The sequence below is a fragment of the Roseovarius aestuariivivens genome (assembly GCF_004761875.1).
GTDB lineage: Bacteria > Pseudomonadota > Alphaproteobacteria > Rhodobacterales > Rhodobacteraceae > Roseovarius > Roseovarius aestuariivivens.
Map to the genome: position 1 here is coordinate 57,672 of NZ_SJEY01000012.1, position 55,992 is coordinate 113,663.

The 55,992-nt window shown below is 63.3% G+C and carries 54 protein-coding genes and 1 tRNA gene (2 of these 55 running past the window's edge); 29 read left to right on the forward strand and 26 right to left on the reverse strand.

Annotation, left to right across the window (positions count from 1 at the left end):
- Together EZV60_RS16980 and EZV60_RS16985 are read right to left on the reverse strand one after the other, a co-directional pair.
- Positions 1–967, reverse strand: the 5' portion of a protein-coding gene (locus tag EZV60_RS16980; RefSeq protein ID WP_167853566.1) for a KAP family P-loop NTPase fold protein. The gene continues 386 nt to the left of window position 1, outside the view; only the first 967 of its 1,353 coding nucleotides appear in the window; its start codon is at positions 965–967; the stop codon falls past the left edge of the window.
- A 171-nt stretch (positions 968–1,138) separates the two neighbouring features.
- Complete coding sequence (locus EZV60_RS16985) at positions 1,139–1,747, reverse strand: (d)CMP kinase (protein ID WP_135506907.1); 609 nt, start codon at positions 1,745–1,747, stop codon at positions 1,139–1,141.
- 227 nt (positions 1,748–1,974) lie between these two features.
- Between EZV60_RS16985 and EZV60_RS19185 the strand changes: the two genes are divergently transcribed.
- A complete protein-coding gene (locus EZV60_RS19185) occupies positions 1,975–2,247 on the forward strand; it encodes a hypothetical protein (protein WP_167853567.1) in 273 nt (90 codons plus the stop codon).
- An 83-nt stretch (positions 2,248–2,330) separates the two neighbouring features.
- On the opposite strand, the gene EZV60_RS16990 is transcribed toward EZV60_RS19185, so the two are convergent.
- A tRNA-Gly gene (locus EZV60_RS16990) sits at positions 2,331–2,401 on the reverse strand.
- 163 nt (positions 2,402–2,564) lie between these two features.
- Here EZV60_RS16990 and EZV60_RS16995 point away from each other — a divergent pair.
- From EZV60_RS16995 to EZV60_RS17010, 4 genes are read left to right on the forward strand one after another with little or no spacing between them, the layout of a single operon-like run.
- Positions 2,565–3,218: a paraquat-inducible protein A gene (locus EZV60_RS16995; RefSeq protein WP_135506909.1), complete on the forward strand. Its 654-nt coding sequence runs from the start codon at positions 2,565–2,567 to the stop codon at positions 3,216–3,218.
- On the forward strand, positions 3,197–3,865 hold the full coding sequence (locus EZV60_RS17000; protein ID WP_245306340.1) for a paraquat-inducible protein A: 669 nt from the start codon (positions 3,197–3,199) through the stop codon (positions 3,863–3,865). Before EZV60_RS16995 ends, EZV60_RS17000 begins: the two co-directional genes overlap by 22 nt.
- A complete protein-coding gene (locus tag EZV60_RS17005; protein ID WP_245306341.1) occupies positions 3,862–5,949 on the forward strand; it encodes an MlaD family protein in 2,088 nt (695 codons plus the stop codon). The genes EZV60_RS17000 and EZV60_RS17005 overlap by 4 nt, the downstream gene beginning before the upstream one ends.
- A gap of 5 nt (positions 5,950–5,954) precedes the next feature.
- Positions 5,955–6,515, forward strand: coding sequence for a PqiC family protein (locus EZV60_RS17010; RefSeq protein WP_135506911.1), 561 nt, complete (start codon positions 5,955–5,957; stop codon positions 6,513–6,515).
- Here EZV60_RS17010 and ureG read toward each other — a convergent pair.
- The 9 genes from ureG to EZV60_RS17055 form a co-directional block, all read right to left on the reverse strand.
- The gene (gene ureG, locus EZV60_RS17015) at positions 6,512–7,162 is read right to left on the reverse strand and encodes an urease accessory protein UreG (RefSeq protein ID WP_135506913.1); all 651 of its coding nucleotides are present in this window, start codon (positions 7,160–7,162) and stop codon (positions 6,512–6,514) included. The two genes, EZV60_RS17010 and ureG, sit on opposite strands and share 4 nt — an antisense overlap.
- The gene (locus EZV60_RS17020) at positions 7,159–7,812 is read right to left on the reverse strand and encodes an urease accessory protein UreF (protein ID WP_245306342.1); all 654 of its coding nucleotides are present in this window, start codon (positions 7,810–7,812) and stop codon (positions 7,159–7,161) included. Before EZV60_RS17020 ends, ureG begins: the two co-directional genes overlap by 4 nt.
- Complete coding sequence (locus EZV60_RS17025; protein ID WP_135506916.1) at positions 7,796–8,257, reverse strand: urease accessory protein UreE; 462 nt, start codon at positions 8,255–8,257, stop codon at positions 7,796–7,798. The genes EZV60_RS17020 and EZV60_RS17025 overlap by 17 nt, the downstream gene beginning before the upstream one ends.
- Positions 8,258–8,276: 19 nt before the next feature.
- Positions 8,277–8,501 (reverse strand): DUF1127 domain-containing protein, encoded by a 225-nt coding sequence (locus EZV60_RS17030; protein ID WP_135506918.1) that lies wholly within the window; start codon positions 8,499–8,501, stop codon positions 8,277–8,279.
- A gap of 129 nt (positions 8,502–8,630) precedes the next feature.
- On the reverse strand, positions 8,631–10,340 hold the full coding sequence (ureC, locus tag EZV60_RS17035; protein ID WP_135506920.1) for an urease subunit alpha: 1,710 nt from the start codon (positions 10,338–10,340) through the stop codon (positions 8,631–8,633).
- A 19-nt stretch (positions 10,341–10,359) separates the two neighbouring features.
- Complete coding sequence (locus EZV60_RS17040; RefSeq protein ID WP_210115119.1) at positions 10,360–10,707, reverse strand: lysozyme inhibitor LprI family protein; 348 nt, start codon at positions 10,705–10,707, stop codon at positions 10,360–10,362.
- Entirely contained in the window at positions 10,704–11,009 is a 306-nt protein-coding gene (locus EZV60_RS17045) for an urease subunit beta (protein WP_135506922.1), read from the reverse strand. The genes EZV60_RS17040 and EZV60_RS17045 overlap by 4 nt, the downstream gene beginning before the upstream one ends.
- Positions 11,010–11,052: 43 nt before the next feature.
- On the reverse strand, positions 11,053–11,355 hold the full coding sequence (locus EZV60_RS17050; RefSeq protein WP_135506924.1) for an urease subunit gamma: 303 nt from the start codon (positions 11,353–11,355) through the stop codon (positions 11,053–11,055).
- A 1-nt stretch (position 11,356) separates the two neighbouring features.
- Entirely contained in the window at positions 11,357–12,196 is an 840-nt protein-coding gene (locus EZV60_RS17055; protein WP_135506926.1) for an urease accessory protein UreD, read from the reverse strand.
- Between the two features lie 400 nt (positions 12,197–12,596).
- Between EZV60_RS17055 and urtA the strand changes: the two genes are divergently transcribed.
- The 7 genes from urtA to EZV60_RS17090 all read left to right on the forward strand — a co-directional run bounded on the left by urtA (position 12,597) and on the right by EZV60_RS17090 (position 22,971).
- Positions 12,597–13,877, forward strand: coding sequence for an urea ABC transporter substrate-binding protein (urtA, locus tag EZV60_RS17060; RefSeq protein ID WP_135506928.1), 1,281 nt, complete (start codon positions 12,597–12,599; stop codon positions 13,875–13,877).
- Positions 13,878–13,951: 74 nt separating this feature from the next.
- Positions 13,952–15,916, forward strand: coding sequence for an urea ABC transporter permease subunit UrtB (gene urtB, locus EZV60_RS17065; protein WP_135506930.1), 1,965 nt, complete (start codon positions 13,952–13,954; stop codon positions 15,914–15,916).
- Positions 15,917–15,919: 3 nt separating this feature from the next.
- Entirely contained in the window at positions 15,920–17,155 is a 1,236-nt protein-coding gene (gene urtC, locus EZV60_RS17070) for an urea ABC transporter permease subunit UrtC (protein WP_135506932.1), read from the forward strand.
- Positions 17,152–17,892 carry an urea ABC transporter ATP-binding protein UrtD gene (gene urtD, locus EZV60_RS17075; protein ID WP_135506934.1) on the forward strand — a complete coding sequence of 247 codons (741 nt, stop codon included), beginning with the start codon at positions 17,152–17,154 and terminating at the stop codon, positions 17,890–17,892. Before urtC ends, urtD begins: the two co-directional genes overlap by 4 nt.
- Positions 17,893–17,895: 3 nt before the next feature.
- Positions 17,896–18,591 (forward strand): urea ABC transporter ATP-binding subunit UrtE, encoded by a 696-nt coding sequence (gene urtE / locus EZV60_RS17080; RefSeq protein ID WP_135506936.1) that lies wholly within the window; start codon positions 17,896–17,898, stop codon positions 18,589–18,591.
- A gap of 127 nt (positions 18,592–18,718) precedes the next feature.
- The gene (locus tag EZV60_RS17085; protein ID WP_135506939.1) at positions 18,719–19,858 is read left to right on the forward strand and encodes an efflux RND transporter periplasmic adaptor subunit; all 1,140 of its coding nucleotides are present in this window, start codon (positions 18,719–18,721) and stop codon (positions 19,856–19,858) included.
- Positions 19,859–19,863: 5 nt separating this feature from the next.
- Entirely contained in the window at positions 19,864–22,971 is a 3,108-nt protein-coding gene (locus EZV60_RS17090; protein WP_135506941.1) for an efflux RND transporter permease subunit, read from the forward strand.
- Between the two features lie 3 nt (positions 22,972–22,974).
- On the opposite strand, the gene EZV60_RS17095 is transcribed toward EZV60_RS17090, so the two are convergent.
- Entirely contained in the window at positions 22,975–23,661 is a 687-nt protein-coding gene (locus tag EZV60_RS17095) for a response regulator (RefSeq protein ID WP_135506943.1), read from the reverse strand.
- Positions 23,662–23,874: 213 nt separating this feature from the next.
- On the opposite strand from EZV60_RS17095, the gene EZV60_RS17100 reads away from it, so the two are divergent.
- On the forward strand, positions 23,875–24,567 hold the full coding sequence (locus EZV60_RS17100) for a sensor histidine kinase (protein ID WP_135506946.1): 693 nt from the start codon (positions 23,875–23,877) through the stop codon (positions 24,565–24,567).
- Between the two features lie 251 nt (positions 24,568–24,818).
- On the opposite strand, the gene EZV60_RS17105 is transcribed toward EZV60_RS17100, so the two are convergent.
- Positions 24,819–26,225 (reverse strand): extracellular solute-binding protein, encoded by a 1,407-nt coding sequence (locus EZV60_RS17105; protein WP_135506948.1) that lies wholly within the window; start codon positions 26,223–26,225, stop codon positions 24,819–24,821.
- Positions 26,226–26,341: 116 nt separating this feature from the next.
- On the opposite strand from EZV60_RS17105, the gene EZV60_RS17110 reads away from it, so the two are divergent.
- Together EZV60_RS17110 and EZV60_RS17115 are read left to right on the forward strand one after the other, a co-directional pair.
- Positions 26,342–28,252 (forward strand): sensor histidine kinase, encoded by a 1,911-nt coding sequence (locus EZV60_RS17110; protein ID WP_135506950.1) that lies wholly within the window; start codon positions 26,342–26,344, stop codon positions 28,250–28,252.
- A complete protein-coding gene (locus EZV60_RS17115; RefSeq protein WP_135506952.1) occupies positions 28,249–28,701 on the forward strand; it encodes a response regulator in 453 nt (150 codons plus the stop codon). Before EZV60_RS17110 ends, EZV60_RS17115 begins: the two co-directional genes overlap by 4 nt.
- Before the next feature lie 15 nt (positions 28,702–28,716).
- On the opposite strand, the gene EZV60_RS17120 is transcribed toward EZV60_RS17115, so the two are convergent.
- On the reverse strand, positions 28,717–29,373 hold the full coding sequence (locus EZV60_RS17120) for a GntR family transcriptional regulator (RefSeq protein ID WP_135506954.1): 657 nt from the start codon (positions 29,371–29,373) through the stop codon (positions 28,717–28,719).
- Between the two features lie 132 nt (positions 29,374–29,505).
- Between EZV60_RS17120 and dctP the strand changes: the two genes are divergently transcribed.
- The 5 genes from dctP to EZV60_RS17145 all read left to right on the forward strand — a co-directional run bounded on the left by dctP (position 29,506) and on the right by EZV60_RS17145 (position 35,199).
- Entirely contained in the window at positions 29,506–30,492 is a 987-nt protein-coding gene (gene dctP, locus EZV60_RS17125; protein WP_135506956.1) for a TRAP transporter substrate-binding protein DctP, read from the forward strand.
- Positions 30,493–30,563: 71 nt separating this feature from the next.
- Positions 30,564–31,115, forward strand: coding sequence for a TRAP transporter small permease (locus EZV60_RS17130; protein WP_135506958.1), 552 nt, complete (start codon positions 30,564–30,566; stop codon positions 31,113–31,115).
- Positions 31,115–32,431, forward strand: a complete 1,317-nt coding sequence (locus EZV60_RS17135) for a TRAP transporter large permease (protein ID WP_135506960.1) — start codon at positions 31,115–31,117, stop codon at positions 32,429–32,431. The genes EZV60_RS17130 and EZV60_RS17135 overlap by 1 nt, the downstream gene beginning before the upstream one ends.
- A complete protein-coding gene (locus EZV60_RS17140; RefSeq protein ID WP_135506962.1) occupies positions 32,428–33,675 on the forward strand; it encodes a malonyl-CoA decarboxylase domain-containing protein in 1,248 nt (415 codons plus the stop codon). Before EZV60_RS17135 ends, EZV60_RS17140 begins: the two co-directional genes overlap by 4 nt.
- A 6-nt stretch (positions 33,676–33,681) precedes the next feature.
- Positions 33,682–35,199, forward strand: coding sequence for a malonate--CoA ligase (locus tag EZV60_RS17145; RefSeq protein WP_135506964.1), 1,518 nt, complete (start codon positions 33,682–33,684; stop codon positions 35,197–35,199).
- 187 nt (positions 35,200–35,386) lie between these two features.
- Here EZV60_RS17145 and EZV60_RS17150 read toward each other — a convergent pair whose 3' ends face one another.
- The 7 genes from EZV60_RS17150 to bcoG form a co-directional block, all read right to left on the reverse strand.
- Positions 35,387–36,172: a carnitinyl-CoA dehydratase gene (locus tag EZV60_RS17150; RefSeq protein WP_135506966.1), complete on the reverse strand. Its 786-nt coding sequence runs from the start codon at positions 36,170–36,172 to the stop codon at positions 35,387–35,389.
- Positions 36,169–38,211 carry an acetate--CoA ligase family protein gene (locus EZV60_RS17155; RefSeq protein WP_135506968.1) on the reverse strand — a complete coding sequence of 681 codons (2,043 nt, stop codon included), beginning with the start codon at positions 38,209–38,211 and terminating at the stop codon, positions 36,169–36,171. The genes EZV60_RS17150 and EZV60_RS17155 overlap by 4 nt, the downstream gene beginning before the upstream one ends.
- Positions 38,212–38,503: 292 nt before the next feature.
- Positions 38,504–39,664, reverse strand: a complete 1,161-nt coding sequence (locus EZV60_RS17160) for an acyl-CoA dehydrogenase family protein (protein ID WP_135506970.1) — start codon at positions 39,662–39,664, stop codon at positions 38,504–38,506.
- A 1-nt stretch (position 39,665) separates the two neighbouring features.
- Positions 39,666–41,072, reverse strand: coding sequence for a carnitine 3-dehydrogenase (locus EZV60_RS17165; RefSeq protein ID WP_135506972.1), 1,407 nt, complete (start codon positions 41,070–41,072; stop codon positions 39,666–39,668).
- 13 nt (positions 41,073–41,085) lie between these two features.
- Positions 41,086–41,607: a lipocalin family protein gene (locus EZV60_RS17170; protein WP_135506974.1), complete on the reverse strand. Its 522-nt coding sequence runs from the start codon at positions 41,605–41,607 to the stop codon at positions 41,086–41,088.
- Entirely contained in the window at positions 41,604–42,371 is a 768-nt protein-coding gene (locus tag EZV60_RS17175) for an SDR family oxidoreductase (protein WP_135506976.1), read from the reverse strand. The genes EZV60_RS17170 and EZV60_RS17175 overlap by 4 nt, the downstream gene beginning before the upstream one ends.
- The gene (gene bcoG / locus EZV60_RS17180; RefSeq protein ID WP_135506978.1) at positions 42,368–43,282 is read right to left on the reverse strand and encodes a 3-dehydrocarnitine:acetyl-CoA trimethylamine transferase BcoG; all 915 of its coding nucleotides are present in this window, start codon (positions 43,280–43,282) and stop codon (positions 42,368–42,370) included. Before bcoG ends, EZV60_RS17175 begins: the two co-directional genes overlap by 4 nt.
- Before the next feature lie 78 nt (positions 43,283–43,360).
- On the opposite strand from bcoG, the gene EZV60_RS17185 reads away from it, so the two are divergent.
- The 5 genes from EZV60_RS17185 (at position 43,361) to EZV60_RS17200 (ending at position 47,317) form a co-directional block, all read left to right on the forward strand.
- Positions 43,361–44,323 (forward strand): GlxA family transcriptional regulator, encoded by a 963-nt coding sequence (locus EZV60_RS17185; protein WP_135506980.1) that lies wholly within the window; start codon positions 43,361–43,363, stop codon positions 44,321–44,323.
- Positions 44,324–44,375: 52 nt separating this feature from the next.
- Positions 44,376–45,623 (forward strand): NAD(P)/FAD-dependent oxidoreductase, encoded by a 1,248-nt coding sequence (locus EZV60_RS17190; RefSeq protein ID WP_135506982.1) that lies wholly within the window; start codon positions 44,376–44,378, stop codon positions 45,621–45,623.
- Positions 45,624–45,726: 103 nt separating this feature from the next.
- Positions 45,727–46,068: a hypothetical protein gene (locus EZV60_RS19525; protein ID WP_342588810.1), complete on the forward strand. Its 342-nt coding sequence runs from the start codon at positions 45,727–45,729 to the stop codon at positions 46,066–46,068.
- A gap of 75 nt (positions 46,069–46,143) precedes the next feature.
- Complete coding sequence (locus EZV60_RS19530; protein WP_342588811.1) at positions 46,144–46,299, forward strand: hypothetical protein; 156 nt, start codon at positions 46,144–46,146, stop codon at positions 46,297–46,299.
- 715 nt (positions 46,300–47,014) lie between these two features.
- On the forward strand, positions 47,015–47,317 hold the full coding sequence (locus EZV60_RS17200; RefSeq protein ID WP_135506984.1) for an SH3 domain-containing protein: 303 nt from the start codon (positions 47,015–47,017) through the stop codon (positions 47,315–47,317).
- A gap of 849 nt (positions 47,318–48,166) precedes the next feature.
- Here the strand turns inward: EZV60_RS17200 and EZV60_RS17205 are convergent.
- From EZV60_RS17205 to EZV60_RS17215, 3 genes are read right to left on the reverse strand one after another with little or no spacing between them, the layout of a single operon-like run.
- Positions 48,167–48,868, reverse strand: a complete 702-nt coding sequence (locus EZV60_RS17205) for a Crp/Fnr family transcriptional regulator (RefSeq protein WP_135506986.1) — start codon at positions 48,866–48,868, stop codon at positions 48,167–48,169.
- A gap of 44 nt (positions 48,869–48,912) precedes the next feature.
- Positions 48,913–49,287: a DUF3307 domain-containing protein gene (locus EZV60_RS17210; RefSeq protein ID WP_135506988.1), complete on the reverse strand. Its 375-nt coding sequence runs from the start codon at positions 49,285–49,287 to the stop codon at positions 48,913–48,915.
- The gene (locus tag EZV60_RS17215) at positions 49,284–49,991 is read right to left on the reverse strand and encodes a CBU_0592 family membrane protein (protein ID WP_135506990.1); all 708 of its coding nucleotides are present in this window, start codon (positions 49,989–49,991) and stop codon (positions 49,284–49,286) included. The genes EZV60_RS17210 and EZV60_RS17215 overlap by 4 nt, the downstream gene beginning before the upstream one ends.
- A gap of 203 nt (positions 49,992–50,194) precedes the next feature.
- Between EZV60_RS17215 and EZV60_RS17220 the strand changes: the two genes are divergently transcribed.
- From EZV60_RS17220 to EZV60_RS17235, 4 genes are all read left to right on the forward strand, one after another.
- Complete coding sequence (locus EZV60_RS17220; RefSeq protein WP_135506992.1) at positions 50,195–51,394, forward strand: YcaO-like family protein; 1,200 nt, start codon at positions 50,195–50,197, stop codon at positions 51,392–51,394.
- A complete protein-coding gene (locus EZV60_RS17225) occupies positions 51,391–52,728 on the forward strand; it encodes a TfuA-like protein (protein WP_135506994.1) in 1,338 nt (445 codons plus the stop codon). Before EZV60_RS17220 ends, EZV60_RS17225 begins: the two co-directional genes overlap by 4 nt.
- A 43-nt stretch (positions 52,729–52,771) precedes the next feature.
- Entirely contained in the window at positions 52,772–54,073 is a 1,302-nt protein-coding gene (locus EZV60_RS17230; RefSeq protein ID WP_135506996.1) for a gluzincin family metallopeptidase, read from the forward strand.
- A gap of 73 nt (positions 54,074–54,146) precedes the next feature.
- Positions 54,147–54,704 (forward strand): hypothetical protein, encoded by a 558-nt coding sequence (locus EZV60_RS17235; RefSeq protein WP_135506998.1) that lies wholly within the window; start codon positions 54,147–54,149, stop codon positions 54,702–54,704.
- Between the two features lie 71 nt (positions 54,705–54,775).
- Here the strand turns inward: EZV60_RS17235 and EZV60_RS17240 are convergent, their stop codons facing one another.
- Positions 54,776–55,992, reverse strand: partial view of a tetratricopeptide repeat protein gene (locus EZV60_RS17240; RefSeq protein WP_280952606.1) — the 3' portion only. It continues 547 nt past the right edge of the window; 1,217 of the gene's 1,764 nt are visible here — the last part of the coding sequence; its start codon lies off the right edge, out of view; the stop codon is at positions 54,776–54,778.

The window sequence follows — 55,992 nt, forward strand, 5'->3', positions numbered from 1 at the left end:
CCAGCAACGGAACATCCATCGGTTCGCCGCGGTGGCACCGGATCACCAATTCCACGCGCTCAAGTGTTCGCTTAATCTGCCGCATTGTCGGGCCGCAGGCCTGAACTGCGTCAAAGGCCACTTGACCGGCGCGTTCAAGACCGAACTCTGGATCATCGCCGTATGGTTCGAACTCTGGATACTGAAGCACGATCTGACGAGCTGCCTCTGCCTTTGCTTCAGGCTTGGGGGCCAATTTCAAACGCAGATCAATGAATTTATCGAGGTATCCCTCTCCACCTTCGCTTCCGAAAGCCCCAAAGCGGTGTTCGGCGAGGTTTTCAAGATACTCGCGGTTGACGAAAAGCACGAAAACATATCCGTCTTCGTTGAAGGCGAGTTTCATGGCTTCAAGCAGTGCGATGGCGTAGTCCGGGTGGCATCGCTCCAGTTCGTCGATCAGGATGACGACGCGGTCAGTCCCGGTGTCCTGTGTGAGAGTTTGTCGCAATTCGGCCAGTTGTTGAGGCATTTCGCGGCTGCGGACTTGCTCGGCTGACAACTGCGCCGCCACTTGGGTACTCAGCGCATGAGACACGTTTTCACCAAAGGATGTCAAAATTTCATCGATCTTTGATGTTTCACCGTCTTTGGAAAGCATGTTGTCCAAGCTTTCGACCGCCTCCTCTCCAGCCTTGCGCGCAAGGACAGTCGCGCCGATCTTCATATCGCCCCAAGCCAACTTTTTCCCGGTCGACCAAGCATTGAGAAACTTCGATTGTTCCTTTTCCGGCAAAGCGGCCATCAAGGCACCGAGGAACGTTACCACCGCATCGCCGGAATGATCGGATTGCTGCGCATCTATCTCAATAGCAACTTCGCCATAGTCGCGGAGGTGTTGTGCCCAAGCCTTGCGGAAAAAGGTCTTGCCCCAGCCAAATCCAGCTTCGATAGAGATAACCTTTGCTTCATTCACGGATTTGATCAAGTTCGTGAAGGTCGCCCCAAGGCTCCTGTATCCCAGCGTGTCGCAAGCCCAAGGGTCGTTAACATTCTTTTTCACTATACCATTAACCATCACGGAAAGAATGAACTTCTACTTAAAGTGTTAAATGGAGAATCTCTTCATCGCAACTTCCGAGTGTGTTTCTCTAGACCTTCAACGCATCGCTGCCCGGATTTCCCGCTCCGCCGCCGCGACTGCCTCTTCGATGCTCATCTTGCTGGTGTCCAGCACCACGGCGTCCTTGGCGGGCTTCAAGGGTGCGTCGATGCGGGCGCTGTCGCGTGCGTCGCGGTTGCGCAGGTCCTCCAGCACCGTGTCGTAATCCGTCTCGTGCCCGGTCTTGAGCAGTTCGGCCAGCCGCCGCTGCGCGCGCACATCGTCGCTTGCCGTCACATAAAGTTTCACCTCCGCCTCAGGGCAGATCACCGTGCCGATGTCGCGCCCGTCAAGTACCGCACCACCCGCGCGCCGGGCAAAGGCGCGCTGGAAATCCATGAGGGCTGCGCGCACCTCGGCGATGGCGGCCACCCGGCTGGCGGCCTGCGCCACCTCCGGCGTGCGCAGGTCGTCGGCCTCGAGATCCGCCGCCGTCAGGGCCCGCGCCGCGTCAATCGGGTCCGTGCCGTCCAGCGTGCGCCGACCCGTCGCACGGTAGAGCAGACCGGTGTCCAGATGGGCAAAGCCAAAGGTTTCGGCCACGGCGCGCGACACCGTTCCCTTGCCCGCCGCCGCCGGCCCGTCGATTGCCACCGTGAATGCCATCTTGCCCCTTTTCCGCCGCCTTTTCGATGGTTAGTGCAACCGCTTGCGGCGCTCAAGTCCCCCCTGAACAACCCTGTCGTGTCGTCAACGAAGTGTTTCCGGTTTTTTCGTCGTGAGAATAAACAGGATTCTCGTCGAATTCGGTCAATTTTGATGAAAATTCAAGCATTTCACGTGTGAACGCTTCCCTTACGTAAAGCGCGCTTTGTGCCCCTCAACTCCCGGGGGTGGCCCGGTCCGGGATCGGGCAGAACAAAGACATTTTCGCCGAATTTGCGCCGAAACTGACGCGCAAGCTTAGGGTCGACCCAGAACGAGAATCTTTTGTTACCATGTCGAAGTCGGAAGACCCGGAAATCTTACTCAGGACTGATCCTCTCGTTCAGCCTCCCCGGCCGGCCATTCTGCGCGTCTGGATGAAGACGCAGATTTCGGTCTTGCCGTTCCTCGAGATCGCCCTGCTTGCCGTGCTGCTTTTGATCCGCGCGGTTACGGACTGAACCTGTCCAGGACTTCCGTCGGCGCCGCTCAAAAGCTTTCGCCCTAAGACCGGCACCATCGCCCAATATCTTTTGAAGGCTTGAGCGGGTAGCGGGAATCGAACCCGCGCGTTCAGCTTGGGAAGCTGACAGGCTACCATTACATCATACCCGCGTCTGGCGCGGATAGTTACGCCTCACGCCGGGGCCGCGCAAGCCCAATCCCGGTCGTGGGCTGCAAGGCGCTTGCGATTCTTCATGCGTGCTTTATTTACAAGGTCCTCAGACCGACAAGGCAACGGGCGCGCCCGGCGCCGACCAGTTTCACGGGTGATCCCATGGCCACAGGGCCGCAGACAGCAACCACAGCAGACAGCGGTGCCGCCAGCGCCGCGCTGGACAGGCTCATTGCCTGTCCGACCTGTGATCTCGTCTACACGGTGCCGGATCTGGCCTCTCTCGACCGCGCGGTCTGCGCGCGGTGCCATACCGTGCTCATCGCGCCACGCCGGAAGGCGGGCAAGCAGCTGATCGCGCTGGCGCTGACCGTGCTCATCCTGATCGTCGCGGCCTGCCTCTTTCCGTTCCTGTCCATCGGGGCCGGCGGCGTGACTCAAAACGCCTCAATCCTCAGCACGGCTCTGGCGTTTTCCGGCACGTTTTCCATCCTCTCGGTGGCCGTGCTGTTTTTCATCGTCGTCATCCCCGCTGCGCGCCTTTGCCTTCTGATCTACGTGCTGACGCCGATCATCCGCGACAAGCCGCCCGCGCCGTTCGCCCGCGATGCCTTCGCCCTGTCCGAGGCCCTGTTGCCCTGGGCCATGGCCGAGATCTTCGCCATCGGCTGCGCGGTCGCGCTGGTCAAGCTCAGCGACATGGCCGATGTGGTCTTCGGTCCGGCGGCGTGGATCTTCGCCATTCTCGTGGTGCTCGTGGTCGCCACCGACAGTCTCATGTGCAGGTATTCGATATGGAAGTCGCTGGAGACTTGAGAACCGCCCGCGAGATGGGCCTTGTCGCGTGCCGGCAATGCATGCGGGTCTCTCCTCGCGGGGCGGAAACCTGTCCGCGCTGCGGCGGCGCGCTAGCCTCGCGCGATGAGACATCGCTGCAGAAGGTCTGGGCGTGGTGGCTTCTCGGGCTTGCCTGTTACGTACCCGCCAATCTCTACCCGATGCTGGAAACGCGTACTCTGGTCTCGACCCAAAGCGACACCATCGTCGGCGGCGCAATTGATCTGGCGCATCATGGCGCCTACGGTGTGGCGGCGATCATTCTGATCGCCAGCGTCGCGATCCCGATGGCCAAGTTCATCGCGCTGGCCGGTCTGGCGCTTGGCGTGCGCTACGGCCCGCAGCTGTCCGAGGCGCGGCGGCACCTGCTTTACGAAGTCGTGGAATATATCGGGCGCTGGTCGATGATCGATGTGTTCGTGGTTGCCATCCTGTCGTCGCTGGTTCAGCTTCAGGCATTGGCGTCCATCACACCCGGCCGCGCCAGCCTGTTTTTCGCGCTGTCCGTGATCTTCACTATGCTGTCGGCCCGCAGCTTCGACAGCCGCCTGATCTGGGATAGCGATTCCGGCGCGCAGGAGCACAGCCCTGCGCCGGGCCAACCACAAGAGGACCTGACCGCGTGACGAGTGACACCCAGAACCCGCCGACCCCGCCCGTGACACGGGGCAGGGCGAATAAAACCATCTCGCTGGTCTGGATCGTGCCCCTTGTGGCGCTCCTGGCGGTGCTTTTCATCGCCTTTCGCGCATATTCCGATCGCGGTCCGCTGATCGAGATCAGCTTCGAGAACGCCGCGGGCGTCAAGGCCGACTCGACCGAGCTGCGCTACCGCGACGTGCGCGTCGGGCTGGTCGAGGACGTGACCTTTGCGGAAGGTTTGGACCGCGTCATCATCTCTGTGCGCGTCGACAAGGAAGTGGCCCCGTTCATTGACGAGCGCGCCACGTTCTGGGTGGTTCGGCCGCAGGTCTCGGCGCAGGGTGTCAGCGGCCTGAGCACCGTTCTTTCCGGCGTCTATATCGAAGGGTTCTGGGACACCGATGCCGGCACGCCGCAAACCAGGTTCGAGGGCCTCAAGGACGCACCGCTCGAGCGGCATGGTCAGGAGGGACTGCAGCTCAGTTTCCGCGCCTCGGGACGCGCCTCGCTCATGGAAGACACGCCGATCCTCTATCGCGGGGTCACCGTGGGGCGCGTGGGCAAGCCCTTCATCTCCGAAGACGGCGCCTCCGCCGAGGCGCCCGCGGTGATCTTCGAACCGCATGATCGTCTGATCTCGACCTCGACGCGTTTCTGGGACGCGTCGGGTTTTTCCTTCTCGCTCGGCCCCGGCGGCGCGGCGCTTGACTTCAGCTCGGTGGCCTCGCTGGTATCCGGTGGCGTCACCTTCGAGACGATGGTGTCGGGCGGCGAGCCGATCTCGCCCGGGGCGACCTTCGTGGTCTACCCCGAGGAATCCGCGGCGCGCAGCAGCCTTTTCGCCGGCGACGACAGCGAGGTGCTGCGCCTGTCGGTCGTCTTCGCCGAGAACGTCACCGGGCTCAGCGCCGGGGCCTCGGTCGAACTCAACGGACTGGCCATCGGTGAAGTGACTTCGATCAACGGCCTGATCGACCCTGAACAGTTCGGAGACAATCGTGTGCACCTCGTGGCCACGCTGGCCATCCGGCCCGCCAGGCTCGGGTTGGCGGCGGATGCCGGGCAGGGCGAGGCGCTCACCTATCTCGAAGACCGCGTCGCGACAGGGCTTCGGGCCCGGCTCGCCTCCGCCTCGATTCTGACGGGCGGACTCAAGATCGAGCTTGTGGATGTCCCCGACGCCCCGCCGGAAGAGCTGCGCGAAAGCGAGCAGGGCACGCTTTACCTGCCGACGACCGACAGCGACATTTCCGACGTCACCGCGACGGCGCAGGGCGTTTTCGAACGGATCAACGCTCTGCCCATCGAAGAGGTCATGGTTTCGGCCACCGAGCTTTTCAATTCCGCGCGCGGCCTGATCGAAAGCGACGATCTGCGCGCGGTTCCGGAAAACCTCAACGGCCTGCTCGGCGATGCACGGCAGGTCATCAGCTCGGACGAGGTGCAGGCGCTGCCCGAACAGCTTGCCGGCCTGATCGAAGAGCTTGACCGCACCGTGGAAAGCTTCAACGAGGCCGCGATCATGGCCCGTCTGGGCGAGGCGGCGGAAAGCGCGACCGAGGCCGCGACCGGCGTCAGCGACGCGGTCGAGGGCGTGCCCGAACTGGTCGAGCAGCTCAATACCGTGGCCGCAAGGGCCGGAGAGGTCGAAATCCAGCAACTGGCCGACGAGCTGACCGAACTTGTGCGCTCCGCCGATGCGCTTATCGCCTCCGACGACACCCGTGCGCTTCCCGGCAAGCTCAACGATGCCCTGGCCGAACTCAGCGCGGTCCTGGCCGAGTTGCGCGAAGGCGGGGTCGTGGACAACGCGGTTTCCGCGCTCGACAGCGCCTCCGAGGCCGCCGACACCATTGCCGAGGCCGGGCGCGATCTGCCGCGCCTGATCGAACAGGCCCGCGCAGTGCTGTCCCGCGCAAACGCCACGCTCGAAGGCTACCAGGCCGAGAACGGGCTTGGCCGCGATGCCCGCTCGGCCCTGATCGAGGTGCAGAAAGCCGCCAAGGCAGTCGCCTCTCTGGCCCGCGCCATCGAACGTAATCCCAATTCGCTGCTGACAGGACGTTAACCGCCATGACGCGACCCATTTCCGCCTTCGCCCTTCTTTGTGCCGCCGCGCTTGCCGCTTGCGGCGCGCCCGAAAGCCGCGTGGCCATTCCCAAGCTGCAGGCCGATGAACGCCAGAGCATCGCCTATCGCTCGGTGTCGCTGCGCGAGGTGTCGCTGCCCAGCTACGCCGCCTCCGAGGAGATCTTCGTGGCTGGCGAGGACGGGCTGCTGAGCCCGAACGAGGGCTTGCTCTGGGCTGACGATCCCAGCCGCGCCATCACGCTTGAACTGTCGCGCCATCTCTCGCAGATCACCGGCGCGCAGGTCGCCTCCGAGCCGTGGCCCTTCGACGATTACCCGCAGGTCGAAGTCGAGCTGCGCATCGAGACGATGCTGCCCGGCGCCGATAATGTCTTCCGCTTGTCCGGACAGTATTTCGTGGCCCCCGAAAACGGCCGCGACCGGTCACGCCTGTTTGATCTCGCGGTGCCGATTGTCGCCGAAGGGGCAGGGGGCATCGCCGCCGCGCGGGGACGTGCGGTACAGGATCTGGCGCTCGATATAGCCCGCAACGGTCTGCGCTAGACGCGCGCGCGATCCTGCGCCGCCTCTGCGCCAGGGGCGAGCCCGCCGATCTGGGACAGAAGCGCGATGATTTCCGGCAGGCCCTCGCCGCGCCGAAGGCTGGCGAAGACCACCGGACGCGTGCCGCGCATACGCTCGGCATCCCGCGCCATCACCTCAAGGCTGGCGCCCACATGCGGCGCAAGATCCGTCTTGTTGATGACAAGGATATCCGAACGCGTGATCGCCGGGCCGCCCTTGCGCGGGATTTCCTCTCCCGCCGCCACGTCGATGACGTAAATCGTCAGATCGGCCAGTTCCGGGCTGAATGTCGCCGACAGGTTGTCGCCACCGCTTTCGATCAGCACCGCCTCGACATCCGGATGCCGCGCGACCATCTGGTCCACGGCGGCCAGGTTGATTGAGGCATCCTCGCGGATCGCGGTATGCGGGCAACCGCCGGTTTCGACCCCGATCACCCGGTCCGAGGGCAGCACCTGCATCCGCATCAGCGCCTCGGCATCCTCTTGCGTGTAGATATCGTTGGTGATGACCCCGAGAGAAACAGTCTCGCGCAGCGCCTCGCAAAGCCGCGCGGTCAGAGTGGTCTTGCCCGCGCCCACCGGCCCGCCGATCCCGATCCGCAAGGGGCCGTGCTGGACCGTCATGTGCGAAACACCCGCGAATACTGCGTTTCGTGGCGCATCGCTGCGATATCCCCGGCGAAGACGGCCCCACCTAGATCGTCGAGGTCGCCGGACGCCGTCGTTTCGGCCACCTTCAGGCACTGCGGCGACAGCTTCGCGATGATTGCCTGTCCTTCGGTCTGGCCGACCGATCCCAGCCGCATCCCAACCGAGGCGAGGTTCGACACGAACGACTGCAGGAACATCTGCGCCGTCAGCACCTGTGGCAGGCCCTCGGCGCGCGCCGCGCATCCCACGGCCACCGGATAGCAGTACGCGCCGGCCTCGCGGCCGGTCAAGGCGCCGGTGATCCGCGCAAAGGCCGCGCCCATCTCCTGCGTCTCGCGGCGTCGCTCCGCGGTGCCGGCGAGCGCCCGCGCGGTCGCCTCCACGTCGCGCAGCGCGTCGGCGTCCTTGGCCTGGTATGCGGCCGCGAGCAGAATCGCATCGTTTCGGCCCGCCCCGTTGCACAGCACGTCCCAGATCCAGCGTTCCAGCCGGTCGGCGCCGTTGACACCTCCTTGGGTAATTTCCCATTCCAGCCCGTGACTGAAATGAAACGCTCCCACCGGATAGGCCGGTGAGAACCATTGCGTAAGCGTCAGTATCTGTTGTTCAGTGGCTGTGACCATGGGTCCTCCCCATTCCATAGGCGCCGCCTTCGGGCGTGAACGGCTCGCAGACCTCGTGCAGAACCGCGCCAAGCCGCTTCAGCATATCGCGCAGCACATGGTCTTTCTGGATAAGTAGTCTGCCCTCTTCGATCTGACAGGGGGTATGTCGGTTGCCGATATGCCAGGCCAGCCGCGTCAGGTCCGGCCCGGTCACCTCAAGCAGATCCTCGTCCGCCGGGATCACCGCCACGCGGCGGTTATCCTCCAGCACGAAGGCGTCGCCGCCGTTCAGGGATGTCGTCTTTTCGAGATTGACCAGAAACCGCACGCCCTCGTCGCTGACCAGCACTTTACGCCGCAGGAAACGGTCCTCGTAGGTCAGCGAGACCGTGGCGTCGGCGGCACGCGCCTTGCGCTCGATCGTCAGGGCGGCAGGCAGGGTGGGGGCGGCAGGGCGCGTCATCGCCCCGCCTCCGCCAAGTTCAGCGGTAGTAGGCGTGCTTGAAAACGTGGTGCACGATCTCGTCGCGCGGCACGCCAAGCGCATTGAGTTGCCGGTCGCTCATCCCCTGAAGTGCGCGCACACGGCGCATATAGGGATTGGCGTCGGCGACCGCTGTTGTCCAAAGCGCCAGCGTATCGAGCAGGCGCGTCATAAGTGGACGTTTCGGATAAAAATCGGTCAGTTGGTCGGCTGTATAGGCCATTGGAACTTGTCCTGTTTGTCGTTTCAGCTCCTCCCGTGCACAGGAAATAGGCAGTTTGATAACGCTCCAACACCACCAACTCCGCAATCCCGTCTTGTTGTCTCTGCATGGCTTGCCCCCTTGCCGGCCTCAGAACAGGAAATATCTCTGCGCCATCGGCAATTCCGCCGCCGGCTGACAGGTCAGCAGTTCGCCATCGGCGCGCACCTCGTAGGTCTCCGGGTTCACCTCCACCTTCGGGCAGGCGTCGTTCAGGATCAGGTCTTTCTTGCCAATATCGCGGCAGCGCCGCACCTCGACGGTGTCCTTGGCCAGACCAAGGTTCGCCCCCAGCCCCGCCGCCTGCGCCGCCTGGCTCACGAACGTGACCGCCGACCGCTCCACCGACCGCCCGAACGCGGCAAACATCGGCCGCGAATAGACCGGCTGCGGCGTCGGGATCGATGCATTCGGATCACCCATCTGCGCACAGGCGATGGACCCCCCAAGCAGAACCATCTCCGGCTTCACGCCGAAAAAGGCCGGATTCCACAGGCACAGATCGGCCCGCTTGCCCACTTCGATGCTCCCGATCTCATGGCTCATGCCGTGCGCGATGGCCGGGTTGATCGTGTACTTCGCGATATAGCGCCGCGCGCGCAGGTTGTCGTTCTCACCGGTCTCGTCCGACAACCGCCCGCGCTGCTTCTTCATCTTGTCGGCAGTCTGCCAGGTGCGGATGATCACCTCGCCCACGCGCCCCATCGCCTGGCTATCGGAAGCGATGATCGAAAACGCCCCCATGTCATGCAGGATATCTTCGGCGGCGATGGTCTCGCGCCGGATCCGGCTCTCGGCAAAGGCCACGTCCTCGGGGATCGACTTGTCGAGATGGTGACAGACCATCAGCATATCGAGATGCTCTTCCAGCGTGTTGACCGTGAAAGGCCGTGTCGGGTTGGTCGAGGAGGGCAGCACATGGCTCTCGCCGCAAATCTTGATGATATCCGGCGCGTGGCCCCCGCCCGCACCCTCGGTGTGAAACGCATGAATCGTCCGGCCCTTGATGGCCGCCACGGTGTTCTCGACAAAGCCGCTTTCATTGAGCGTATCTGTGTGGATCATCACCTGCACGTCCATGTCGTCGGCCACGCTCAGACAGCAGTCGATGGCGCCCGGCGTCGTCCCCCAATCCTCGTGCAGCTTCATCGCACAGGCCCCGGCCTCGACCATCTCCACCAGCGCGGCGGGCTGGCTTGCATTGCCCTTACACGACAGGCCGAAATTCATCGGAAACGCATCCAGCGCCTGCAGCATCCGCCCGATATGCCAGCTGCCGGGCGTGCAGGTCGTGGCGAGCGTCCCGTGCGCGGGCCCGGTGCCGCCACCCAGTAGCGTGGTGATCCCGGAATGCAACGCATCCTCGATCTGCTGCGGACAGATGAAATGGATATGGCTGTCAAAGCCCCCCGCGGTCAGGATCCGGCCTTCGCCGGCGATGGCCTCGGTCCCCGGGCCGATGACGATATCGACGCCGGGCTGCGTGTCGGGGTTGCCCGCCTTGCCGATCGCCGCGATACGCCCGTCTCGCAGGCCCACATCCGCCTTGTAGATACCGGTGTGATCCAGAATGAGCGCATTGGTGATGACCGTGTCCATCGCGCCGCTTGCCCGCGTCGCCTGGCTCTGCCCCATCCCGTCGCGAATGACCTTGCCGCCGCCGAACTTCACTTCCTCGCCATAGGTCGTAAGGTCCCGCTCGACCTCGATGATGAGGTCGGTATCGGCCAAACGCACCCGGTCGCCGGTGGTTGGGCCGAACATCGCGGCATAGTCGTGGCGGTTGATCGTGGCGGGCATGTGCGTGGCTCCGGTCTGGTCAATTCATAGAGAACATGCGCAACTCTTCAGTGCGCGCTTCGGTCATTCGGGTGAGACAGCTTATGCGAATGAGCGGCTGGCTAGAGCCGCCATCATAGGGCGCCGCCTCCGCCGCACAGGCGGCATCGCGATAAGGGATCCAAAGGCGCTGCGCCGCGCGCACCTCCTCGGCATAGCCGCCCGCCTGCGCTTCGTGCATGACGCGCTTGTAGACGGCATTCAGCTCACCATCTGCCAGGTCGAGCGACCGCGCGCCGCAGTCGATCATCTCCGCCGTGGTGCCATCGCAATCCTGCGCGGCCACAGGACTGGCCAGCATCACCGCAAGGATCGCCGCAGCCCTCACAACTTCCCCATCACGGCCTGGTTGAAGCCATAGACCTCGCGCGCGCCTCCGAAGGGAATAAGCCGTACCTCGCGCCGCTGCCCCGGCTCGAACCGCACGGCTGTTCCGGCCGCGATATCCAGCCGGCAGCCGCGTGCAGCCTCTCGATCAAACTCCAGCGCGGAATTCGCCTCGGCAAAATGGTAATGGCTGCCCACCTGCACCGGCCTGTCGCCCGTATTGGCCACCATCACCGTGATCGCCTCGCGGCCTTCGTTGAGGGTAATCTCCCCCTCGGCCACCATCACTTCGCCCGGGATCATCGCGCGCCCTCCTGCTTCTTCTTGGCCAATATACCCAAGCTCCTCACCGGATCGGCTGGTGCACGGTCACCAGCTTGGTACCGTCGGGAAAGGTCGCCTCGACCTGCACTTCGTGGATCATTTCCGGCACGCCCTCCATGCATTGATCGGCGGTAATCACCTGCGCGCCCGCCTCCATCATGTCGGCCACGGACCGCCCGTCGCGCGCGCCCTCGACCACCGCATCGGTAATCAGAGCGATCGCCTCGGGGTGGTTGAGCTTAACACCGCGCGCCAGCCGCTTGCGCGCCACCTCGGCGGCCATCGCGACCAGAAGCTTGTCTTTCTCTCTCGGGGTCAGGTTCATGTCAGATCATCCATGGTCTTGGTAAATCGTCCTGTGCCAGCATCCGCAGCGCGGGCATCAGCGTGGCGCGCAACGCAAAGCCGTCTTCGGCCAGCATCCGCGCCACCAGTACGTCTTCGCGAACAAGGCTTGCGCCGGCCGTTTCGGGCAAGAGGCCCCGCAAGTGGGGCAGGGCGACCGCGGCCCGCGGCCCGGCCAGCACGATCAGCGCCATCGCCCGCGCGCCGCCCGCCACCGCCGTGCGGGCCAGTTGCGCGTCAAGATCGCCCGCCATCCGCGTCGCATCCAGTAACACTGTCTCTCCGCCAAGGCTCAGCGTGATCCGGTCGTCGAACCGCCCGTCGCGCACGACCTCGCCCATCGCCGCGCGCCCGAAAATCACCGGCTCGCAAAAAAGCACCTCAGCGGTTGCGTCGGCCTCCACCAGCAGCCGTCGGCGCAGGTGGCAGCCCTCGAACAGCAGCGTTTCCTGCGGCAACCAATGCAGCCGCGCCGCTGCGCCGGCCTCGAGCCGCGTGTCCATCACGGCTGGCGCATCGCCGCTCGCTCGGTACGCCCGCTCGGCGGCCTGTGTCGTGAGGGTCAGCGCCGCACCCGCGCCCGCTTTCGCGCGGATATCCATCCGGTCGCCGCCCGTCAGCCCGCCACTTGTGTTGATAAGTACCGCCTGCATCGCGCCGTGCGCCACACGCGGAAAAAGCACGCGCATCGCCCCTTGCTGGCGCAGCCCGCCAAGCCGGGTGCTCCGCGCTCCCGTCACCGCTTCGATGCGGGCAAAGCCGCGCGCCCTCGGTTGACGCAGGGCGGCGCGCGGGGCGGAATAAGGTGTTGCGTCAAGCATGCGGCAGCGCTGTCTTTACGTAAGGGTCGTCACGGCCCGACTCTCTGGCCTTACCCGGATCAAACCACAAGAATCACACCGCCCGACAAAAATTTACTCTTTTCTGCGCATTTCCCGGGCATTTCGGAAAGAACTGCCGTCAAAATGGGCAAAATACCCGGTCTCACCCTCCCGGCCTCCATGAGCCGATTGGCGGAACGCGTGCTTTCTCAAAAGGATCAGGCACCCGGCATTCACGCAGGCCCCTTAGAATGGGCCGCCGGGTGATGTGACGGCCAGCGGAATTGGACCTCTCACCGGCCGCCACACGCATTGCAACAACCAAGTTGCAGGGTCCATCTAGGCGCGCTTGTCCCTCCCGGCAAGTTGCCCGCGTTCGGCCCTGCAGGGGAGACTGACTATGAAAGACCTCAAATCCACTCTTTGCGCCGCGGCCCTGCTGGGGGCGACCGCCGCACCCGCAATGGCACAGGATTGCCCGATCAAGGTGGGCGTGCTGCACTCGCTTTCCGGCACGATGGCCATTTCCGAAACCACGCTCAAAGACACCATGCTCATGCTGATCGACGATCAGAACGCTGCCGGCGGCCTTCTGGGTTGCGAGCTTGAGGCAGTCGTCGTCGACCCCGCCTCCGACTGGCCGCTCTTCGCCGAAAAGGCACGCGAGCTTCTGACGGTGCAGGACGTCGACGTGATCTTCGGCAACTGGACGAGCGTCAGCCGCAAGTCGGTCCTGCCGGTGATCGAGGAACTGAACGGCCTTCTCTTCTATCCCGTCCAGTACGAGGGCGAGGAAAGCTCCAAGAACGTGTTCTACACCGGTGCGGCCCCGAACCAGCAGGCGATCCCGGCCACGGACTACTTCCTTGAAGAACTCGGCGTCGAGAAATTCGCGCTTCTGGGCACCGACTATGTCTATCCCCGGACCACCAACAACATCCTCGAAAGCTACCTGATGGACAAAGGTATCGCCGAGGAAGACATCTTCGTGAACTACACGCCCTTCGGCCATTCCGACTGGTCCAAGATCGTGGCCGATGTCGTGGCGCTGGGCGCCGACGGCAAGAAGGTCGGTGTCATCTCGACAATCAACGGCGACGCCAATATCGGCTTCTACAAGGAACTGGCGGCCGCCGGCATCTCCGCCGACGACATCCCCGTGGTCGCCTTCTCGGTCGGTGAAGAAGAGCTTTCGGGCCTCGACACCTCGAACCTCGTCGGTCACCTCGCCGCGTGGAACTACTTCCAGTCCGCCGATACCGAGGCCAACGCCGACTTCATCGCCAAGTGGAAAGAGCGCATGGGCGAAGAGCGCGTGACCAACGACCCGATGGAGGCGCATTACATCGGCTTCAACATGTGGGTGAACGCGGTCGAAGACGCCGGCACCACCGATGTGGATGCCGTGCGCGACGCGATGTACGGGCAGGAATTCCCGAACCTCACCGGCGGCACCGCCGTCATGCTCCCGAACCACCACCTCGCCAAGCCGGTGCTCATCGGCGAGATCCAGGAAAACGGCCAGTTCGACATCATCAGCCAGACCGAGGAAGTCCCGGGCGACGCCTGGACCGACTACCTGCCGGAATCGGCAGTGCTCAAGTCCGATTGGCAGGAACTTGGCTGCGGGATGTACAACACCGAGACCGAGACCTGCGTACAGATCAAGTCGAACTACTGATCTGACGCCTGCGTGATCTACGCCGGGGGCGTCCGCGCCCCCGGTCCGCACCACCTCTCGGGAAAGCCCCCAATATGCTGCGAGTTCTCTTCGCATCGCTGGCGTTTCTTTGTCTGGCGCTGACCGCCCCCGCGCGGGCGCAGGACGAAGGTTCGATCCAGCCTATCCTGCAAGAGCAGTCCGAGCTCATCCAGGAAAGCTCGCGCCGCACGATCCAGCCCGCCATCGACGCCATTGCGGCAAGCGGCCTGTCCCAGGCGCAGACCGTTCTGGAAACATGGCAGGCCAAGGACATGTGGCTGCGCTTGACCGACGGGCAGTATTTCCGCGCCGAGCGGATCAACCGGGAAACCTATCGCCTCTTTGATCTCGATACCGGCGAGGACCTCGGCGAATTTCCCGCCGACGATCTGGACCAGATCAAGCCCAACAGCGGCATTCGCGGCCTCATCGCCGTGGCGCTGGTGCAGTTCCAGCTCTCCGATCCCGACCCCGAAAACCGCCGCGCTGCGCTGCAATCGCTCGAACGCGACCCGAACGAGGACGCGCTCGCACCCTTGAGAAATTCGATTGAGGGAGAGACCGATCCGGACCTACTCGCCAAGAAACAGCGTCTCGAACGGCTGCTCACCATGGCCTATGACCGCGACCCGGAGGCCCGCATCGCCGCGATCGAAGAGATGTCGGAAGATACCGGCGTCGACGTGCGCGCCACGCTTAACCCGATCCTGTCCACGCGCCTGCGCGTTTTCAACGGCGCGCCGCCCGACAGCCTGAACATCGCCCGCACGCTGACGCCCGGCTCGGACGCCCTGCCGCGCGCCGAAGCCTACGAGATGCTCGTCTCCGCCGGCGACGCCCCCTCCCGCCTCGGCCCTGATGCGATCAAGGATACGCTCGCGCAAAACATCACCGATGGCGAGGTGGCCGGCATTCAGGTGCACAATCTCAATACGCAAGAGACCCGACGCACCGCCTATGACCGGCTCGTGGCCGACGGTATCGCGCCGCCCGTCCCGACCGAGGCCGAGGTCGACGCAACTCTCGCGCAATACATCTTCGCCGAGGTCTATGACGAGCCCAACGCCGCCGTGACGACAGCCGCGCAAGCCGCGCTCGACAGCATCGCCACCCGCGTCGCCGTGGGGCAGGCGGTTGATCTTACACTCGACGCGCTCTCTCTGGCGTCGATCTACTTTCTCGCAGCCATCGGTCTTGCCATCACCTTCGGCGTGATGGGCGTGATCAACATGGCCCATGGCGAATTCATCATGATGGGCGCCTATACCGGCTACGTCGTGCAGCAGTTCGTGCCTGGCCCGACCGCGTCGATCCTCGTGGCCATCCCGCTGGCCTTCGCGGTCACCTTCGGGGCGGGCGTGGCGATGGAACGGCTGGTGATCCGCTTTCTCTACAATCGCCCGCTGGAAACCCTTCTGGCCACTTTCGGCATTTCCATCGCGCTGCAGCAGCTGGCGAAGAATATCTTCGGCACGCAGGCCCGGCCGCTCACCTCGCCTGACTGGCTCGATGGCGCCTGGGTTCTCAATGACGTGGTCTCGATCAGCTATATCCGCATCGCCATCTTCGCCCTCGCGCTCATCTTCCTTGCGCTCTTTCTTTACATCATGAACCGCACCCGGCTGGGTCTTGAAACCCGCGCGGTTACGCAGAACCGCCGCATGGCGGCCAGCATGGGCATCAATCCCGACCGAGTGAACATGCTCACCTTCGGGCTGGGGTCCGGCATCGCGGGCATCGCGGGTGTCGCCATCGGCCTCTGGGCCAAGGTCACCTCCGAGCTGGGGCAGGATTACATCGTGCAGTCCTTCATGACCGTGGTGGTCGGCGGTGTCGGCAACATCTGGGGGACGCTTCTGGGCGCCACGATGATCGGCTTCCTGCAAAAGGGGATCGAGTGGTTCAACCCGTCCAATACGCTGGCCGCACAGACCTACATGATCATCTTCATCATCATCTTCATCCAGTTCCGTCCGCGCGGCATCATCGCGCTGCGCGGGCGCGCGGCGGGGGACTGAGCCATGCAAAGACGCCCGCTTGTCGCCCGTCACCCGTCGATCCTGATCTTCCTCGCTTTGCTGGCGCTCTTCACCCTGGGCGTAACGCTCCTGTCAGAGGCCTACGGTACCGGCTATCTATCGACGTCCTTCGTCAAGACGCTGGGCAAGACGCTTTGCCTCTGCCTCGTCGCCGTGGCGATGGATCTGGTCTGGGGCTATGCCGGCATCCTCAGCCTTGGGCATTTCGCCTTCTTCGGGCTAGGGGGCTACATGATCGGCATGTGGCTCATGTACGAGCGCACCCGTGACATCGTCGCGGGCTCCATGGCCGAGGCCGCGATTCCGCCCACGGAACAGGAAATCGTCGACGCCATCGGCACGCAGATCTTCGGTGTGGTGGGCGCGTCCGAGTTTCCCGCGATCTGGGCCTTCGCCGACAGCCTTTTGCTGCAACTGGTGCTGGTTGTGGCCGTGCCGGGGCTTCTGGCGCTGGTCTTCGGCTGGCTGGCCTTCCGCAGCCGCGTGACGGGCGTCTATCTCTCGATCCTCACGCAGGCCATGACGCTGGCTCTCGCCCTCTACCTTTTCCAGAACGACAGCGGCCTGCGGGGCAATAACGGTCTCTCGGGCCTGCAGAACATTCCTGGCCTGACGGACGTGCCGCAATCCCACGTGTCGATGTGGTTCCTCTGGGCCTCCGCCGCCGCCCTCGCGCTGGGCTATGTCCTCTCCGCCTGGATCGTCTCGGGCAAGTTCGGCTCGGTCCTGCGCGGCATTCGCGACAACGAGGCGCGCGTGCGTTTCCTCGGCTACCCGGTCGAGCAGTACAAGCTGATGATCTTCACCGTGACGGCCATGATCGCAGGCATCGCGGGTGCGCTCTATTATCCGCAGGCGGGTATCATCAACCCGGCCGAGATCGCGCCCATCGCCTCCATCTACCTCGCGGTCTGGGTCGCCATCGGCGGGCGCGGGCGGCTTTACGGCGCGGTCATCGGCGCGGCCTTCGTCAGCCTTGTCTCAAGCTGGTTCACCGGTGGCCAGGCACCCGACGTGAACCTCGGGTTCTACACTATCTCCTGGGTCGACTGGTGGCTGATCCTGCTGGGCCTGTCCTTCGTGGCCGTGACTATTTTCGCGCCGCGCGGCATCGGCGGGCTGGTGGATCTCATCGCCGATGCCCGCCGCCCTGACCGCCACGGCGCGGACCTTGGCCCGGATCAGGGCGCCCTGCGCGAGAAGGAGGCCGACCGATGAGCACGCTTCTCGAAGTCTCGGGCGTCTCCGTCACCTTCGACGGCTTTCGGGCCATCAACAACCTGTCGTTCAACATCGGCCCGGCGGAACTGCGCGCCATCATCGGCCCCAATGGCGCGGGCAAGACCACCTTTATGGATATCGTCACCGGCAAGACCAAACCGGACGAGGGCCGCGTGCTCTGGGGCGAGAAGAACGTCTCGCTCCTCAAGATGTCCGAGGCGCAGATCGCGCAGGCCGGCATCGGGCGCAAGTTCCAGCGGCCTACGGTGTTCGAGGATCAGAGCGTCGAAGACAACCTGCTCATGGCGCTCGCCCGCCCGCGCGGGCCACTTTCGGTTCTTTTCTGGCGCGCTTCGCAAAAGGCCCTTTCGCGGGTCCGCGAACTGGCCGAGGAAATCGGCCTCGCCGATCAGCTGTCGCGCAAATCCGGCGAACTGTCGCACGGGCAGAAGCAATGGCTGGAAATCGGCATGCTGCTCGCGCAGGAGCCGAAGCTGCTGCTGGTGGACGAGCCCGCCGCCGGCATGACGCCCGAAGAGCGCGAGCACACGACCTCACTTCTGGTCGAGGCCGCCAAGACCCGCGCGGTCGTGGTGGTCGAGCATGACATGGAATTCGTGCGCCGCCTCAATTGCAAGGTCACGGTCCTGCACGAGGGCAGCGTGCTGGCCGAGGGCAAGCTCGACCACGTGACCGCCAACCAAAAAGTCATCGACGTGTATCTGGGGCGCTAGAGAATGCTGGACGTGCAAAACCTCAACCTGCATTACGGCCACAGCCAGATCCTCTATGACGTCTCGCTGCAGGCCAAGACCGGCGCCGTGACCTGCGTGATGGGCACCAACGGCGTCGGCAAGACCTCCCTGATGAAAGCCATTTCGGGCACACATCGCCGCAGCTCCGGCGAGGTCACGCTCGATGGGCGCGCGCTGGGCCGGCTGCCTGCGCATCACCTCGCCCGCCACGGCATCGCCTATGTCCCGCAGGGGCGCGAGATCTTTCCGCTACTGACCGTGCAGGAAAATCTCGAAACTGGCTTCGGCTGTCTGCCCAAGGGCGACCGCCGCATCCCCGACGAGATCTTCGAGCTCTTTCCGGTGCTCGACGAGATGCGCGGCCGGCGCGGAGGTGATCTCTCGGGCGGTCAGCAACAGCAGCTCGCCATCGGGCGGGCCCTGGTGACGAAGCCGCGCCTCCTCCTGCTCGACGAGCCGACCGAGGGCATTCAGCCCAACATCATTCAGCAGATCGGCCGCGTCATCGAACGCCTGCGAGAGCGCGGCGATATGGCCATCGTGCTGGTCGAGCAGTATTTCGACTTCGCTTATGCGCTCGCCGACAGCTTTGTGATCATGCGGCGCGGGCGCGTGACCCTCTCCGGCAAGAAAGGCGATATCGATCGCGACACGCTGCTTAAAGGTGTGTCCGTCTGAGACAGCCCTGTGCGCCAGCGCGCGCAAAGACCGCTTTCCAAATCCGGCGCCCGCGTTATCTAGCTGCCAAGGAACGGACCCGGAGACGGGCCCGTAAAGACCCGTAGTTTCCGAGGATTTCGACCTGATGCCCCGTTTTCTTGCCATAGTGTCGCTCTGTGCCCTGATCTTTGCGCCGCCTGTCTCGGCGCAGGCGCCGGGCGGGCAGGGGCCCAAGCCGGTGGGCGTGATCACCCTCGAAAAACAGGCCGTGCCCTTCACCCTCACCGTGCCGGGCCGGGCCGTGGCGTTCCAGGAAAGCCTGATCCGCCCCCAGGTCAGTGGCATCATCGAGGACGTGGTCTATGACGAGGGCGCCGATATCTCGACCGGCGATATCATGTTCCGCATCAACGACGACACCTACGCCGCTGATGTCCGCGCCGCCGAGGCGATGGTTGCGCGCGCCGAAAGCGCGCTGCAGGCCGCGCGCAACACCCTGAGCCGCACCGAACAGCTGCGAGAGCTTGCGACCTCCGAGGCGCAGCTCGAAGATGCCCGGGTCGGGGTTCTCTCCGCCGAGGCCGAGCTCGATTCCGCCCTCGCCACGCTGGAACTGGCCCGGCTCGACCTGGAGCGCACCGAAATCACCAGCCCGATCGACGGCGAGGCCTCGGTCGCGGCGGTCAGCGTCGGCGCGGTCGTCACCGCGCGCCAGGCGGAGGCGTTGGCCACCGTGACCCGGCTCGATCCCATCTACGTCGATCTCGTCGAAAGTTCGGCCCGCGTCGTGCGGATCCAGGATTTGATCCGCAACGGCGCGATCAACACCGACGAGGCGTATCGCTTTGATCTGATCCTCGAAACCGGCGACACCTACGACCAGCCCGGAAAGCTCGTCTCGCAAAGCGCGGGTGTCTCTACCACCACCGGGACCGCCGAATTCCGCGTCCGCTTTCCCAATCCCGAACACATCCTGCGCCCGGGCCAGTTCCTGCGCGTCGATGTCACGCTCGGCACGCGCCAGGCCTTTCTCGTGCCGCAGCGCGCCGCGCGCCGCAACGCTGAGGGCGTTCTGACCTTCTATCTCGTCCGTGACGGCAAGGCAGAGCAGATCCGGGCCGAAAGCCTCGGCGTCTACGACAACGCCTGGATCGTGGCCGAAGGGATAGAGCCGGGCGAACGCCTCGTCGTCGACGGCCTCACCGGCCTGCGCAGCGGCGCCGAGGTCGCGCCGCAGCCCGTCACCCTCACCAAGGACGGCGTGACCGTTCCGGCAGAGGAGTAACATCAGTGGGTGCGTTCTTCGTCGACAGGCCGGTCTTCGCCTGGGTCATCGCCATCGTCATGTCGCTAGTCGGCGCGATTGCGGTGGTGCAGTTGCCGGTCTCGCAATATCCCGACATCGCGCCGACCTCGGTGCGCATCTCGGCCCCTTATCCCGGCGCGACCGCGCAAACGGTAGAGACCACCGTGACCCGCGTGATCGAGGATCAGCTCACGGGTCTCGAAGGGCTTCTTTACACCACCGCGGTCTCGCGCCCGGGTTCGTCCGAGACCACGCTCACCTTTGACAGCTCCATCGCGCCGGTCACCGCCCAGAACGACGTGCAGGTGCGCGTCACGCAGATCGAATCGCAACTCCCCGAGGTGGTGCGCGATCTGGGCGTCACCGTCACCCGCTCGAACTCGTCCTTCCTGATGGTCGGCTCGATCGTGTCCGAGGACGGCACGCACACCTCCACCGATCTCGGCGATGTCTATCTCGACCTGGTCGAAAGTCCGCTCTTGCGCCTCGACGGGGTGGGCGACGCGCGTCTCTTCGGGTCGGGCTATGCGATGCGCGTCTGGCTCGATCCGCTGGCGCTCGCGCGATATCAGCTTACGCCGAACGACGTCATCGCGGCGGTGCGCGCGCAGAACGCCTCGGTTGCGGTGGGCAGCATGGCCGCGCCGCCGCTTGTCGAGGGCACGCAATTCACCGCCTCGATCACCGCCCAAAGCCAGCTGGAAACCGAAGAGGATTTCCGCCGCATCCTCCTCAAGACGACAGAATACGGCGGCGCGGTCTTCCTCTCGGACGTGGCCCGCGTCGAGATCGGCAACGAATCCTACGACCGGCAGTCGCGGCTCGACCGCAAACCGGCGGCGGGCTTCGGCGTCAACCTGCGCACCGGGGCCAACGCGGTGGAAACCTCCGCCGCCGTGCGCGACCTGATGGAAGAGCTTGAAAGCTCTCTGCCCGAAGGCATGACATTCGAAGTACCCTACGACACCGCGCCCTTCGTGGAATTGTCGATCGAGCAGGTCTACAAAACCCTGATCGAGGCGATCCTGCTGGTGCTCGTCGTGCTGATGATCTTTCTGCAGACATGGCGCGCCACGATCATTCCGATCATCACTGTGCCGGTGGCCCTTCTGGGCGCCTTCGCGGTGCTCTCGCTGCTGGGCTACTCGATCAACACGTTGACCATGTTCGCCATGGTGCTCGCCATCGGCCTTCTGGTGGATGACGCCATCGTCGTCGTGGAAAACACCGAACGCCTGATGGAAGAGGAAGATCTTGGCGCGGTCGAGGCGACCCGCCGCTCCATGACCCAGATCCAGAGCGCGCTCATCGGCATTCTGGTGGTGCTCGCCGCGGTGTTCCTGCCGATGGCGTTTTCCGCCGGCTCGGTCGGCGTGATCTACCGCCAATTCTCCGTCACCATCATCTCCGCCATGGTGTTGTCGCTTGGCATCGCGCTCTCGCTTACGCCGGCGATGTGCGCGGGCCTCCTGCGCAAGCGCGGCGAGGTGAAATTCGCCCCCGCCCGCTGGTTCAATAGCGGACTGAAGGGCCTCGTGTCGGGCTTTGCCGCCGCGGTGGCGGCGACGTTGAAGATGCGCACGGTGATGGTTCTGCTGCTTGCGGGCATCATCGGCGGGGGCTTGTGGATCTACGACCGCCTGCCCACCTCCTTCATCCCGCGAGAAGACCAGGGCGTGGTGCTGTCGCTTATCTCGCTGCCGACGGGCACCACCATTCCGATAACCGACGCGGTCTTGTCCGAGGTCGAAGCCTACTTTCTCGAGGACGAGGCCGACGTGGTCGACGGCACCTTCGGCGTCCGCGGGTTCAGCTTTCAGGGGCAGGGGCAGAACTACGCCATCGTCTTCACGCGGCTGATCGACTTTGAGCAGCGCACGACGCCGGCGCAATCCGCGGGCGCGGTGGCGCAGCGCGCCAATCAGCGTTTCTTCGGTCACCGCACCGCGCAGATCTTCACCATCCAGCCGCCCGCGATCCAGGGCCTGGGCAATACCGGCGGGTTCTCCATGTACCTGCTCGACCGTGCGCGCAACGGCACCGAAGCGCTGATCGAAGCCGCCAATTCGCTCGTCGGGGCGGCCCGGCAGGACGACCGGCTGACCTCGGTGCGCGCCGACGGCACGGAATTCGAGACCGCGCTCAACCTTGAGATTGACCGCACCAAGGCCGAAAGCTTCGGCGTGTCCGTCGATCAGGTCAACGCCATGCTGTCGGTGATCTTCGCCGGGCGCGACGTCAACGACTTCCTGCTGCAGGGCGGGCTGCGGCCCGTGGTCGTGCAGGGTGATGCGCCCTACCGCATGTCGCCCGACGATGTGCAAGGCTGGTACGCGCGAAATGCCGGCGACGAGATGGTGCCGTTCAGCGCCTTCATGCAGACGCGCTGGGATCAGGTCCCGCCGACGCTCAACCGCTTTGACGGGGTCAGCGCGGTTCCGATCTCAGGCGATGCGGCACAAGGCGCAAGCTCGGGCGTCGCCATGTCGGCGATGATGGAACTGACCGAGGACACGTTGCCCGGCTACGGGGTCGGCTGGTCCGGCATCAGCTATCAGGAACGTGCGGCGGGCTCCAACGTGCTGATGCTCTACGCCATCTCGGCGCTGGTCGTGTTCCTCGCGCTGGCGGCCCTTTACGAAAGCTGGGTCGTGCCGCTTGCCGTGATGCTGTCGGTGCCGGTGGGCATGGCGGGCGCGCTGGCGTTTTCGTATTTCCTGGGTCAGGCCAATGACGTCTATTTCACGGTGGGCCTTCTGACCACGATCGGTCTTGCGGCGCGCAACGCGATCCTCGTGGTCGAATTCGCCGAGGAACGCTTGCGCGCCACCGGCGATCTTGTGCAGTCGGCGGTGACGGCCGCCCGTCAGCGATTGCGCCCGATCCTGATGACGGCGCTCACCTTCATGCTGGGCGTCGTGCCGCTTGCGCTGGCCTCGGGGCCCGGCGCGCAGGCGCAGAACGCCATCGGCATCGTGGTCCTGGGCGGCATGACTGCCTCGACCGTCGTGGGCGTGTTCTTCGTTCCCGTGCTCTACGTCGTCGTGCGGTCGCTTTTCTCGCGGGGCCGGAAGGATAAGACCCCGGGCTGAGGCTCAGCGAAAGTGAAACGGCTCGTCGGGATCGGTCAGGCTGCGCGCGTCCCAATGGCCAACATTGGTCAGGCCGTGCGCCGCCATCACGTCGAGAATGCGCTTGTCGATCGTGTCGATGAATCGTCCAAATTCCATTTCGTCGCGGACCACCTTCGCGATGTCCTGCGAGATCTGCACGCGCTGCTTGGCCAGCAATTCGCCGATCCAGTGCCGTGACGCCTCGGCGAACATCTTGGCCGAGGCGATCATCAGTTCGCGCAGCTTCTCGGTGGTCAGATTCGCCTTGTCGAGGCAATCCAGAGAGCCGCGCTTCATCGACGTGATCGCCACTTCCGTCGACATCGCCGAAGAGATCATCACCACCGCCGCACTGAAATTCACCGGGTGGTTCTGCACCATCCGCTGCGCGGCAAGCCCGTCGCCTTTGGGCAGCAGATAGTCGATCAGCACCACGTCATAGCTTTGCTGCGACAACGCGGCTTCGAATTCCTGCAGGTCGGTGGCCAGCGTCGTCTGCACCGGCAGGCCGGTTTCCGAACAACTCCGCATGATGCGGCGCTGCTCGAACCGGTCGTCATCGAGGATCAGGACATCGAACCGGCCCCGCGACGTCCCCGCGGAATCGATCTGCACCAGCGGCGGGGCGGGCGCCACCCCCGCCGGATCAAGCTGCGATACTGGAATCATGTCATGTCCTTTCCCAACGTCTCTGCCCCCTGCCGGTTCACGCTATGCCCGGCCGCCTCTGCAAGGGGTTAAGATTTCGGGTTTTATTCATAGAACTTAACTCAAACCCAACGCGGCCAGCGGGGCGACCTTCAGGAATTGGAAAGCCTTTCGGGGGCAGGGTTCTGCGGTCAAAACAACGGACGGGCACGCGACGTGGGCAGGCAGGATCTCATGGCCTCCGGCACCGAAGCCGAGGAATTTCTTTACCACCTCACGCATGATCTGCGCGCGCATGTGCGCGCCCTGCGCGTGCTGCCCGACTGGATCGACGAGGATCTCGCGGCGGCGGGCGTGACCCTGCCCGCCGGGGTGGGGGAGCATATCGCGATGCTGCGCGACTACGCCAACATGCTCGACCGGATGCTGAACGCGCTGACTGATCTGTCGCGCGTCGGGCGGCTGGCCGATGCGCCGGGGCCGGTGCCGCTCTGGCCGCTGCTGCGCGAGATCTGGTCGGCGCTGCCGCATGCGGCCGGCTTCACCCTTGACCTCAAAGGCGATCCGCCAGTCGTTCTGGGGCCCCGCAACGATCTGGCCCGCGCGTTCGAGGCGCTTTTGCGCAACGCGGTCGATCATCATCACATGGGGGGCGGCCACGTCGAGGTCAGCGCGCACCGGTCCGGCGCGCGCGTTCTCCTCTGGATCGAGGACGACGGCCCGGGTATCGCGCCCGAGCTCCGCGCGCAGGTCTTCAAGCCCTTGCAGTCGCTCAAACCGCGCAGCGAAACGGGCCTCGCCGGCATCGGCCTGGCCATCGCGCGCAAGGTGGTCGAACAGGCCTCGGGCCGGATTTCGCTTGTCGATCCGATCGGAACGACCGGATGCGCGGTCACGGTGGATCTGCCCCTCGACAGCTCCGGCTGACCGGGGCGGGCGCCCGAAAAGCCGAGCCAATCTCGCGCCGTGCCGCATGACCTCCGGTTGCCACGGCAACGCGCGTCCGGCGCGCCCCGCGCAGGGGCATGTGCCGCCCGCACCGCGTTGCGCCAGCGGCGCGCCGCCCTGTCTGGGCGGATGCTCTTTCCTCAAAAATGGCCGGGTTGGCGAATGGCGGCCGGCCGCCAGATGCTGACGGTAAGCGCATGCGGACCGCAAGGCAAAGCCGCCCCGCCGGTTCAGCCAGACTTCCGGTCGCGCAGAAAATCACGCAGCGTCGCCGGATAGCTTTCGCGCAGGTTCCGCCAGCGCGCCATCTGCGGCGCGCGCCCAACAAGCTCGGTCGTTAGCTCCCAGGATTCGGCGATGTTCCGCAAGGCCCGCGCGGGTGTTTCCCGCCCGGTCAGGGCTTGGCCCAGCCAATGGCTCAACGCGCCGAAATACTCGTTGCGCCGCGCCAGGTAGAGATCCGGTATCGCCATCTTCATGCCCTCCCGATGCGCGCTCAGGAACGTCTCGCCATAGGTGTCCACGATCCGCGCGTCGGCGTAATGCTCGATGCGGAACGGATCGAAATAGCCGTCCGTCGCGGCGACGGCGGTGGCTGAGACCTCGGCGGAGACGGCGAAACGGGCAAAGGCGTGGGCCAGGTCCGGCACCGGGCAATGGCGGGTCACGACATAGCTCCAGCCCCAGTTGAAATAGGACATCGGCACGCGCTGACCGTCCCGCGCGCCGCAGGGAAGCCCGGCCGGCAGAACGCGCCCGCGCACCGGCGATCCCGGGGCGACAAGGCTTTTCTGGGTGCCGCCCCAGCCGATATTCGCGAAGATATCGCCGCGCTTGTAGCGCGCCCAATTATCGAAAAGCCCAAGCCCGGTGCCGGTCAGATGGGCCGCGCTTCGGATCATGTCCTCCAGCGCGGCCAGTCCCGCATCGCCGTCGATCTGCGGCACCATGTCGGGTGAGAAGGGCCAGGCGCCCTTGGCGTGGAACCGCGCCCACCATTCCCAGGCCGCGTAAATCTCCGTCCGGAAAAGACACCCGCCATAAAGACCGTCCTCGGGCCGGTGAAACCACGCCATCTGCCGGTCAAGCTCGGCCCAGTCCTGCGCCGGTTTCAGCGCCACGCCATGCCGGTCGGCAAAGCGCGCGGCCTCGCCGGGATCCTCAAGCAGATCGCGCAGGTAGAACATCATGTAGATGTCGCCATCCGTCTGATAGCCCCAGTGACGCCCATCGAACCAGTCGCCCTTACGGTAGAGCATCGCGTCGATCTGCTCCGCGCCGCCCGCTTGCGCGTCCAGCGTGTCGAGCGGCAGGATTGCGCCCGCCTCGGCGAGATCGGGAATGCCGAAGGTCGCCGGCAGCGCCACGTCGATCTGCTCGCTGCGCGTCACGGCCTCGATCGACAGGGTCGCGTTGATGCTGTCGAGATCCGTCACCACGATCTGAACCGGACAGCCGCGCCCCGCTTCGAACAGCGCTTTTACGGGCGCGATATTGGCTTGAGAGCCTTCCGGCACCAGCACCCGCAAAGGTCGGCCAAGCGCCTGCGCCCAGATCGCGACCTCGTCCTTGGCAGCGGCAACGCCGCCGGCCAACCCGGCCAGCCCTGTCAGCATCATATATCGTCTTGTCAGCATCGCGACCGGTTCCGTGCATGTGCGAAGATGACGGAAATCTACCGGGCGCGGCTTAAGGGATCGTGAAGGGTTGCGGCGTAACGTGCGGATCGAACAGCAGTTGATCAGGCTCGGTGATGCGGTTCTCGGCAGAGTCCATAATTTCCAAATCGCGCATCTATCTCGTGGCGCTGCTGTCGATCCTGTTCATCGGCGTCGTGGTCGAATGGCGCGAACTGTCGCGTGTGCAGACCGATATCACCCGGCTGGCTGCGCGCGCGACCCCGCTGCTGACGACCGTGGCCGATCTGCCCGATCTGGAGCATGAATTGCGCAATGTCGCCCAGTCTATTCCCGCCCTGCGTAGCGAAGCAGAGCTTGACGCGGCCAGCGACGCCGTCGCCTCCATCACCGATCGCCTGGCGCGTCTCGTCGCCCGCGCAGAGCTTTCGCCGGGATTGCCGTACCTCGCGCATGACCTGCGCAAACTCCTGCGCACGCAAAAACGCGTCCTGGCCGCCGAGGCTCGGATCGACGCGCGCATCGCCGACGCGCGTGCCAGCCTCGATGACATGGTGCGCGTGCTGCTGCCGTTGCACGACACCGAAATGCGGTTCCTGTTGCGCCCGCCGCAGGCCATCGTCGATCCCGCGCAGCGGCGCGCACGGATCGGCGAGGCCGTTCTCGTCTCGGAAATGAAGGCCAGCGTAACTGAACTGTCGATCCTGCTCGGCGGCTTTCATCCCGCCGCGCGCCGCGCCGGGGACTTCGCCAAGGCAGAGCTTCTGGCGGAAATCGGGGCCTTCGCGACCCGTATGGCGCGGTTGCAGCCCGGGCCGTTGCAACAGGGTCTCGCGCGGGATCTCAAGCGGTTCCGCGACGCCATGATCGGGGCAGGCGGCGCGGTCGAAACGGCCGCCCTGCTGCGCGACATGCGCGAGACGCGCGCGCGGGCCGTCGGCGCGGTCGCGCGCCATGTCGACCAGGTCGGCATCGAACTGGGCCGTGCGTCTCTGGCTTCGGCCACCGCCTTTGAAACCGCCGCGCAGGGCACGGCCGACACCCTGCGCAAGGTGCTGTTGCTCAAGCTCGCGATGACGCTCGGGCTGGTGATGGCGGCGGCGGGCGTGCTGTGGTTTTTCATCCAGAAAAGCATCCTGGTGCGCCTTGCGGCGATTACCGAGCATGTCCGCCGGATCGCCGCGGGCGACCTTTCGGAACCCGTGCCGGTCACCGGCGCCGACGAAATCGGCGCGATCGAGCGCGTGGTGGACCAGTCGCGGACCATGGCCAAGGCGCTGCGGCGCACCAATGACGAGCTGGAGCGCTTCTCCTATGTCGCCGCGCACGACCTGCGCAGCCCGCTGCGGGCCGTGGCCGACCTCGTCGAGTGGACGAAAGAGGATTACGGCGCGGATCTGCCCCAGGGCGCGCGCGACAATCTCGATATGATCGGCAACCGGGTGCGCCGGCTTTCGGGGCATCTCAGCGGCCTGCTGGAATACGCCCGGATCGGCCAGACAGGGCAGGGGCAGGCGATCTTCGATCTCACCGCCTTCGCTGAGGAACTGCGCGCCGTTTTCGTCGACGCCGCGCAGTTCGACATTGTCTTACAGGACGCGCCCGTGCCCTTCCTTACCCGCCCTGTGCCGGTCAAGACGATTCTGCTCAATCTCGTCAGCAACGCGATCAAGCATCACGATCACGGCCGGGGCCGGATCGTGATCGCGTGCGTGGACACCGCCGACGGGCTGGATATCTCCGTGTCCGACGACGGCCCCGGTATCGCGCCGGAATACCACGACCGCATCTTCGAGCTGTTCCAGACCCTGCGCGCGCGCGACGAGATCGAAGCCAGCGGCATGGGCCTTGCGCTGGTGCGCAAACTCGCCGCCACGCTCGACGGCGCGATCACCGTCGCCTCCGATCCCGCGCAGGCCCGGGGCACAACCTTCACCCTCCATCTGCCGCGCCAGCCGGCCCAGACAGAGCAGCCCGCGCCGCAGACCCTCGACATCCCCCAACGCCAAGGAGACCTCGCCGCATGACCCCAAAGCCCCCCGTGACCTTTCTTGTGGTCGATGATGACGACGTTGCCGTGATGGCCATCCGCCGCGTGGTCAAGAAACTGCGTCTGACCAACCCGATCGAACGCGCCGTCGACGGGCGCGACGCGCTCGATCGTCTGCGGGACACCGGCGAGGAAGCTGTCGGCCGGCCCTTCATCATCCTGCTCGATCTCAACATGCCACGCATGAACGGGTTGGAATTTCTGGCCGAGTTGCGCGAGGATATCGAACTGGCCAATTCCGTCGTGTTTGTGATGACCACCTCGGATTCCCCGCGCGACATCGCCGCCGCCTACGATCACAAGATCGCGGGCTACATCGTCAAGGAAAGCGCCTATGACACCTTCGCGGCGGCGATGGACATGCTTCAGACCTATACCGAGATCGTCTCGTTCTCGCTGGACCTGCCCGCCAGCTCGGCGGCCTGATCGCCGCCTGCCCGGTTATTCGGCGGCACTGCGAAAGCTCATGCGCAGGTCGTGAAACTTTTCGCCCTGCACCGCGACATGCTCGCGCAGCCGCGCCGCGGCAGTGCCCGCGTCCCCGGCCTCCAGCGCGTCCACCACCGCCTCGTGCTCGGCCATGGATTGGGTCAGCCGCCCGCGAAAGCGCAGCTGCTGACGGCGGAAGGGCTTCAGCCGGCGATGCAGCCGCAGGGTCTCCTCTTCCAGAAACGCGTTGCCCGATTCGCGATAGATCGTCTTGTGAAACCGCTCGTTCTCGAAATAATACGCGTCCGCGTCGCGCGCCTCGACCGCCGCAAGGCACTTGGCGTTGGCATCGCGCAGCTCCAGCAGGGCCGCGTCCGAAATGCGCAGCGCCGCAAACCGCGCGCAGACCGCCTCCAGCTCGGCCATCACCTCGAACATCTCCATCAGCTCGGCCAGCCCGGGCTGTCGGACAAAGGCGCCGCGCCGGGGGATAAGCTCGACCAGGCCGGACAGGGCAAGCCGTTGAATTGCCTCGCGAAGCGGCGTCCGCGAGACGCCGAATTCACGGGCAAGCCGCACCTCGTCAAGGCGGGCTCCGTCGGCAAATGTCCCGTCGAAGATCGCTTCTTCGAGATCTTGCGCTATCTTTTCCGATCGGCGGCGCTCCAAGGGATGCGTCCTCCCGCTTAGAATACAGTCCCCAAAATCTTGTATACAAAATGCTTGACTTAAAAAACAAGCATAAACTAACGTAACGGCAATGCCCGCTCCGGCGGGTTCATGACTTTTGGGAGGATACCAATGAAGTTTTCGATGAAATCGGCCCTGGCCGCTGCGGCCCTGCTGGCCACCGGCAGCTTTGCCGCCGCCGAAGAACTGCGCCTGTCGCACCAGTGGTCGACCAGCGACGTCCGTCACAAGGTGGCGCAGATGGTCGCCGACGAGGTCGCGGCGGCGGATGTGGGTCTGGATATCCAGATCTTCCCGTCGCAGTCGCTCTTCAAGGCGCGCGAGCAGTACAAGCCGCTGGCACGCGGACAGGTCGACATGATCGTGTTCCCGCTGTCCTATGCGGGCGGTCTGCGCAACGCCTACAACCTCACCCTGATGCCCGGCCTCGTGAAAAACCACGACCACGCCGCGCGCCTCAACGAAAGCCCCTTCATGGAGGAAATCGAGGCGATCATGGCCGAGGATGACGTGATGGTGCTGGTGCACGGCTATCTCGCGGGCGGGTTCGCCGGCAAGGAAAAGTGCATCACCGCGCCCGAGGACGTCGAGGGCCTGCAAACCCGCGCGGCCGGCAAGGCGTTCGAGCAGATGCTGGCAGGCGCCGGCGCGTCGATCGCGTCCATGAGCTCGGCCGAGATTTACAACGCAATGCAAACGGGCGTTCTGGACGCGGCCAACACCTCATCCTCGTCCTTCGTCAGCTACCGCATCTATGAACAGGTGGCGTGCTTCACGCCGGCCGGCGACTACGCGCTGTGGTTCATGTATCAGCCGATGCTGATGAACAAATCCAAGTTCGACAGCCTGACGCCCGAACAGCAAGAGGCGCTGATGGCCGCCGCCGCCAAGGCCGAAGCCTACTACCTGGAAGAAGCCAAGAGCCAGGACGGCAACGCGCGGGACGTCTTTGCCGAGAACGGCGTCGAGATCGCCGAGATGAGCCAGGAAGAGTTCGACGCCTGGCGTGCCATCGCACAGGAAACCGCCTACAAGGCGTTCCTCGAAGGCTCGCCCGAAGGCCAGAAGCTCTTGGATCTCGCGCTCAGCGTCGAGTGATCCGCCAGTAGGGTGGGCAACACTGCCCACCCTGCGCCCCAGCCCTTGCACATAGTCACGGAGGCCGAGCGATGTCCGGTTCCGCCCATGCCATTACGGCCGCCCGCCACGGCGGCAACCCCATCCTGCGCGTCATCGGCTGGATCAGCCAGCTCTGCGGCATCATCGCCGCGCTGATGATCGTCGCCGCCGTCCTGATCGTCTGCCAGATGATCTTCATCCGCTTCGTGCTCAACGGCTCCACCATCTGGCATACCGAGGGCGTGACCTATCTGATGATCGGCGCGACCATGCTCGGCCTGCCTTACGTGCAATATCTGCGCGGCCACGTGAACGTCGATCTTCTGCCGCTGATGCTGCCCAAGGCGGCGCGCAAACTGCTGGCCGGGCTCGTGATGGCGCTGACCATCGCGGTTGTCGGCGCCATGCTCTGGCACGGCTATCATTTCTGGCACGAGGCCTGGGATTGGGGCGAAACCTCGAACACGCCCTGGAACCCCAAGCTCTGGGTGCCCTATCTTGCGCTGCCGATCGGCTTCGGCCTCTACGCGCTGCAGCTCGCCGCCGATCTTTACGCGATGACCTCCGGCATCGATAAACCCTTCGGATTGGAGGACGTCTGATGGATCCGCTGTCCCTTGGCGGTGTCGTCGCCATCGTCACCATTCTCGTGCTCTTCTCGGGCATTTCCGTCGCTGCGGGCCTTCTGGTCGTGGCCGCGGGTTTCCTGATCGTGTTCGACGGGGCCAGCTCCCTGTCGCTGATGCCGGAAATCTTCTTCGGCAAGCTCGATAACTTTGCGCTTCTGTCGATCCCGATGTTCATCATCATGGGCGCCTCGATCGCCTCGACCCGGGCAGGCGCCGATCTCTACGAGGCGTTGGAACGCTGGCTGACCCGCGTGCCGGGCGGGCTCGTCGTGTCGAACCTCGGGGCCTGCGCGCTTTTCGCCGCCATGTCCGGCTCCAGCCCCGCCACCTGTGCCGCCATCGGCAAGATGGGCATCCCCGAGATGCGCAAGCGCGGCTATCCCGACGGCGTCGCCGCCGGCTCCATCGCCGCGGGCGGCACGCTCGGCATCCTCATCCCGCCCTCGGTCACGATGATCGTTTACGGCATCGCCACCGAAACCTCGATCGGGCGTCTCTTTCTGGCCGGTGTGATCCCGGGCCTGCTGCTCGTCGGGCTCTTCATGGCCTGGTCGCTTTATTCCACGTGGAAATCCGGCAATGCGGGCGTGCTCTCCGCCGGCAGCTACACGTGGAAGGAACGGGTCGAGATCCTGCCGCGCGTTCTGCCCTTCCTCTTCATCATTCTTGGCGTGCTCTATGCCATGTATGGCGGCATCGCCACGCCGTCCGAAACGGCGGCGGTGGGCGCGCTCATGTGCATGCTCATCGCCATGATCATTTACCGCCTCTGGGATCCCCGCCAGATCTGGACCGTGCTGCGCGACAGCACCCGGGAAAGCGTGATGATCCTCTTCATCATCGCCGCCGCCGGCGTCTTCTCCTACATGCTCTCGTCGCTCTTCATCACGCAGTCGATCGCCGAATGGATCGGCACGCTCGACGTGAACCGCTGGGTGCTGATGGGGGCGATCAACATCTTCCTGATCATCGCGGGATTCTTCTTGCCGCCCGTGGCGGTGATCCTGATGGCCGCGCCTATCCTTCTGCCGATCATCACCAGCGCGGGGTTCGATCCGATCTGGTTCGCCGTGGTGCTGACCATCAACATGGAAATCGGCCTCATCTCGCCGCCCGTGGGTCTCAACCTCTACGTCATCAACGGCATTGCGCCGGACATCTCGCTGCGTACGATCCTCGTGGGCTCGCTGCCCTTCGTCGCCTGCATGATCATTGCGATCATCCTGCTCTGCATGTTCCCGGGGCTGGCCACCTGGCTGCCTGATCTCGTCATGGGCGCTGCTATATGACCATTCTCGCCGATCTCCTGTCGACGGTCTTCGACCGCAGGCACCGCTCGCTGCCCGACAGCGACACCGCCAAACGCCCGATCGAGGACATGGCGCTCGACCTCGTCGGAGAAAAGGGCGAGCTTTCGGGCCTGCAACTAGCCGGGCAGATCCTGTCAAGCTTCATGGCGCGCGACGACGGGGGCAAGCTGGCGTTCCTCACTCATATCGCCACACAGCTCAATCTCGATCCCGAAAGCGTGCGCTCGACGCTCGACGCCTACGAGGCGCAGCCGTCCAGGGCCTCCTACCGCGCCTTCATGACCGCCTCAGAACCGCGCCGCCAAGAGCTGATCCGCCGCCTCAATTCCTACCCGGGCGCAACCGGGGCGTTGGTGCGGATGCGCGCGGATCTCTTGCGGCTCGGGCACGGCACGCCCGAGCTTGAGGCGCTCGATCTCGACTTCCGCCACCTTCTCTCCTCGTGGTTCAACCGCGGCTTTCTTGTCCTGCGCCCGATCAGCTGGGAAAGCCCGGCACATATTCTGGAAAAGATCATCGCCTACGAGGCCGTGCACGCCATCGACAGCTGGGACGACCTGCGCCGCCGGCTTGAACCGCGTGATCGCCGCTGCTTTGCCTTCTTCCACCCCGCCATGCCCGACGAGCCGCTGATCTTCGTCGAGGTGGCGCTGACCCAGGGCGTGCCGGGTTCGATCCAGAAGCTCCTGTCGGACGCAAACGAAACCCTGCCCGAGGAAAAGGCCGACACCGCCGTGTTCTACTCCATTTCCAACTGCCAAAGCGGGCTTGCGGGCATCTCCTTCGGCAACTCCCTGATCAAGCAGGTCGCCGCCGATCTCTCCGCCGAACTGCCGGGCCTGAAAACCTTCGTCACGCTTTCGCCCATCCCGGGCCTCGTCACCTGGGCCGAAACGGCCGGAGTGGAAATGCCCGCCTCCGACCCCGACGCGATGCAGGCGCTTGCGGCGCATTACCTTGTGAACGTGCGCCGGTCCGACGGTGCGCCGCTCGACCCGGTGGCGCGCTTCCATCTTGGCAACGGCGCCATTCTGCACGCCGTCCACGCCGAGGCCGACACCTCGCCCAAGGGGCGCACCCAATCGGGCGGCACCATGGTCAACTATCTCTACGACCTCGAGCGCGTGGCGCAAAACCACGAAGCTTTCGTGACCGACCGCACCGTCGCGGCCTGCGACCCGGTCCGAAAGCTCGCCCAATCCGCGAAACTCCCAACGGAGTAAGATCACATGGCCAATCCGCTTTACGACACGCTTTTCGGCGCCCATGCCGGCAAATCGGACACCTTCCTCCACCTGCCGGACGGCAAAACGCTGTCTTACAAAGACTTTCTCGGACAGGCCGCGCAGATCGCCCACGCGATCACCGCGCTGGGCGTGAAACCCGGCGACCGCGTCGCGGTGCAGGTCGAAAAATCCCCCGAGGCGCTGGCGCTCTACGCCGCCTGCGTACAGGCCGGCCTGATCTTTCTGCCGCTCAACACCGCCTATACCGCCGACGAGCTGGAATATTTCGTCGAGAATTCCGAGGCCGCGCTGCTGGTTTGCGACCCCGCCAAGGAGGAAAAGCTCGCGCCCATCGCCAAGCGCCTCGGCGCCCGGCTGGAAACGCTCGGCGACGACGGCAAGGGCAGCATCATCGAGATGGCGGCGGGCCATGGCGACACGTTCGAGACCGCCGAGCGGACCGAGGACGACCTCGCCGCCTTCCTCTACACCTCCGGCACGACGGGCCGCTCGAAAGGCGCGATGCTCAGCCAGGGCAACCTCTTGTCGAACGCGCGCACGCTCAAGGAACATTGGCGCTTCACCTCGGATGACGTGCTGCTGCACGCGCTCCCGATCTTTCACACCCACGGCCTCTTCGTCGCCACCAACATCACCCTTCTGGCCGGCGGCGCGATGATCTTCCTGCCCAAGTTCGATCTCGACGTGATGATCGACAAGCTGCCCCAGGCCACAGCGATGATGGGCGTGCCCACCTTCTATACGCGGCTTCTGGGCGATGAGCGCTTTACCGGCGATCTCGTCTCGCATTTCCGGCTCTTCGTGTCGGGCTCCGCGCCGCTTCTGGCCGAGACGCATACCCAGTTCGAGGCCCGCACCGGCCATCGCATCCTCGAACGCTACGGCATGACCGAGACCAACATGAACACCTCCAACCCCTATGACGGCGAGCGCCGCGCAGGCACGGTCGGCTTCCCGCTGCCTGGGGTAGAGCTGAAAGTCACAGATCCCGATACTGGTAAAGAGCTTGCGCAAGGCGAGGTCGGCCAGATCGAGGTGCGCGGCCCCAACGTGTTTCAGGGTTACTGGCGCATGCCGGAAAAGACCAAGGCCGAGCTGCGCGACGACGGCTTCTTCATCACCGGCGATCTCGGGAAAATCGACGACGACGGCTACGTCCATATCGTCGGTCGCAACAAGGACCTCATCATCTCGGGCGGCTACAACATCTACCCCAAGGAAATCGAGCTTCTGCTGGATGAACAGCCTGGCGTCATGGAAAGCGCCGTCATCGGCGTCCCCCATCCGGACTTCGGCGAAACCGTCGTCGGCGTGCTCATCCCCGAGAAAGACGCCTCCCCCGATGTCGACGCCATCATGGAGGCCGCCAAAGAAAGCCTCGCGCGCTTCAAGCATCCGCGCAAGCTGGTGATCGAGGATGAACTGCCCCGCAACACGATGGGCAAGGTGCAGAAAAACATCCTCCGCGACCGCTACAACGACCTCTTCACCGAGGCCTGACACCTCTCCGGTCGCCGCGTCATCTGGCGGGAATTACCGCAGGAGGCCGGTCCGAGCGAAATCGCCCTCATTTGCCGATGGGTCGTGCCGGGGCGGGCGCTCGAAAGCTGTGGATTGCCCCGGAATTAGTTTGTACAAAATGTAAGAAGGTGCCTTTCAGCCTGCTACATTTTCTACAAAACGCGCCTCAGCGTCCCTTCCAGACCGGATCGCGCTTCTCGGCAAAGGCCCGGGCCCCTTCCAACTGGTCTTCCGAGGCATAAAGCGCGTCCACCGTTGCAAACTGTCGCTTCGTGATCCGGTTCATCGCGTCTTGGAACGTCATCGCCTCCGCCTCACGCACGATCTCCTTGATCGCGGCATAGACAAGCGGCGGGCCAGAGGCCAGAAGTGCGGCCATTTCATGTGCTTTTTCAAGCAGTTGATCGGCGGGGTAGATATGGTTCACCATGCCCCAGCGATGCGCCTCCACTGCGTCGATCCAGCGGCCGGTGAACAGCATTTCCATCGCGATATGATAAGGAATCCGCTTGGGCAGCTTGACACTCGCGGCATCCGCGACCGTGCCCGACCGGATTTCCGGAAGCGCGAATTGCGCATGGTCCGCCGCCAAAATTATATCAGCACTTAGTGCCCATTCCAGGCCACCTCCACAACATATGCCGTTCACCGCCGCGATCACCGGCTTGTTCAGGCCTCTGAGTTCCTGCAAACCGCCAAATCCGCCGACCCCGTAATCCCCATCAACCGCGTCCCCGTCCGCCGCGGCCTTCAGATCCCAGCCGGGACAAAAGAATTTCTCGCCCGCGCCGGTGATGATCGCCACGCGGTAGTCGGGATTATCCCGGAAGTCGCGAAACACCTCGCCAAGCGCGATACTGGTTTTCAGGTCGATCGCATTGGCCTTGGGTCGATCCAGCGTAACCTCAAGGATGCGCCCGGAAGCTTCTGTTTTTACGGGGTTTTCACTCATTCCTTTTCTCCCTTCCGGATCAGGGCGTCCACCGCCACCGCTCGCTCGGGCGTGACAATCAGCGGGTTGATCTCGATCTCGTCCAGCATCTCTCGGTGCTCCATCACATAGGCCTGCACCGCCAGCACCGCCTCGACAATGCTTGCGATATCCGCCCCCGCCGCGCCACGGTATCCCCGCAGCAGCGGCGCGATCCGCAGCCCGTTCAGCATATCCTCGATCTCACCGGCGACCACCGGCAAAAGCGCTGTACGGGTGTCGCGCCACAGCTCCGTCAGAGTGCCCCCCGCCCCGATCGTCAGTACGAACCCATGTGCCGGATCGCGCACGACCCCGACCAGAAGCTCGGCAACGCCACCTTCGACCATCTCTTCGACAAGCCAGCTTTCGCACCCCATGCCCAAGGCTATCTCTCTGGCTTTGCAGGTTTTGTTCCGAAAAAACGCGACACCGCCCGCGTCGGTCTTATGCGCCAGACCCTCGGCTTTGATCACCAGGGGCGGTGGGAATGCCACCAGCGTTTGAGCCAGCTGATCCGCGCCGGCAACCTGCCGCGCTCGTGGTACGACAAGCCCATGCCGCGCAAGCGCGTCCTTGGCCTCCGCCTCCGACAGGGTGCGGATGTCGCGCGGTGCGCCGGATGCCAGCACCGGCTGCGACGCCGCCCGCGATTGGCCGAGAAACGCCGCGGCCTCAATCGCCGACAGCGCGTCGTCCAAGCCGTGCAGCGGGACAAGTCCCGCGCGTATCGCCCGCGCGACCAGTGGCTCCGGCAGGGTTTCGGGAAGGGTGGCGAGCAGGGCAAAGGGTTTGTCCTGCGCCCGCACCACCGCTTCGCCTGCCTCCAGCACGCATTCCCAGTCCACAGGGTCGCAACGATCCGCGCGGGGGAAATCGACGATCAGGCATCCAATGGCCACATCGCCGGCCATCATGGTCACGAAAACCTCTGCCATGCGGGCGGCGTCTGTCCAGATAAATGTGTGATAATCCAAGGGGTTGGCCAGGGCCACCATTGGCCCCAAGGCATCTCGCAGGCGGCGCGACTGCGCATCCGAGAGCTGTGGAAAGGCGACGTTGCGCCCCTCGGCGCTATCCGCGATCAGGCTCGCCTCGCCGCCCGAACACGACAGCGAAACGACCCTGTTCGAGCGCAGCGGACCGGCCATATGCAGCAGTTTGAGGGTTTCCAGAAAGGCGGTCAGGCTTTCGACCTGTGCGATTCCAAGACGCCGCAGCAACGCCCGCGCGCTTGCGTCGCTGCCGGTCAGCGAGGCCGTGTGCGACACGGCGGCGGCCCGGGCCCGCTCCGATTTACCCGCTTTCAGTGCAACGATGGGTTTTCCGCGCGCATGGGCCTCGGCGGCAAGCGCCTGAAACGCGGCTACATCGCCGATCCCCTCGATATGCAGCCCAAGCGCCGAAACCCGGGGGTCCTCCAAAAGCGCGCTTCCGATCTCTGCAAGACCGGTCTGCGCTTGATTCCCGGCGGTCGCGACATAGGCCAAAGGCAGCCCGCGCGCCTGCATGGTGATGTTGAGTGCGATATTCGAACTCTGGGTCAGCACCGTGACACCGCGGTCGACCCGTTGCCCGCCATGCTGATCCGGCCATAAAAGCGCACCATCGAGATAGTTGATCAATCCATAGCAATTCGGCCCGATGATTGGCATATCGCCTGCCGCGGCGACCAAGGCCGCCTGAAGGTCGGCACCGTCCCCGGTCTCGCTGTCGGCCTCGCGAAAACCGCTTGCGAAACAGATCGCTCCGCCGGCGCCCATGGCCCTCAACCCCGCCACGGTTTCGATCGTGAGGCGGCGGTTGATGCCGATAAATGCCGCGTCCGGCGCGGCGGGCAGATCCGACAGACGCGCCACCGTGGGCACCCCGCCGACCGTTTCCTTGGACGGATGCACCGGCCAAACCGGCCCCGCATAACCCATTTTGAGACATTGCCTGACAACGCTGTCGCACCAGGCACCGCCACCGATTACGGCTATGGAACGCGGCTGAAGCAGGCGCGAGAGTGACCGGATCACGGGCGAGCGCCTGTTTTGGCCGGGCAAGGGCTCTGCCCCTCTTGGCCTGCGGCCAATTCACTCCGAGTTATTATTCGCCAGATGAAGAAAGCTTTTGTTAACTCAGACCCGTAGTTCTCATCCTGCGGAACAGGCTGAGGAGCCGATGACCGCGCCAGCTGGAACCCCTCGTTCTTTTTGGACGACGGGTGGACTTGCTTCCGGGCTGACTTCATCTGGCCGAGAATACCTCGGGGGTGTGGGGACAGAGCCCCCATTCGGTCGACGCGCCGAAGGCGCGGCGAAACCACTGTCAAGCTCCCAGCGGCCGCAGCAAATCGCGGCTTATGATGTGACGTTGGATCTCGGACGTGCCATCCCAGATGCGCTCGACCCGCGCATCGCGCCAGAACCGTTCGATCGGAAAATCATCCATCAGGCCCATCCCGCCGAAGATCTGCAATGTCGCATCAGTTACCCGGGCCAACATCTCGCTGGCATAGAGTTTGGCCGAGGCGATCTCGCGATTGGCGGGCAGACCTTGATCCAGGCGCCAGGCCGCGGCCAGCGTCAGCCAGTCCGCGGCGTCGATTTCGGTGATCATGTCGGCGATCTGAAAGCTCACGCCTTGAAACTTGCCGATTTTCTGGCCGAACTGGCGGCGCTCGGCGGCGTGGGCAAGTGCGTAGTCGAAACAGCGGCGCGCGCGCCCGACGCTCATTGTGGCGACGGTGATCCGCGTGGCGTACAGCCACTCGCTCATCACCGTAAAGCCGCCATCAACCTCGCCAAGGACCTGTGCATCAGGCAGGCGGCAATCGTCGAATTCCAGGATCATATTGTTGTAGCCCCGGTGACTTACAGACTTGTAGCCTTGCCGGATGGTAAAGCCCGGCGTGCCGCGATCCACGAGAAAGGCGGTGATGCGCTTTTTGGGGCCTTTGTCGGTCATATCCTCGCCAGTGGCGATGAATACGATGATGAAATCAGCATGGTCAGCACCGGAAATGAAATGCTTAGTGCCGTTCACCACCCAGTCCCCGCCATCGCGTTTCGCGAAGCATTTCATGCCCCGCACGTCTGATCCGGCATCGGGCTCGGTCATGGCGAGCGCATCCATCCGTTCGCCACGGACGGCGGGCAAGAGGTAGCGATCGCGTTGCCCGCCCTCACAGGCCATCAGGATGTTCTGTGGGCGGCCAAAGAAATGCGTGAGCGCCATGGAGCCGCGTCCAAGTTCCCTTTCCACAAGGGCAAAATCCAGATGCCGCAGCCCGGCGCCGCCCACCTCTTCGGGAAAGTTGCAGGCATAGAACCCCAGATCCAGCGTCTTTTGCTTGATCTCTTGCGCTAGATCGGTCGGCACCTCGCCGGTTCGCTCTACAGCTGCCTCATGGGGGTAGATCTCTTTCTCTACGAAGCTGCGCACGGTCGAGACTATCATGTCCTGCTCGTCGCTCAGTCCGAAATGCATGTCACGCCCCCTTGTGCTGAAGCGCAAGCGCCTTGACCTTGGCCGCGAAATCGTGTGGCGGTTCGCAGGTGCGGCGGGTCTCCAGGCTCACGTGCAGCATCAACTGGTCGCAAGTCGCCATAACCTCGCCATCCGAGGCGCGGCGCATCTCATGGGCACAGCGCAGCTTTTTGCCGCCACCTTCGGTTACGCGGGTCAACACCTCGACCTCTTCGCCGGCGTAGGTTTCCGCGACATACTTGATCGTCGTCTCGACCGTGAAATAGCTGAAGCCCCGCGCGACGTAATCCTCGTCCGCGCCCACATAGGCCATCACGACCTCGGCCGCGTCCGAAAAGAGCTGGCCGTAACGGCCTTCGTTCATGTGGCCGTTCATGTCGGTCCAGTCCACGGGGACCATCCGGCGTTGCGTGACCATGGGCGTGGCAGCCTCGGCCTTTGGCCAGATCGCGCGCTGATGCTCGAGGATGAGCCGGCCCGAGGCGTTGCCCTGCTGCTTGAGCGCGCGCATCATCGCGATGAGGTTCTTGTCGCGCTTGCGTTCAAGCTCGCGAATGGACAGGTGGCCTGATTGCGCGTCGGACTGGTCGGCGATGCGGTCAATGAGTTCATCGGTCAGTTCGGGCACGTCCATCAGCTTGGTCCAGGGCCACTGCAGGGCCGGGCCGAACTGGGCGATGAAGTGGCGCATCCCAGCCTCGCCGCCTGCCACGCGGTAGGTCTCGAATAGCCCCATCTGCCCCCATCTGAGGCCAAAGCCGAAGCGGATCGCGTCGTCGATTTCCTGCGTCGTCGCTACCCCGTCGCGCACCAGCCAGAGCGCCTCGCGCCAGACGGCCTCGAGAAAGCGGTCGGCGATATGGGCGTCGATTTCCTTGCGCACATGCAGGGGGTAGAGGCCGATGGATGTGAGGATGCCCTTGGCGCGTTCGACGGCATCCACGGCAGTCTCGGGCGAGGGGACGACCTCGATCAGGGGCAACAGGTAGACCGGGTTGAACGGGTGCGTGACCATGATGCGCGACGGGTTGATCGCGTTCTCCTGTAGCTCGGACGGCTTGAAGCCGCTGGTTGAAGACCCGATGATGACGTCCGGATTGGCAGACTGGATCTCGGCAAAGACCTTGTGCTTGAGCGCCAGTTGCTCGGAGACGCTTTCCTGTACCCAATCCGCACCCTCTACGGCATCGGCGATGGAGCCACAGAGGCGCAGCGTCCCCTCGGCAGGCAGGGCGCAGTCGTAGAGCATGGGCAGCGCGGTGCGGGCATTCGCCAGAACCTCGTCGATCTTGCGCTTGGCCTCCGGGTCGGGGTCGAACACCGCGACGTCCCAGCCGTTCAGCAGGAACCGTGCGGCCCATCCGCCGCCGATCACGCCGCCGCCGATGATGGATGCTGTCTTTGTCATGTCGTCGTCCTTGTCAGCGCTCGGTCAGGCGCGATGTGTCGTAGCCGTTGAATTCTAGGATTTCGCGCGCCGCGCGCAGTCGATCCGCGCCGCCCCGGGCCTCACGGTTCAGGATCCAGGCATAGCTGCCGTCGGGGGTCCCGATGGCGGCGGTGCGGAAATTGTCGTCGACCCAGATCACCCAAAGTTCACGGCTTTCGATGCCGTTCAATTGCCAGCGGTTCTGTCCTAGCGCTGTGGCGCGCAGCACGGTGTCCTCGGTGACGCAATCGCCCGAGAGATCGCAGGCCGCGCGGCGCAACTCCACCGCATTGCCGCTGGCGTAGCCGGGCAGAAAGTTAACCATCGCAAGATCGTAATCGCGCGAATAGCCGGCGCGCAGGAACCACGGGCCGGCCATCTTGCCGAATTCGCCCGCGGGCGCGCCACGGGTCGTGACTGATAGGGGCACGGAGGTGTCGCGGTAGGAGGGCGCGACCCCGGTGACCGAGCACGCGCTGACGAGCAGGGCGAGTGCAAACAGATGAAACTTCATGGCACTAGCGTCTCCGTGTGTCCGTCGATGGCGAGGACCTGTCCCGAGATCTTGGACGCGGCCGGCGAGGCCAGATACATCAGAGTGTCAGCCAGATCGTCGGCGGTAACCCAGGACCGCAGGCTGACGCCCTTGACGTATTGCGCGCGGATCTCGGTTTTGGTCTTGCCGCTGGCCCTCGCTTCCATCGCCACGACCCGATCCATCCGATCTCCCTCTACCGCCCCCGGGGCGATGGCGTTGACCCGCACGCCGGCGGGGCCGAGCTCCATCGCGAGAGTCTTGGTCAGGCCCACGAGCGCCCATTTTGCGGACGCGTAGGGCGAGCGGTAGGGATAGCCCCATTGCCCGGCGGTGGACGTCGTGAGCACTATGAGCCCCGCACCCTGCGCCCTCATCAGCCGCGCGGCCCATCGGCAGGTCAGGAAAGCGCCATGCAAATTGACCGCGATGCAGTCCTGCCATGCCCGGTAGTCGAGGTCTTCAATCAGGCCTGCCGGCCCACCGGTGCCGGCATTTGCACAGACCACGTCTATTCCATCGAAATTCTCTTCGACATCTGACAGGAATGCGGCCATCTGCATCTCGTCCGTGACATCGGCCTGCCGTATCAGCATATCCGGATTTTCAGCCGCCATCCGCACCACCGCTTCGGACGAGGCATCGCAGACCGCGACCCGGTCACCCCGTTCTGTGAAGCGGCGAGCGAAGGTGGCGCCGATGCCTGAGGCGCCCCCGGTAATAAGGACGCGCTGCGACGTCATCCCTGCGGGGCCTGCTTGGTCAGTCCAAGTTTATCGCGGACCTCCTGCGGACCGATCACCCGCGCGCCAAGCCGCTCGATGATCTCGACAGCGCGCGCCACAAGCTGTTCATTGGTGGCAAGAACACCCTTGTCGAGCATCAGATTGTCTTCCAGCCCCACGCGCACGTTTCCGCCCGCCAAAACCGACGCGGCGACATAGGGCATCTGATTGCGCCCCAGCCCGAAAGCAGAAAAGACCCAGTCTTCTGGCACATTGTTCACCATCGCCATGAACGTGTTGAGATCATCGGGTGCCCCCCACGGCACGCCCATGCAAAGCTGCACGAGCGCGGGGCTGTCGAGGATACCGTCCTTGACCAGTTGCTTGGCGTACCACAAATGACCGGTATCAAAAGCCTCGATCTCTGGCTTCACGCCGAGCTCGGTCATCATGCGGCCCATGGCCTGCAACATGCCGGGCGTGTTCGTCATGACGTAATCGGCCTCGGCAAAATTCATAGTGCCGCAATCGAGCGTGCAGATCTCGGGTCGGCATTCGGCGACATGTGCCACGCGCTCGGTTGCGCCGGCCATGTCGGTTCCGGCATCTTTGACAGGCAAGGGCTTTTCCACATCTCCAAAGACGATATCCCCGCCCATACCGGCGGTAAGATTGAGCACCACGTCGACTTCCGCGTCGCGAATGCGGTCGGTCACTTCGCGGAAAAGCCGCGTGTCGCGCGAGGGTGCGCCGGTTTCAGGGTCGCGCACGTGGCAATGCACCACTGCTGCGCCGGCCCGGGCCGCTTTTATGGCGCTGTCGGCGATCTGGGCAGGGCTGCGCGGCACATGCGGGTTTTTGTCTTGTGTCCCGCCAGAGCCGGTCACGGCGCAAGTGATGAAAACATCCCGGTTCATGGCCAGCGGCATCGCGATCTCCTCTTCTCGCCTGAACACCACTTTAGGGCTCTGGTCTGAGTAATGATTTTGCCGTAAACGACAATTATCATGCCGGATTGGACAAAATCGCAAAGCCGCCCCACGCGCATCAGTCTGCTGCTCTTCGACAGGTTTTCGAACTTGTGTCTGGCCAATTGTATTGAGCCTTTGCGCGCGGCCAACTCGCTGCGGGCGCAAACAGCTTTTTCTTGGTCGATCCTGACGCTGGACGGGGCAGGCTGCCGCTCGTCGAGCGATATAGAGGTCCTGCCGGAGGCGTCGTTGGCGCGGATGGCGCCGGTCGACTATCTTTTCGTTTTGGCCAGTTACGCCCACGACCGTCACGACACAGCACCGGTGCGCCGCGCCCTTCGCGCGGCTTCGGCGCGGGCCGAAACGATCGTGGCGCTGGATGCAGGTCCTTGGCTTATGGCGTCGGCGGGGCTGCTTGACGGACGGCGGGCGACAGTACACTGGGACCTTCTGAATGCCTTCACAGAGCGCTTTCTTTCCGTCGAGGCCGAACGAGCACGCATTGTGCGCGACGGTAATCTCATTACCTGTGCCGGGGCCATGTCGGCATTGGATCTGACACTCGACCTGATTTCGAGCCATCTGGGTACTGCCGCGCGACTGGACGTGGCGGCACTGTTTCTGCACGGCGACCCGCCGATCAGCCGCGCACCTGGCGACCCGCCGGCCGATCCGCTGGTCGCCCGCGCGCTGGAACTGATGCGTGACAGTCTTGAAAGCCCGCTCACTGTGCCGGCGCTTGCGCGGCGGCTGTCGTGTCAGCCGCGTACACTCGACCGACGCTTTCGCGCACGTCTTGGCGCGGCCCCGGGCACGGTTTACCGTCATCTCCGCCTCGCCGAGGCACGCAAACTAATCGAAGATACGCGCATGGGGCTGGCAGAAATCGCCGTGCGCTGTGGCTACGACTCGCCCGCGGCTTTGAGCCGGGCCGTGGCCCGTCAGTACGGCGCCGGCCCCCGGGTTTTGCGCCGCGGACCGGCCACCGGCGCGCGTTGACAGCGATACGCCGAGGCCGCACTCTGCGCGCGATCCGAACAAGAGAAGCAGGATGCAAAACCGTAAGACCGTCGCCATTATCGGGGCTGGCATCGTCGGCGTCGCAACCGCGCTTTGGTTGCAGCGCGACGGGCATAGCGTGATCCTGGTCGACCGCGTCGGGCCCGCGGGGGGCGCGAGCTATGGCAATGCAGGTCTACTGGCCTCGGCCGCGACGGTGCCAGTACCCGTGCCAGGCCTGTGGAAACGCGCGCCCCGTATGCTGCTCGACCCGCGCGAGCCGCTGTTCCTGAAGTGGGCGTACCTGCCGAAGCTTGCACCTTGGCTTGTCCGGTATCTGTCCCATGCCACGGCGGCGGCCGTGCGGAAACGCGCGGCTGCACAACTGCCACTGATAGGGGAAAGTCTGAGCGACCACCAAGCCCTGTCCGAGGGCACGCCTGCGGCACGCTATGTCCATGACTGTGATTACATCTACGGCTACCCGGATCGCGCGGCCTACGAGGCGGACGCGTTCACGTGGCAGGTCCGACGCGAACAGGGTTTCACTTGGGAGCTTTTGGATACCGCGGCGTTCGAAGCCTATGATCCGGCCTATCGCGGCGCCATTGGGTGTGCCGCGCGCCTGCCGGGGCACGGGCGCATTTCCGACCCGGGGTCTTACGTCAAAAGCTTGGCGGCTCAGGCTGAGGCGGATGGCGCACGGCTCGTGCAGGCCGAGATTGAGCAGATCGTTGTCGAGCACGGCCGCGTCTCAGGGGTGCGTGCGGGTGGCGATCTGCTGTCCTGCGATGCCGTCGTCGTCGCCGGGGGGGCATGGTCCACGAAACTTGCGTCATCTCTTGGTCTTAAAGTGCCGATGGAAATCGAGCGCGGCTACCATATCGAGCTGTGGGAGCCGTCGGTCATGCCGCGCGCGCCGGTTATGGTCGCGGCGGGTAAATTCGTGGCGAATCCTATGGAAGGTCGGCTGCGCCTGGCGGGTATCGTGGAGTACGGCGGACTTGACGCCGGCCCGTCACGCGCGCCCTTCGCATTGCTGCGTCGCAATATCCGCAAGGCAATCCCGGACCTGGAATGGAAAAGCTGCACCGAATGGATGGGACACCGTCCGGTTGTCGCGGATTCGCTGCCCGTGATTGGCGAGGTGCCGGGTTGCGCCGGGGTGTTCGTGGGTTTCGGTCATGATCATCTCGGGCTGACCGCCGGACCGAAAACGGGGCGGCTGCTTGCGCAACTGATCGCCGGGCGACGGCCCAATGTCGATCTGACGCCCTATGCCCCCGGTCGGTTCAGCTAGGGCGCGAAGCAGGGCTTTACCCTGGGGTCGCCATGACCTTTCTGTAACGTCCGGTACGCTGGGTTTGCAAAATGATCGGCCCCGTGTCTCCCAAGTTAATATTATGAGTTTCACAGAGCTTCTTAGTCCTGCTAGGATTTTCATTTTATTGAACAATATATTGAATCAGGCGTCATACTGTCTTGTCTCTTATCATGCTGCTTCCGACAGAATGCCAAAGCTCACCGAGACTTTCGATCGCAAGGGTCGCCCGACAAAACAGGGCACTGCAAAGCGCCGGGATAATGAGCTCATATTTCTCGTTCTGTTTGTCGGTAAGAAGCCGAATACCTGGTATTTTCATAAGGACGTGTGCGGCCAGACGCGGCGCGTTCTCATTGATCGGCATCCGGTTACCCTGGCTGGCGCAGCGCGGCAAACCGCGCTCGGTTATGCGCAGGAGTAGGGCAGGGGGCGACACCACGATCTCGCGTCCCGACCCGTCAGTGCCAACGGAACACTTCGCAAGGCGCGATCAATCTTGAACCACGCGCGCCGGGTACATGATCTGCCTCAAAGCCCGACCATGGAGATCGAGTGGTTCGACAAGAAGCCGAACGGAACAATGATCGAGGATCTGGGCGCATGGCTGGATGAAACAGAGGTCTCGCAGAATCCAATCCACAAGGTCTTCTAGAAACTGGCGCGCTGCACTGCCCGATGACAAGGAAAAGGCTAAGCTTCGGTCTTCCCATTCTACAGCACGATCACGAAATCCTTGCGCCGTTGTGGCGGCTGAGCCGCCAGTGGGTTTGTGCTTCCCTGAAGTCGCCGTCTGGGTCATGTCGAAGGCCCGCAGAGAATGACATGGTCGCGGCATTCTCATCATAGAACTTTCGCAAAGGTCACAATGCAAGCAAGGGTCCTCGAAGAGATCTTGGGTCGACTGCTTAATCATTCGCCCGTGTCAATCACGGGCCAAAGTTACGCGGTGCCCTCGGTCGATGCACTTCGCCCCGCAATGAATGTCGCCGTGGAAGAGATGGGCCGATCCACTGACCCTCAACGCCAATAGGAGTCGCGGTTCAAGTATCGCTCACAGCTTATTCTCCCGATTGTACTGGCCGGCTTTATTGAGTCGATCCATTCTAGAAAGACATTGCTGAGAAGAACTGGCTGCTTGCACCAGCGTCGCCGGCGTTATGTTGCAGCTAGGTTCGGTCAACTCCAGTCAGGGTGTTCGAAGATTGTGTTGCCGTCGTTTGAAACGAAAGGTAGCAGGCACTGCTACCGAGCAAGAACGCCATCAGCATTGGCGTGTCGAGATCATTGGAAATCAGCGTATTTCCACGTCATAACAAATGTCTGCTCAATGGGCACTTTGAGGCGGATTAACGAGAACAGGTGAGAGAATGACAAGACTTCTGATAATCGCGTTCGCCGCTACCCTTTTGACGGCATGCGGCTCGATGTCGACGGCGCCAATCGAGAGGTATAATCGCGCAGAGGTCGTCGGCGTTGAAGAGCCGGACATGCTTAAGATGCGCGCCGGCCCTGGCACTGGCTACGACATAAAAGTTGGCCTGCCGAACGGGACCATCCTGCGCGTCGAAAACTGTTCGCGGATCGGAGGCACCCGCTGGTGTGAAGTCGCGCTTGATCGCCGGCCCGGTTTGCGTGGTTATGTCTCCGAGACTTATCTGCGGCCACTCTGATCGGTGAGTTTTTCCAGCCGAGCTCATCTGAGCTTGTAGCGTGCAGAAATCGGATTTCTCGGAAAGCAGCTTTTAAAGTCGTAATGTGGTGGACCGCACCGTTTTGTGACGAACGCAGCAATCCTCTTTGGTGGGAGCTATCATCACTTGGGTGAGTGGACGACGCAGAAGTGTCCAGTCTAGTTTTGACGCCCGCTGGCAGCCGTTATCGTTATATAGACTGCAGACAAAGGGGTGCGTCGCAACCTTAAAGAACATCTTTCAGCAACTGTTTGACGTTTACGTGACCAGTTATCGCGCATCCTCGCATTTAACAGCTTTGGCAGACTGTGACTCAAACAACAGGTCTAAACCTGTACGGCGCATTCGTCCCATTGACAAAGAAAATTGGGCTTTCAATCCGTATAGTAAGATCCCAATAGCCGTAAAAACCCGGGTCCGAGCCGCATACTGCTTTGACACAGCTGCCAGCCCGTCCCGGGAGATTTGGTCATAAAAATAGATGCTTCCTATATAGAACTCGGCCGGCTACTATCTTGCCAACCCGAGAGGACAGCTCTCACAGACCACTCACTACCTTTCCCCTGGTTTGCTCAGGCGACCTAAGTCGACCGAGCCTGTATCGCAGTTGGCCTATACCCAAAGCTGCAACCAGAAATCCCAGAGGTAAGTTCTGTCCTCCTGTTAAGCAGTATTAACCAAACCCGAGTGTCGGACTGTGAACGCGTTCACATATTTTCGATTTTGTCTGTGCCGCCGGGGTTTGAAATAATTTTATTGCGCGAAACGGCGCAGCTTCGGCACCGAAAATTTCCCCACCTGTGCTGGGGTCAAAAGAGAAACGAGGAGTCAACGAACGGCAGTATTCTTGACGACATCCGCAGGTGACACGATCTGAATTATGCCTTTGCGCATCGAGATCTTTCCTTGGTCCTGTAAAAGCTTCAGCTGCTTGTTGATCGCCTCACGCGTGACGCCCAGCATCTCGGCCAACGCGCTCTGGGAGAACTTCCGGCCCAGATCCAGCACATCTTCGTTGAGTGTGCCGTGTTTCAATCCAAGTTCTGCAAGCTTCTGGAGGAGTCGTTGCGACAGGTTCTCGAATGCGAATTTCTGAAGGGTTTCGTTCGACTCCCGAAGCCGATGCGACAGAAATTCAATGAGGTGCGCCGCGAGCGCCGGTTCTTCGGCCAGCAGTTCGATCATAGTGCCCGTTTCAAGGTGAAGCAGGCTGGAATCCTCCATCGCGGTCACTGTGGCAGACCGAGGATCGGGGCTGACCAGCGTCATCTCGCCCAGGGGCGCACCGTGCTCCGGCACCGCAAGGGTCAGAATGTCACCGTCTGCATTGACGATGCTGACCCGAACCATCCCAGTACAGTGCACATAAAGGCCGTCAGACGGATCGCCCTGGTGAAACAGGACTTTCCCACGAGGAAGAAAAACGCCGTGTGCCCGCGCCGCGACGCGTTCGACCACGTCGGTTGAGAGGTTGGAAAACAGCGGGCAGGCGCACAGGTACTTCTGCTTCTGCTTGTCCGCGATCTTCATTGCATGCTCCTTTAACTTGTGACCGTTCGAGCCAGTGACGCCAATTACAGCAGACCGATTGCCAGAATCGCCACATAGGTCAGCTGATGGGCCGCCTGATCCAGGCCGACCAGTCTCCAGAACCCCGCCTCGCCAAGATCAGTCTTTACTTTCTGAAGGTTGGCCTTTTTCCAGTCGATCACGTGATGCACGAAAACCTCCGCCAATGCCAGCACGACGATCAGACCCAACCCGCCCAGACCCGCGAGCACCATGACGGGTAAACTCAGCAAACCGTGGAGACCCGCGTGCGCCATCCCGGCGGGGTGCAGAAACTCCCCCTTGTTCGCGAGCATGTCACCCGTCTGCCATCGAAAGTCCGCGACGTAGTGCTTGACCTGTATTAGGACGAGAAAGATCAGGATCCCACTATCGGTCACTCTGCCGCTGCCTTCTGAAGTGTCAGGGCCTTGTTGGCAGCAACCAGCTTGCTGCGGGTGTCAAGGCTCATGCCGCTTTCCAGCGCGCGCCTGAATTCAACGTCGGCCGCTGCCATCGCTACGAGGGCCTCGGACGATATCATGAAAATCCGGCTTGGCTCTGCCGTGCGCACGGTCGCGGAAGCGGGCCCTTTCTTCATGACGTTCAATTCGCCGACGAGCCCGGCAACAACCTTGCCGATCCGTTTCGACGACGAAAACACGTCGGCAGAACCTTTGGCCAGGTAGGTAAGATGCGTGACCGGCTCGTGTTCCTGTGTGATCCTGAAGCCGGGTTCGGCGTCGAGCCAGATCCCGTGGTCTAGAAACCTGCGCGCGGTCGTCTTGGAAAACTCGGGAAAGATCTTGGCGACAAAGTCGTTTTCTTCATCATTCAGCCGCGCCATACGATCCAGAAGCAACATGCGCGTCAGGCCGATGAGGCTGATGATGATCCAGAAGATCTGAATGATCGCGGAGGAGAGGTTGAAAGCAACCGTCAATCCGACAAGGACGAACGACGCCGCAAGGAAATTCAGGATCACGTAAGGATAGCCGTTTCCGCGAATAACCCCGGTCTGCAGCAAGGCGTACGCGCCGAGATAAAGCGCGACACCGCAATATCCGACCCCGTGATAAAATTCTTCGGGGATACCGTGTAACATCCGCTGGCTCCGTCAGCTGGGCTCTTGCTTGCGTCCGGTATACCACTTTTTCGTAACCTGGCGAGCGACGGGTGCATCGGGTCGTTCTGCATCAGCCACATTGACCGGCGACGGGCGATGGATCACTCTCGGACGTGGAGGTGGATCATCTCCGTATTTGATTGCCCAAATTTGTCGAACCCGCTGAAAGTAAAGTCATTCGAATGTCGTCCAGAAAAGAATACCTGCTTGATACGCATCGCCTTTGCGATCCGGCTCAAACGCTGGAGCGCGTCAGGCCGCACCTGTCTCGCATGGGCATCACACGCATCGCCAACCTGACGGGCCTGGACCGTATCGGGCTGCCGGCGGTGATGGTGACGCGGCCGAATTCCCGCTCGGTCGCGGTTTCGCTCGGCAAAGGACTGTCTCTGGAGGCGGCGCAGGTTTCGGGTGTCATGGAGGCAATCGAGACTTGGCATGCGGAACGGATCGTGCGGCCGGTCCGACGAGAGTCTTTCGCCGCATTGCAGACAGAGGTGGCCGTTGCGGATGTTGCGCGCCTGCCGGACGTCACGGGCGCCAAGTTCGATCCGCATCGCCGGATCCTGTGGGTCGAGGGGCAAGATCTCGGTCGAGATGCCGCCTGTTGGGTGCCGCTGGAGATCGTCGACACCGACTACACCGAGCCGCCGCATGGCGGGCACGGGGCGTTCCCGCGCACGACGAATGGTCTTGCGTCCGGCAACGACGCCCTAGAGGCCACCTGTCATGCGATCTGTGAACTGATAGAGCGGGACGCGACAACGCTTTGGCATCACGGGCCTGCAGACACGCGGATCGATCCCGCGTCGGTCGACGACCCACGGTGCCAGGACGCGCTGCACCGGCTGGTCAATGCAGGTATCGATGTGGGGCTGTGGGAGACGACGTCGGATATTGGCGTGCCCTGTTTTCATTGCGTGATCTGTGAGGCGGGCGACGGCCAAGGCCATATCGGGATCGGGGATGGCTGCCACCCGGACCGCGCTATCGCTTTGTTACGCGCGGTGACGGAAGCGGCGCAGACCCGGTTGACCTATATTTCCGGGGCGCGCGACGACCTGGACCCTTCGGAGTTCACCGGCGAGGCCGTGGCGGCCAAAGCGCGGTACGCGCGTCAGCTGATCGCCCGCGCGAAGCCGATACGTTGTTTTGCGGACGGCCCGAGCGCGGTGACAGAAAGCTTCGAGGACGACCTTTCGTGGTTGTTGGAGCGCCTGTCCTCGGCCGGAATGGACCAGGTCTTAACGGTGGACCTGTCGCGCCCGGAGCTCGGGATCTCGGTGATCCGCGCGGTCATTCCCGGTCTGGAAGCACCGCATGACGACCCGGATTTCATCGCAGGCCCCAGGGTTCGGGCCATGTTGGCAGGCGCTGCATGAAGCCCGTTATTTTCGCAGGCCCGACGATAGCCGCCCAAGGTATTCGCAGCATACTCGATGCCGACGTTCTGCCACCCGTGGCGCAGGGCGACGTCTATCGGGTGGCGCGCCAGCGCCCTCCGGCCATCGGCATTATTGACGGCTATTTCGAGGGAGTGCCGTCGGTCTGGCACAAAGAAATCCTTTGGGCCATGGAGCAGGGAATCTCGGTTTTCGGAAGCGCCAGCATGGGTGCTTTGCGGGCCGCCGAGCTGCACGAGTTCGGCATGATCGGAGTCGGCGCGATATTCGAGGCTTATCTCGCCGGCGAGATTGCCGACGATGACGAAGTCGCTGTCCTTCACGGTCCCGCCGAGCTCGGGTTCATGGCTCTGAGCGAGCCGATGGTTTCCGTCCGCGCCACGGCGGAACGCGCCATCTCAGCGCAGGTTCTGGTGCCCGAGACTGCCGGGCTTCTGAACGACACGGCGAAATCCCTCCACTACAAGAACCGCACTTGGGAGGAAATCTCGGCCCGGCTCCAGCATGAGCCGCGCCTTGCCGGCTTTTTCTCATGGCTTCCCACCGGAAAGGTCGACGCGAAAGGCGAAGATGCCCGATCCATGCTGGACCGCATGGCCACGTTCCTGAAGCGCGAAGCTTCGATCAACGAGGCGCAGCCGCACAGGGTCGAACGCACCTTGGTCTGGCAAGGTCTTGTCCGGCGTATCGAAGGCGAAAACGAAACCGGAATCGCCGCCTCCAAGGCTGTGCTGGATGAGCTGCGCTTGGACTCCGAAAGATACGGCGCCACTCGTGACCGCGCCATGTTGCGCCGCCTTGCCATCGAGGACGCGACACGCCGCGGCGCGCAGGCCGAGCGCGATGCGCTGCGCGCTATGATGGACCAGCATCGCCGCCAGAACAACCTGTCGCGCCGTGACGCCGTGCTAGACTGGTTGGACGAGAACGATCTGGATGAGGCCACCTATGAGGCGCTGCTGAACGAGGCCGCGCTGATCGAGGACACGCGCGCCGCGCGGTCGCCGGGGCTGGATGCGCATATCCTGTCCGAATTGCGCTGGTCGGGTGGCTATTCCGAGTTGAAAGCGCGGGCCGAGGCTAAGGCGCGAACCATCGCAGAAAATGGTGGTGCGCAGGCGTCGCCGGACAGGCTGCGCCTGCTGGTCTGGTTCTTCGAAACCCGTCTCGGTCGCTCGGTCCCCGACGATCCCGATACGTTCGCCCGGTCACTCGGGCTGGACGGGCGCGATGAACTTATCGCGCTTATCGCACGCGAGTTCTTGTATAACCTGAACGAAGACGACGCGCAGAAGGCCGGAACCCGGGGCTGAACCTGGCCAATGGCATGCGCGCCAAAACGAAACGGAGGAGCTGATGCAGTTTCCGGACTACGCGGCAGAGGAAGAGGCGCCGGGTACGCGCTTTCTTCTGTTTCCTCAATCCCCGTTCGGAGAAGCCACGGCAGAACTGGAACTGGTCGAAATCTCAGCCCCGCCCGGCACCATCGGTCCGGGTCCATCGGGGCCGCGCATGTACGTGGTCGACCCCATCGGAAAGACCATACCTTATGGCGCCATTGTGCCCGGCCCCCAAGGGCCGGGCATGTATCTGCCGCCTTGGAAAGGACAGCGCAACGCACCAGCTATCCCGGATGAATACGGCAATTTCATTCACATCGACCCCGACGACCCGGAATTCGAGGCGGCGCATCTTTTCGGTTCGGCGCATTTCACGATGGATGTCTGGGAAGGCTACTTCGGACGCCAGATTCCGTGGCATTTCGAATCCGATTTCGACAAGCTGGAATTGTCGCTGCTGCCCAGCCTTGACAATGCGCATATTGGATGGGGCTTTCTGGAAACCGGCGGCAGCACCGAGCACGAGGGAGAATACCGGCCCTACAGCCTGAACTTCGATGTCGTTGCCCACGAAATCGGGCACGCGCTGATCTACAGCGTGATCGGCCTGCCGTCGGACGGCAACGCGTCGGGCGAATACTACGGATTTCACGAATCAGCGGCGGACATGGTCGCGCTGCTTGCCTCGTTGCATTTCGGATCGGTCGTCGAGGCGCTGCTGGAGGAAACCCGAGGAAACCTTTATACATTCAACCGTCTCAACCGGTTCGCCGAAACGGCCCAGACTGCCCAGATCCGCATGGCGGCCAATGACAAGCTGTTGTCCGATTTCGCGCGGGGCTGGACGAGCGAACACGCCTTGTCGGAGCCGCTAACCGGGGCTTTGTTCGATATCCTGATCGACGTGTTCCACGAGCGGCTTCTGGCGCACGGGCTGATCACGCCCGAGATCGAGGATCTGTCCGATCGGCTCGAGGGCACGCCTGACTACAGCAGCGTGATGCAGGCCGTGTTCGACGAGCGCTATGCGCGAAATCCCGAAGGGTTTCGTATCGCGCTGCTGGAAGCGCGGGACCTGATCGGCTCTTACCTGGCGGATGCGTGGGATATGCTGGACGCGGACGGGTTGAGCTATTCGCATGTCAAAGAGGCGCTGCTGACCGTCGATCGCGATATATCGGGCGGAGCCTTTCAAGCGATCATCGAAGGCAATTTCCGCGTCCGCGACATCGGTCTGACCCGAGTGGGGCCAAGACTTGCCGATCCTGACGGCGACAGCCACGCGGTTTCGGTCCGCACGAGGACCCCGTACCCGTAACCACGCAAATACCTTTGGCTATTGTTGTTGTTTGTGGCAATCTACCGTTAACGAATTTAAGAAAGAGGACGTTATGTCAGAGTCATTGTTGAGTTTTTCAGAAGTGCTTTTGTTCGGCAGAATTCTTGATGATCTTGTCTACCAACGCCGGGCACCGAAAACGCTTGGTGACAACAAGCATCTGGACGAGCAGTTCGCGTTGGCCGAAAACAAGGAACTCGGGCAATTGCCCGGCTTCGCCAAGATCTACGGATTTGCCTGGGAAGGTAAGTATTTCGACCTGCCGGAACCCGTAATCTTTCTCGTACACGGCGACGGTGTGAGCGCCACCGACGGGGATCTGCCCGGGAATCTCGCATCACGCGCGCCCAACGACCCGTCAAAGAGCGGGGTTGCGGCCGCCGACTTTCAAATCGCGAACGACATCCGGGTCTGGAGCTATGACAAGGCCGATCAGAGCATGCGCATGGATGTTTCGACCGGCATGTTCGAGCAAATCCTGCTGGAAGCGTATTTCGCCCATGACGGCGCCGGCGTGAGCGGGGCGAAGGTCAGTGGCGCTAAGGTAAGCGGAGCCAAGGTGAGCGGTGCGAAGGTCAGCGGCGCCAAGGCGCGCGGATCCGGGGACTGAACCGGGAAGCGGGCCGCGCTGAATGAACGGCGGTGTGCCGAAAGAAGGCGTGTGCACTGCTGGCCGACCGATCAGAACCCCGCTTTCTTCAGCCCTTCCAGAAAGTGCTGCGTATCCTCTTCAAGGCGGTCGGGAATGATCTGTTCCCAATGTTTTAGCGAAAAGTTCGGATGCACCGTGCGGTGCTTCTCGGCGATCTTGCGTGCAAGTTCGACCTGGCCCAGCTGCGCATAACTTGCCGCCAGCATCCGCTGACCCTCCGTCGGGTTGTTCATCTTGCTGACGGTTTCGATAACCGCGTCATATTGCTTGAGATTGTAGTATGCCCCGCCAAGATGCCAAAGGTACTGGTCCGGAAAGAACGGGTTCAATCGCATAGCCCGCTGCAGGTGCCGGATCGCTGCCTCGTTCTGTCCGGAATGCGCCAGAGCGTCGGCATAATCCGACAGCAGATCGGCATCGTTCGGATTTAGCTTGAGCGCACGATCATACGCCCCGAGCGCTGCATCGTGTTCCTTTCGGTAAAGGTGTACGAAACCGAGTTCGCCGAAGGCACGTGCATCCGTGGGATCAAGGTCGGCGGCCCGACGGGCATAGGAAAGTGCGGTGTCGAGTGTCTGATCGCCGTCCTCGTTCCAGGAGTAGCGCCAGTCGATGTTCAGGGTCCGCGACAAGGCCGCTGAGGCACGGGCATATTTCCCATCCAGTGACAAAGCCTGCTCGTAGAGCATGCGCGCATGCTCGTTATCTCGCCGCGTATATTTGAAGATTAGCTGTTGTGCACGAAGCACGAAGCCATAGGCTGCAAGGTCGGATGGGATTGACGCACTGAACCGGCGACGTTCCTCTGTCTCGACCAGGACCGCGGCCGCCCCGACGATGGACTCGGTCATTTCGTCCTGGATCTCGAAGATGTCTTCCTGATCGCGATCATAGCTCTCGCCCCAGATCGTACGAGACGAATCGGTATCGATCAGCTCGACCTTGATCCGCAGCTTCGTCTTGGCGCGCTGAACGCTGCCGCGCACGACATAGCGCACACCCAGTTTCGTCGCTGCTTTGCTCGGGGGCAGGTTCTCTGCTCTGAACGCGAAGCTCGTGTTCCGGTTGATGACGAACAGGTTCTTGAACTTGGAGAGCGCAAGAATGATGTCTTCGGTCAATCCTTCCGCAAACCAGCTCTCGGAGCTGTCTCCACTGTGGATCGTGAAAGGAAGAACGGCGATTGAAGGCGTATCGGGCCGGCCAAACTCCATCGACGGCGCCGAAGGCCGAACCGTGGCCGCCA

What these genes read in the sequence shown, in the direction of transcription:
- EZV60_RS17165 (WP_135506972.1), bottom strand. Translation starts at nt 41,072, where the DNA reads ATGACAAAGACAGCATCCATCATCGGCGGCGGCGTGATCGGCGGCGGA.
- EZV60_RS17130 (WP_135506958.1), top strand. Translation starts at nt 30,564, where the DNA reads ATGTCCGGTTCCGCCCATGCCATTACGGCCGCCCGCCACGGCGGCAAC.
- EZV60_RS17050 (WP_135506924.1), bottom strand. Translation starts at nt 11,355, where the DNA reads ATGAACCTGACCCCGAGAGAGAAAGACAAGCTTCTGGTCGCGATGGCC.
- EZV60_RS17095 (WP_135506943.1), bottom strand. Translation starts at nt 23,661, where the DNA reads ATGATTCCAGTATCGCAGCTTGATCCGGCGGGGGTGGCGCCCGCCCCG.
- EZV60_RS17175 (WP_135506976.1), bottom strand. Translation starts at nt 42,371, where the DNA reads ATGACGTCGCAGCGCGTCCTTATTACCGGGGGCGCCTCAGGCATCGGC.
- EZV60_RS17185 (WP_135506980.1), top strand. Translation starts at nt 43,361, where the DNA reads ATGCCGGATTGGACAAAATCGCAAAGCCGCCCCACGCGCATCAGTCTG.
- EZV60_RS17140 (WP_135506962.1), top strand. Translation starts at nt 32,428, where the DNA reads ATGACCATTCTCGCCGATCTCCTGTCGACGGTCTTCGACCGCAGGCAC.
- EZV60_RS17230 (WP_135506996.1), top strand. Translation starts at nt 52,772, where the DNA reads ATGCAGTTTCCGGACTACGCGGCAGAGGAAGAGGCGCCGGGTACGCGC.
- EZV60_RS17000 (WP_245306340.1), top strand. Translation starts at nt 3,197, where the DNA reads ATGGAAGTCGCTGGAGACTTGAGAACCGCCCGCGAGATGGGCCTTGTC.
- EZV60_RS17110 (WP_135506950.1), top strand. Translation starts at nt 26,342, where the DNA reads ATGCGGTTCTCGGCAGAGTCCATAATTTCCAAATCGCGCATCTATCTC.
- EZV60_RS17135 (WP_135506960.1), top strand. Translation starts at nt 31,115, where the DNA reads ATGGATCCGCTGTCCCTTGGCGGTGTCGTCGCCATCGTCACCATTCTC.
- EZV60_RS19525 (WP_342588810.1), top strand. Translation starts at nt 45,727, where the DNA reads ATGAGTTTCACAGAGCTTCTTAGTCCTGCTAGGATTTTCATTTTATTG.
- EZV60_RS17145 (WP_135506964.1), top strand. Translation starts at nt 33,682, where the DNA reads ATGGCCAATCCGCTTTACGACACGCTTTTCGGCGCCCATGCCGGCAAA.
- EZV60_RS17085 (WP_135506939.1), top strand. Translation starts at nt 18,719, where the DNA reads ATGCCCCGTTTTCTTGCCATAGTGTCGCTCTGTGCCCTGATCTTTGCG.
- EZV60_RS17100 (WP_135506946.1), top strand. Translation starts at nt 23,875, where the DNA reads ATGGCCTCCGGCACCGAAGCCGAGGAATTTCTTTACCACCTCACGCAT.
- EZV60_RS17055 (WP_135506926.1), bottom strand. Translation starts at nt 12,196, where the DNA reads ATGCTTGACGCAACACCTTATTCCGCCCCGCGCGCCGCCCTGCGTCAA.
- EZV60_RS17160 (WP_135506970.1), bottom strand. Translation starts at nt 39,664, where the DNA reads ATGCATTTCGGACTGAGCGACGAGCAGGACATGATAGTCTCGACCGTG.
- urtC (WP_135506932.1), top strand. Translation starts at nt 15,920, where the DNA reads ATGCAAAGACGCCCGCTTGTCGCCCGTCACCCGTCGATCCTGATCTTC.
- urtD (WP_135506934.1), top strand. Translation starts at nt 17,152, where the DNA reads ATGAGCACGCTTCTCGAAGTCTCGGGCGTCTCCGTCACCTTCGACGGC.
- EZV60_RS17115 (WP_135506952.1), top strand. Translation starts at nt 28,249, where the DNA reads ATGACCCCAAAGCCCCCCGTGACCTTTCTTGTGGTCGATGATGACGAC.
- EZV60_RS17225 (WP_135506994.1), top strand. Translation starts at nt 51,391, where the DNA reads ATGAAGCCCGTTATTTTCGCAGGCCCGACGATAGCCGCCCAAGGTATT.
- EZV60_RS17030 (WP_135506918.1), bottom strand. Translation starts at nt 8,501, where the DNA reads ATGGCCTATACAGCCGACCAACTGACCGATTTTTATCCGAAACGTCCA.
- EZV60_RS17045 (WP_135506922.1), bottom strand. Translation starts at nt 11,009, where the DNA reads ATGATCCCGGGCGAAGTGATGGTGGCCGAGGGGGAGATTACCCTCAAC.
- urtB (WP_135506930.1), top strand. Translation starts at nt 13,952, where the DNA reads ATGCTGCGAGTTCTCTTCGCATCGCTGGCGTTTCTTTGTCTGGCGCTG.
- EZV60_RS17150 (WP_135506966.1), bottom strand. Translation starts at nt 36,172, where the DNA reads ATGAGTGAAAACCCCGTAAAAACAGAAGCTTCCGGGCGCATCCTTGAG.
- EZV60_RS16985 (WP_135506907.1), bottom strand. Translation starts at nt 1,747, where the DNA reads ATGGCATTCACGGTGGCAATCGACGGGCCGGCGGCGGCGGGCAAGGGA.
- EZV60_RS17215 (WP_135506990.1), bottom strand. Translation starts at nt 49,991, where the DNA reads ATGTTACACGGTATCCCCGAAGAATTTTATCACGGGGTCGGATATTGC.
- urtA (WP_135506928.1), top strand. Translation starts at nt 12,597, where the DNA reads ATGAAAGACCTCAAATCCACTCTTTGCGCCGCGGCCCTGCTGGGGGCG.
- ureG (WP_135506913.1), bottom strand. Translation starts at nt 7,162, where the DNA reads ATGACGGTCCAGCACGGCCCCTTGCGGATCGGGATCGGCGGGCCGGTG.
- EZV60_RS17170 (WP_135506974.1), bottom strand. Translation starts at nt 41,607, where the DNA reads ATGAAGTTTCATCTGTTTGCACTCGCCCTGCTCGTCAGCGCGTGCTCG.
- EZV60_RS17220 (WP_135506992.1), top strand. Translation starts at nt 50,195, where the DNA reads ATGTCGTCCAGAAAAGAATACCTGCTTGATACGCATCGCCTTTGCGAT.
- EZV60_RS17010 (WP_135506911.1), top strand. Translation starts at nt 5,955, where the DNA reads ATGACGCGACCCATTTCCGCCTTCGCCCTTCTTTGTGCCGCCGCGCTT.
- EZV60_RS17190 (WP_135506982.1), top strand. Translation starts at nt 44,376, where the DNA reads ATGCAAAACCGTAAGACCGTCGCCATTATCGGGGCTGGCATCGTCGGC.
- EZV60_RS17105 (WP_135506948.1), bottom strand. Translation starts at nt 26,225, where the DNA reads ATGCTGACAAGACGATATATGATGCTGACAGGGCTGGCCGGGTTGGCC.
- EZV60_RS16995 (WP_135506909.1), top strand. Translation starts at nt 2,565, where the DNA reads ATGGCCACAGGGCCGCAGACAGCAACCACAGCAGACAGCGGTGCCGCC.
- dctP (WP_135506956.1), top strand. Translation starts at nt 29,506, where the DNA reads ATGAAGTTTTCGATGAAATCGGCCCTGGCCGCTGCGGCCCTGCTGGCC.
- bcoG (WP_135506978.1), bottom strand. Translation starts at nt 43,282, where the DNA reads ATGCCGCTGGCCATGAACCGGGATGTTTTCATCACTTGCGCCGTGACC.
- EZV60_RS17200 (WP_135506984.1), top strand. Translation starts at nt 47,015, where the DNA reads ATGACAAGACTTCTGATAATCGCGTTCGCCGCTACCCTTTTGACGGCA.
- urtE (WP_135506936.1), top strand. Translation starts at nt 17,896, where the DNA reads ATGCTGGACGTGCAAAACCTCAACCTGCATTACGGCCACAGCCAGATC.
- ureC (WP_135506920.1), bottom strand. Translation starts at nt 10,340, where the DNA reads ATGCCCGCCACGATCAACCGCCACGACTATGCCGCGATGTTCGGCCCA.
- EZV60_RS17235 (WP_135506998.1), top strand. Translation starts at nt 54,147, where the DNA reads ATGTCAGAGTCATTGTTGAGTTTTTCAGAAGTGCTTTTGTTCGGCAGA.
- EZV60_RS17025 (WP_135506916.1), bottom strand. Translation starts at nt 8,257, where the DNA reads ATGACGCGCCCTGCCGCCCCCACCCTGCCTGCCGCCCTGACGATCGAG.
- EZV60_RS17205 (WP_135506986.1), bottom strand. Translation starts at nt 48,868, where the DNA reads ATGAAGATCGCGGACAAGCAGAAGCAGAAGTACCTGTGCGCCTGCCCG.
- EZV60_RS17020 (WP_245306342.1), bottom strand. Translation starts at nt 7,812, where the DNA reads ATGGTCACAGCCACTGAACAACAGATACTGACGCTTACGCAATGGTTC.